This window comes from Alloyangia pacifica (assembly GCF_003111685.1).
GTDB lineage: Bacteria > Pseudomonadota > Alphaproteobacteria > Rhodobacterales > Rhodobacteraceae > Salipiger > Salipiger pacificus_A.
The window spans coordinates 1,139,925-1,196,367 of sequence record NZ_CP022190.1 but is presented as its reverse complement, the minus strand read 5'-3'; the positions used below and the strand labels follow the sequence as shown (position 1 = coordinate 1,196,367).

The following is a 56,443-nucleotide window of genomic DNA, read 5'->3' as shown; positions in this document are numbered from 1 at the left end:
GCCGGTGCCGCTCACTGGCCCCGCCGTCGCGTCGCGTGTCGCGCTGATGAAGCGCCCGGGCGGCATCGACACCGACCCGCGCATCCTTGCCGATCTCGATCGCGCCGCCGAGATCCTGCGCAAGGCGGGCTGGCAAGTCGAGGAGCCGACGCAGGTGCCCGACATCCGCGAAGCGGTCGAGCTGCAAATCGACCTGTGGCTCTCGGACGCGCATTCCGACAAGCTGGCGGCGGCAAAGCTCGAGGGCGATCCGGGGGCCATCGCGCTGCTGAGCTTCTACGAGGAGCGGGCGCGGGGGATCGATCTTGCGAAGTTCAGCGCCCTGTTCAGCCGCCGCGCGCGGCTGATCCGGGCCTGGCGGGCCTTCCTTGTCGATTACCCCTTGGTGCTGATGCCGGTCTCGGCCGAGCTGCCCTTCGCCCAAGACGAAGACCTCAATGGTCCTGAAACCATTGCGCGCCTCTGGGAGGCTCAGGTGCCTCAGATCGGAATCCCGCTGCTCGGTCTCCCGGCGCTGTCGGTCTGCTCCGGGCTTGAGGCAGGCGTGCCCTCGGGTGTGCAACTGGTTGCACCGCCCTGGCGCGAAGACCTGTGTCTGGAAGCCGGCGAAGTGCTGGAACGCGCCTTCGGACTGCATCCGCCAGCCTGAGCGGCGTCGGTTTCGGCGCTGGTGGCCCTGCGCTTAAAAGTTGGCCTTTGGCTGAGGGGGCGAGAGCACCTTCGATCCGCTAGGTCGTGTTGAAGAAAGGCAGGCACATTGCGGCGCTCGCGCAGTTCGAGCTGGTCTCTGCGATGGAGACCAGCTTGGTAAAAGAGCTGATTTCGGACGACGAGGGGGCGGCAGCAGCCCGTTTCAACATCTCTCGTGATACGGTCGACACAACCTTGGCCATCTCGGTGCCACCTGGCTACCGGCGAACGGCGCCGATCAAGCGGCCGAAGCTGGATGGCGACAAGACGGTGCATCGCAAGCGGCGGCACAGCGCCAAGCGCGTCTTGTCCCGTGCATCCACATGCATGTGTCGTGCGATCTTGCGAACATCCTCGTTGGGCGCGCAGCGCTGCTTGAGGGCGCATCTCCCGAAGCAATAGCCGACCAGCAGCATACGGATCATTAGCTCCGGGTCGATCGAAGGTCGGGCACTGGAACTGTAGACCGGGTCCAGCTACTGCCGAATATCGTCGAGCGCGACGATCCGGTCGATGGAGCGCAATAGGTGTTTCGCTGGGATGTGGGTCTCAAGCGAGAGATTGTAGAACAGGTCGCCCCGCGACGCCGATCTCTTGCCCATCATCGAACGGGCCCTCCTGGACATGCAGGAAGTGAGGCAGCCCACAGCCCGCCAAGCAAGCCGCCTTATTCCAATAAATCTCGACCTTCCTGCCGTTCATTGCCCCTGCGTCACGCCGAGGGAGGGGCGCAGAATTGAGCCCGTTTACCTGGCCTTTTAGAGCCTCCTCCGACAATAGCACCCGGGTAGGCAAGCGCAGCTCTGCTCCAAAAGGCGCGGATGCAAGTCGCACCTTCGCACGCATGAATTGTGTGTTAACCTTACGTCAATTTGATTCAATGATTGTAGAGGGACGTCGATGACCCGGCTATTTCACGTCAAGCGTGCGCTTCGAGGAGGCGCTGTCCTCCTGTTCATCACGTCGGCCTCAACGGCCAGCGCGCAAGACGCGCCGCGGGACGGCTCGGTCCTGCCGCTGCCGCCGGCCCCTTTCGAAGGGGTCATCACGGAAACCTTCGAGGGCTCGACCCAGGACTATCCCCAACCTGTAACGCCGCCCGAAGGCGCGCCCAACGTCGTTGTCGTTCTCATCGACGACCTCGGATTTGGCCAGCCCGGCACATTCGGGGGGCCGGTTCCGACCCCGGCGATGGATGCCCTCGCAGAAGACGGCCTGCGTTTCACGCGGTTCCACACCACCGCGATCTGTTCGCCGACGCGGGCGGCCCTGCTGACCGGGCGCAACCACCATCAAAGCGGCTTTGGCACGATCACCGAGCTCTCCACCGGCTATCCCGGCTACGACAGCATCTGGCCGCGCTCGACAGCGACCATCGCAGAGATCCTCAAGGATCATGGCTACTCGACCGCCGCGTTCGGCAAATGGCACAACACGCCGGATTGGGAAACCTCTCCGTTGGGGCCGTTCGATCACTGGCCGACCGGGCTCGGATTTGAATACTGGTACGGCTTCCAGGGCGGCGAGACGAGCCAATGGGACCCTCAGCTCTTCCGGAACACGATCCCGGTGGAGCCGGAGAACACCCCGGAGGAAGGTTACAACCTCAACGTCGATCTGGTGGACGATGCGGTCGCCTGGCTCGATCGCCAGCAATCCGTCGCGCCCGACAAGCCCTATTTCATCTATTTCGCTCCGGGCGCGGTGCATGCCCCGCTGCACGTCAGCGAAGAATGGATCGACAAGTTCTCGGGCCAGTTCGATCAGGGCTGGGACAAGGTCCGCGAAGATACGCTCGCCCGGCAGAAAGACATCGGCGTTGTCCCCGAAAACACCGACCTCACGCCGCGGCCGGAGGAAATCGAGGCCTGGGACTCTCTCGACGCCGATGCCCAGCGGCTCTTCAGCAGACACCAAGAGGTGTTTGCCGGGTTCCTGGCGCAGACAGACCATGAAATCGGCCGCCTGATCGACAAGGTCCACGCCTTGCCCGAGGCCGATAATACGCTGATCATCCTTGTGGCAGGCGACAATGGGCCAAGCGCCGAGGGCAGCGTCACCGGGACGCTGAACAACATGATGACCCAGAACGGCGTTCCCGACACGGTCGAGGCGCAGCTGCCCGTGATAGACGAGATCGGCGGCCCACTGCATGAAAATCACTACCCTGTGGGCTGGGCCTGGGCAGGCTCGTCGCCGTTCCAGTGGATGAAGCGCGTGCCGTCGCATTTTGGCGGAACCCGCAACGGCATGGTCATCAGCTGGCCCGCGCAGATCACCGACACCGGTGGCATCCGGACGCAGTTCCATCACGTCGTGGACATCGCCCCGACGATCCTCGAAGCGGTGGGCATTCCTGAGCCCGAAGTGGTCAACGGCACCGAGCAGACGCCCATGGCAGGCGTGAGCATGGAGTACAGCTTTGCCGATGCCGAAGCTGCTGGGACACGGCACACGCAGTATTTCGAGACCGGAGGGCATCGCGCGCTCTATCATGATGGCTGGGTCGCGGCGTCTTTTCACGGCGCGCCTTGGGTGCTGACCGGCTCGGTGGGTTTCGACGACAGCACCTGGGAGCTCTACAACATCGAAGAAGACTTCTCGCAGGCACATGACGTCGCCGCAGAGAATCCCGAGAAGCTCGCCGAGCTTCAGGCGATGTTCGACGAAGAAGCCCAAAAGTTCCAGGTCTACCCGCTCGACGACCGCTTCGCCGAGCGTGCCAGAAACCCCGAACGCCCGTCTGTGACCCGTGGTCGCGACGTCTTCACCTATGCGCCGGGCACGGTCCGCATACCCGAAGGCAGCGCGGCTCCGGCCTATCAGCGCTCTCATACGATCACCGCCGAGATCGAGGTGCCGGAGGGAGGCGCAAGTGGCGTGATGATCGCGAACGGTGGGTCGTCGGCGGGATACACGCTGTATCTCGAGGACGGGGTGCCGGTCTACGAGTTCAACTTTTTCGGCAAGGAGGTCTACCGGGTCGCAGGAGAGGCCGCGCTGGAGCCGGGTGAACACACCGTGACGATGGTCTACGAACAGCTTCCATTCGAGGCCGGGAAGGAGGTCACGGGCGGCACTGCGACGCTGCTTGTCGATGGTGCCGAGGTCGCAAGCGGAGATGTCGAGAAGACCGTTCCGGCCCGCTACTCTGCAACCGAGACGCTGGACATCGGAATGGACCTCGGATCGACGGTCACTCCGAACTATCGGGAGGAGGCGCCCTTTGCGTTCACCGGCACGATCAAGCAGGTGACCGTGGAATTGCAGTAGCGTCACATCCGGGCCGCGGCGGTCAGCGCAACCGCCTTGCCGCGGCCCCGGTTTTCATTTGACTGTGCCGAAAGGCCTAGTTCCCGCGCCACAAAAAATCATCGGAGGATAGCGCTCGCGGCGACGACAAGTTCGGGCTCGAAGTCGGTCTCCTGCGCGCCGCCCAAGTTACGAGGCGCGGACAAGCTCGGTGGGTCGTATCTCCGCAAGTCGCATCTCGGGCCAATGGATGCAGCCGTTGAGGTTCTTGCTGGCCGGACCGCAGTTCGCGGAGTGGCGAGCGGCCGGACTGTCCGCGGTCCGGTCCTTGAAGCTTCGATTGTCGCTGTGCCCAGCATGAATGTGCGAGGTCTTGGCTGCGGCGCCCCGTAAATTTCCAGTGCTTTGCGGCAGCGGCTTCGCTGCAAACGCGCGCCGCGAGAACTTGGCGCTTCAACTAAGGGCTCGGACGGGCCGATCGCTACGCTCTGCCCGGATAGCTGCTTGTGAACCGGCATGCAAAATTGGCTCTGGCTCACTCTTGATGCGCGCCGATCACGGAGGCACCTACTTCTTCTGACGTAATATCAGAAGGATGTGCAGGATGCGGCGTTAGGATTTTAGAGGTTTGGTCCGGGCTGGTCTTGTGGTTGATGACATCAGGACCGACGATGGCACGATACAGGTTTTGGCCCGCTCGAGCGGCACGTCTGCGGTTTGCCCCTGCTGGGGATCGCGATCTCGCCACGTCCATAGCCATTACCGCCGCCGTCTTGCGGATTTGCCTGCGCACGGCCTCAAGGTCGCCTGGTGATCGATGTGCGTCGTTTCTGGTGCCATCAGTCGATATTTAGCGAGCGCCTCACGCCGGAGGTGGCCAGACCTTGGGCAAGTCGCACGCTGCGAATGCAAAAGCTGGTCCGGCACCTCGCGGTGGCGCTTGGTGGCCGGCCGGCTCAATTTCTCGCAAGCCGCGTCTTGCTGCCGGTGAACAAAGATGCCTTCTTGCGCAGTCTCAGGGCGGGCGATGATCACGCCAAGGCTGCGCCGCGGATCTTCGGCATCGATGAGTGGGCTTGGCTCCGTGACCACCCCGGCGTTGCATGCGTCGCCCGAGATCGCAATGGCGGATATGGCAGCGCCGTTGCCCGTGCTTTTCCAGAGGCGGTTCAGGTCGCTGACCGCTGGCATTTTTTGGAGACAGCAGATGAAGAGATGGACGTTCAGCAAAGAGTTTAAGATCGAGGCGGTGAGGCTGGTGCAGGAACGCGGCGTCGCCGTGGTTCAGGCCAGCTGGGATATCGAGGTCGCAGAGAGCGTCCTGCGCCGATGGATCCGGGAAGCCAACGCGGCTCCTACTTCCGCCTTCCCTGGCAATGGGCAGCAACGCGCAGAGCTGGCGGAGGTCGCGGCCCTGAAGAAAGAGGTCGCCAAGCTCAAGGCGGAGCGCGACATCCTGAAAAACGTCCCGGGTCGCAACCCGCCGGTGCGCGCCTTCGGCACATTCACCCAGAACCTGCAGGCCTTGGCCGAATGGTTTGCGGACCGAGGTACAACCGGCGTGGCGATGGGGGCGACAGGCGTCTGCTGGATCTCGGCGTTCGAGATCCTCAAGGCCCGAGGCCTCAATGGGAGCCAGGTGAACCCCCGCTATGCCAAGAACGTGCCGGGCCGGAAGTCGCACGTAGGCGATGCGAGCTGGCTGCGCCAGCTTCAGTCCTACGGACTGCTACGAGGCGGCTCCGCCCTGATGCGGAGGTCGCGACGCTACGCGCCGACATGCGGCAGCGGGAGCGGCTGACAGAGTATGCTATGGCCCATATCCAACATATGCAGAAAGCGCTGATGAACCTGCAACTGCATCACGTCGTCTCCGACATCACCGCGCGACAGGCATGAAGATCATCCGTGCGATTGTCTCGGGAGAACGTGACCCCGATCGCCCGGCCGGCGACCGCGACGTACAATGCAAGTCCTCTCCGGAGGCGATCCGTGCCGCGCTCATCGGGAGTGATCGAGCGGAGCACGTCTTCGCCCTGGCGCAGCCCCTCGAGATTTCTACAAAGCCAAGTTCGAGGGGTGCGATTGCAGGCTGGAAGCCGCTGACGAAGGCCCGTATTGGAGGCCGGCAGCTCAACGCACCGGCCTCCGATGTCCGAGCGGCCCTCTACGGCGTGTTGGGACCCGCCCTGACGCCGATCCATGGCCTCGGCCCTTCGTTGGCCCTGAAGCTGGTGGCCGAGTGCGGCGCCGACCTGAGTACTCAGCGCGCGCGGCTCATGACGCTGCCCTTATACGGCCCGCGCTGCGCAATCGGCACCCCGATCTAGGCGGCGGTCGAGAACCGCTCCCGGTACTCGCGCGGGGTCAGAGAGAACTTGCGGTTGAACACCTTGCGCATCTGGTCATCCGAGGAGAAGCCGACCCTGTGTGCGATGGTCTTCACCGGCAGTCCGGTCTCCAGCAGCAGGGTTGTGGCGCGCTCACAGCGGGCGTTCATCACGTAATCCGAGGGGTTCTGCCCGACGTCGCGGGTGAACTGGCGCACGAAGTTGCGCTCGCTCATCCCGGCGCGACGCGCCAGATCGCCGGTCTGCAGCTTGCGCTCGAGGTTGGCGTGGATCCAAGTCCTGATGTCGGCGATGCCCGAGCGGACCTGCGTCTGGCCGGTCAGCACCGCGCTAAACTGCGACTGGCCGCCGGGGCGCTTGAGATAGATCACCATGTCGCGCGCCACCGACAGCGCGAGATCGCGGCCGAAATCCTGTTCGACGAAGGCCAGCGCGAGGTCGATGGCGGCGGTAACGCCGGCCGAGGTATAGAGGTTGTCCTCGCGCAGGAAGATCGCGTCGGCCTCGACCCGCACGTCGGGGTAGTCCTGCTGCAGCCTTGCGGCGACGCTCCAGTGCGTTGTGGCGCGGCGCCCGTCCAGAAGCCCGGCCTCTGCAAGAAAGAACGTGCCCGTGCAGAGCGAGGCGAAGCGCGTGGCGCGCGCGGCATTGCGGCGGCACCAGTCGACGATTTGCGGGTTGCCGCGCAGCGCCTCCTCGATCTCCAGCGCCCCGGCGATCATCACGGTGTCCTCCGGGATGCAGCCCTCGAGTGCGCGCTGCGCGGTCAGCGTCAGGAAACTCTCGGACTGCACCGGACCCGTGGTCGGAGCGACCAGTTCGACGTCGTAGCGCGCCGGGTGCGCGGCTGTCGCGAGATATCGGTTGGCGGCAGTGAAAACGTTCACCGGCCCGACCGCCTCCATGCATTTGAAGCCGGGGTAGATTACGATGTGCACCTTGCGCGACGCGATGATCGCGGTTTCCGGTGCGCTGGGGCAGCGGTCAGGCATGCGGGGCTCCGTTCGTGACACCGGTGGTTTGCGCGATCTGGGGGTGAGTTGTCCGGAAAAGTCCGAACATCCGGATTGCTCCGGGGCGGGAGATATAGGACTTCTGTCGCATGGGAAAGGTGAGGCGCCCCCGAGCGCATCGCCATTCTCGCTGTTTTTCATATCCCCGGATGCGGTCCCTCCGTACAGGGCGGCCGCGCACCGATCCCTTGGACACTCCAGAAGGAACATCGACATGCGAACCCGTGCAGCCGTGGCTCTCGAGGCCGGAAAACCACTCGAAATCATGGACGTGGAACTCGACGGGCCAAAGGCCGGCGAGGTGCTTGTCGAGATCAAGGCCACCGGGCTTTGCCACACCGACGAGTTCACCCGCTCCGGGGACGACCCCGAGGGGCTGTTTCCCTCGATCCTCGGCCACGAGGGCGCGGGCGTGGTGCTCGAGGTGGGCGAGGGGGTCACCACGCTGAAGCCGGGCGATCACGTGATTCCGCTCTACACGCCCGAGTGCCGCGAGTGCCCGTCGTGCCTGTCGGGCAAGACCAACCTCTGCACCGCGATCCGAAACACCCAAGGCCAGGGGCTGATGCCCGACGGCACCACCCGCTTCAAGATGCTCGATGGCACGCCGATCTATCACTACATGGGCTGCTCGACCTTCGCCAACCACACGGTGATGCCGGAGATCGCGCTTGCCAAAGTGCGCGACGACGCGCCCTTCGACAAGATCTGCTACATCGGCTGCGGCGTGACCACCGGCATCGGCGCGGTGATCAACACGGCGGGGGTCGAGATCGGCTCGACCGCGGCGGTCTTCGGCCTCGGCGGCATCGGGCTCAACGTGATCCAGGGCCTGCGCATGGCCGGGGCCGACATGATCATCGGCGTCGATCTCAACGACTCCAAGGCCGAGATGGCCAAGAAGTTCGGCATGACCCATTTCGTCAACCCGTCGAAGATCGAGGGCTCGGTCACCCAGGAGATCGTCAACCTCACCAAGCGCGGCGCGGACCAGATCGGCGGCGTGGACTACTCCTTCGACGCCACCGGCAACGTCAAGGTGATGCGCGATGCGCTGGAATGCTCGCACCGCGGCTGGGGCGTGTCGGTGATCATCGGCGTGGCGCCGGCGGGGGCCGAGATCAGCACCCGGCCGTTCCAGCTGGTGACGGGCCGGGTGTGGAAGGGCACCGCCTTTGGCGGCGCCAAGGGCCGCACCGACGTGCCGAAGTTCGTCGACTGGTACATGGACGGCAAGATCGAGATCGACCCGATGATCACCCACAAGCTGACCCTCGACGAGATCAACCACGGCTTTGATCTCATGCACGAGGGCAAGTCGATCCGCGCGGTGGTGGAGTTCTGATCTATCCGGACAACCGGCACGAAATTTCTCTCGGCGGGCGCTTGGCTTGCCGGGAGTTCGACATTTCTGTCCAGCGTGGATATCGACTGTCACGCTTGGCTTTCGCCTGGGCAATCCGTTCATTCATGCACCACTTTCATGAGTGCCTTCCATTCCGAGTGGATTATCCGATCGGGGGCAGCTTGGCGCCGGGTGATGAAGTGGACAGCATCGGCGAGCAAGCAAAGTCTCGTCTGCCACAGCTGTCCGGGCACCCAGATCCGGAGTGACCCAGAGGATCCTGGAGAAAACCTTGACCCTGCCCAAGGGTGTCGCCCTGCCGAAACTCGCCCTTGGGCGCGGCATCAAGTACAATGCCGACCTCGGGGTGAACCCGTTCAAGTATGGCTTCGTCGGCGGCATCGACAGTCACAACGGCACCCCAAGCAACGTCGAGGAGGACAACTTCGCCGTCGGCAACCATGGCTATGCCGACCAGACCGCCGAGATCCGATCGACCTCCGTGCTTGAGGGCGAGATGCAGATCTCCGACGTGAACCCCGGCGCCCTCATTGCGATCTGGGCGGAGTCGAACACCCGCGGCGCCATCTGGGAGTCCATGCGCGCCAAGGAGACCTTCGCCACCTCCGGCCCGCGCACGAAGGTGCGCGTCTTCGCGGCGCAGGGTTTTGCCGAGAGCTACGACAGTTATGACGCCATGGTCACTGACGGCTACGCCAAGGGCGTGCCCATGGGCGGCGATTACACCGGCACCGAGGCACCGCAGTTCCTCGTCTGGGCGATGAAGGACCCGATCGGGCCGAACCTCGACCGCATCCAGATCATCAAGGGCTGGTACGAGAACGGCGAGATGAAGGACACCATCTACGACGTCGCGGCCTCCGGCGACCGCCTACAGGCCGATGGCAGCGTCACGCCCGTCGATGCGCCGATCAACATGGAGACCGGTGAGTTCAATACCGAGAAGGGTGACTTAGAGCGGATGACGGTCTGGACCGATCCCGACTGGCCCCCCGACATAGGGGCTTTCTACTACGCCCACCGAGGAACAGCTGCGCGCCTTCCAAGCCGCGCCCCCCGATCTCTTCATCCTGCCGCAGGCTATCGTGTTCCGGCAGGCGCTCCCCCTGCCTGCCGAGGCCGGGGACGAGGCGTCGGAAGTGGCGCTCGCGTCGTTGCAGGGGGGCGGAGAGGTCCCGCCGGGCCAGCGCGGCAAGCTGGCGATGCCGACGGACTTGGCGCTGACTTCGGCGCAGGCACGGGGAAACTCATTCGGTGGCGGCTTTGCGGACACACTCTCGGAGCGGCCGGTCGCGACGTGGTTCGGGCCCGTGCGCTCGGGGCTGGGGATGCACCTCGTTTTGGTGACGGAAAACCAGCCCGAGGACCTCGCGCCCTTCGGCTACGTCTCACTGCCGCCGCTCCCGGTCGAGACGCTGATCGCGCTCAGCATCCTGCTGGTCGCCGTCGAGGCCATCCACCGCAAGGACGGCATCTACATCGAGAGTGCGCTCGATCCGCAATACTCACTTTAGGACATCGACCTTGGTGCCTTGGGTCTTGCCGCCGCCTGGGCGAAAGGGAACATCCGGGAGGCAATCTGGGATGCCTTCGATTGGCGTGAGGTCCTTGCGACGACGGGCACGCGCTTGTGCGTCCGCGCCTTCGCCGGATGGGACTTCGGGAAAGCCGAGGTGCGGCGCCCGACCTTCGCTTGGGTGAGCCATGCCGCGGCGCGGTTCCCTCTAGCAGCCTTTGATCGCCCCTTGCAGCCTCCTTCAGGGGATCGGACGCGGCAGTGCGGACGTTCCGAACACGCCTCGCAGCAGCAAGAACTCTGCTCCGAGGTGCGACCATTTCGAGGGCCGATGTCTCATGAAACGCAGAGCCAAAGGTATCGTGGGTAGAATCAGAATGCCGTCATGCGCCCGATCACCCAGAAGGCCGCGATGCTTCCGATGCCATAGCTGGCTGCCCGGCTCAGGAGCGCTCCGTGCTTGGCCAGCGCCGGGGCCATGCGGCGCGCGAAATAGCCGATCGTCAGCACGACGCCTATGAACATCAGCTGACCGATTTCGACCCCGATATTAAACGACAGCAGTGCCAGCGGTATGTCTGCCTGTGGCAGGCCGATCTCGCGCAGCGCGCCGGCAAAGCCCAGCCCGTGGATAAGCCCGAAGCCGAAGGAGACCAGCGCCGGAAAGCGCTCGGAGACGGGATCGCGACGTTCGGGCGGCAGAGCCAGCTCGTAGGCGAGAAAGACGATCGACAGCGCCACCACGACCTCGACCGGGGCCGAGGGCAGGCGCAACAGGCCCAGCGTGGCGGCGGCCAGCGTGAGGCTATGCGCCAGGGTGAAGGCGGTGATCGCCCAGAGCAGGCGCCGCGGCTGGCGCACGAGCAGCAGCAGGGCAAAGACAAAAAGAAGGTGATCCGCGCCTTCGAGGATATGGGTGACGCCCAGCGAGACATAGCTGGCAAAGACCGCGCCTGGACCCAGCTCGGCGGGAACGGTGAACTCCGGCGATCCTGCCGTGAGACGCTGCGTCTGCGCTTGCCCTGGCTTCAGTTCGTAGCGCACCAGCACGTCGGTGCGCGTGCGCTCCAGCCCGTCGATGCCGATGCTGCCGCCTGCCAGCCCCTCGGGGCAGGTGGCAAGAAACGAGGTGACCCAGGCCCTCCCGTCGAAGGCCGGGTCGGGCGCCGGGGTCTGTTGGCAGTTTTCGGGCAGTCGCGGCCTGATCGGCATCGGGCGTCCGTTCACGTCGGGCATCCGCCAGCTCACCCGCCATTGCGTGCCATCCATGGCCGACAGCTCGAGAAAGCCGGGATCGAGAGCATGGGCCCTCGCCCAGCCGGGGTGCAGCGCCGCGGTCAGCAGCAGGATCAGGGCCAGGAAATGCCTCACGGCTGCTCCGCCGCGTCATCACCGGGCAGGTCCGGCCTATACCGGCTCAGCAACTCTTCGGTGAAGGCAGTGCGCATCTTGCGCGCCTCGGCTGAGCGCCAGTCGGCGATTACCTTGTCGCGCAGCCTCTCGAGCGGCGGCAGTTGCGCCGCCTCGACCGCGTCCAGCCTGACCAGGTGCTGCCCGTAGCCGCTGGACAGCGGCCCCGACCAGGCGGACAGCGGCAACCCGGCCACCGCCCCGCCGAAGCCGCCGCCGAAGACACGTTCCACCGCCGGCGCGGCCATCGCCTCGAGCCGCGTCGGCAGCATCGTCGCCTGTCCAATTCCGCCGGGGTCCGCACCCTGCTCCAGCTCGGCGCGCAGCGCCGCCACTTCCTCAGCCGTGGCATCTCCGGGCAGCAACACCTGCGTGAAGCTGACCTGCGCGGGGCGCGCGTAGGCCGCGGCGTTCTGCGCGTAATACGCCTCCAGTGCCGCGTCGTCCGGGGTCATGGCGGCGGCAGGGGCCTCGGCGAGGAACTCCATCTTGGTGCGCAGGCGGTTGCGGATCATCGCGTCACCCTTGTCGAGACCGAGCGCCAGCGCCTCGCGCACCATCACCTCCTCTATCGCCCAGTCGCGTACAAGGCCGCGGGATTCCGCTTCGGTCGGGGCACGGCCCCATGCGGCCAGGAAACTGTCGGCCATGCGGTTCATCTCTGCCTCGGTGAGGCGCAGCACGTCGTCGCGGGGCGCGCGGGCCTCCGGCGGGGCTGTGACTGCATAAAACCCGAAGACCAGCCCGCCCAGCACGAAAAAATGCAGCAGCGGGGAGCGGAGAATGGTGCCGATCTTCATGGTCCTGCCTTCCTGACCCTTCCGCCGTCAGCCGCTGCGCAAGGTATCGGCGACCCGGTTCAGCCGGGCGCCCGCGTCCTGCGCCAGATCGGCAATCTCGGCCACTTCTCCAAGATCGCCCATGGCCATCATCTGCCCGGCGTCCACCAGCCGGACCAGCGCGCCACCGGGGGCCTCCTCGACGGTGACGTTGCACGGCAGCAGCAGGCCGACGTCGGGCCGCGCGGTCACCGCCTCGACCGCCTCGTCAAACGGGCGATCTAGGGGGACCTCGGTTCTGAAGCCAGACATGCTTACTCGCCGCTCGCGGAATACCAGATCGGCGAGCTGTAGGCGCGCTCGGTCACCGTCATCGGCACGTCGTCGGTGAAAGCTGCATCGTCGAAATAGGCGGCGTCATAGGCGGTCCAACGCGGCGTCGGGATCTCGATAACCCGGGCGTAGTGGAAGGCATCGAGCGCCGGGTCGAACTCGGGATCGGTCCAGACGGTGATCAGCTCGGACGCGCCGATGGTGTTGGCGAAACTGGCGTTCTCCACGTCCACCGTATCGCCGACCGGAGGCAGCTTGCCGTCCTCACCGGGCTCGCGGTCGCCAGACCAGACCACGTCGAAGATCTTCTCCTGCATCTTACCCTCGGCATCGACCCAGCCTTTCACGATCTGGATGCGGTCGAGGTTGCCCGAGTAGGGATCCTTCAGCGCCGCGACGAGGAAGCTTGGTGCCTCGGCGCCCTCGGGCGCGGGCATCAGGTCGCCGCCCATGGGCACGCCCTTGCCATAGCCGATGGTTCCGGGGTTCCGCCCCAGCGCGTCAGCCTCTTCAAACTCCCAGCCGCCGAAGAAGCGCAGCCCGATGCGGGTGCCGGTGGTGCCGTAGACCTCCTTGCGCTTCATCGCGTCCCAGATCGAGGCGCGGGTGTTCTCCTGCGCCCAGACCGCCATCAAGCCGGAAGCGCCGAGCTGCCAGTCCTTCACGGTGCGGCCCTCGAAGTCGAAGGCATTTCCGGTGGAGCGTTCGGGCGAGGGCTCACTTGCAGGGAACTTTCCGAAGAAATTGTTTTCTTCCGTAGAGGAAATGCCAGTATGGGCGTCGGTCGAGCCGACCATGCCGAACTTGAACGGGTTCGTGCCGAACTCATCCTCGAGCAGCAGACCGCGCTTGAGCGCTTCGCGGGCATACTCGTAGTCGATCATGCCGGGTTCCTTGGGCACCACGTTCAGGTTGCCCTTGTCCCAGATTTCGAAGTCCGCGAACTCGTCGGTGGGCGCGAGTGTCGGATGCTGCTCGGAGGTGCCCTTGCCCTGTGTGACCTCGTAGAGCGGTTCCCAGCGCGCCCGCGTCTCCACCCAGTCCTGGTCGATCGGCTGACCATCCGGGGTCTCGGTGGCGAACATCAGCCCGTTCGAGAGGTTGCCGTTGTGCGGGACGGCCAGAACCCTGCCTCCCGTGGTCTCCTCGTAGGCGTCCATCCACTCCCAGAGCTTGTTGGGAATGTCGCTGTCAAAGGTGGTCATGGGCCGCACCATGTCGGCTTTGTCCTTGCCGTCGCGGTAGACGATGTTGCGATGCAAGTTGTTGCCGCCGCCGAAATTCGATGTCCATTCGTAGCCGATGAGCGCAGTGAAGATGCCGGGCTGGTTGTGGCCCTCGACGATCTCGGTCATCTGCCGCCACATGTCGAACTGCGTGTCGTTGTCCGTCACGGCCTCTGGCAGCGTGCCTTCGCCCTGCTGGGTGATGATGTCCATGACCACCGCGCTGGCCGCGGCGCCGCCGGCATTCATGCCCTTGTTCCATTCCTTGAGCTGCGGATCGGTCATCAGCGTGGGATCGCCCTCGAGGATGCCGTTGAAGATGTTCAACGCATCGGAGTGATCGGCCACCATCATGTAGTCGTAAGGGCGTGACAACTTCACATCGACGCCGGTGCTGGAGGTCATCTGGGCGCCCTTGGCATATTGCAGCGCCTCGTTGGGACCGATCCGGGTGCCGCCTGCGACCGCGTCGCCCGACCAAGACGTGTGCAGGTGCATCTCGCCCAAGAGCGGGCGGGTCGGGAAGTTGCGCCCAGCATAGGGTGAATAGCCCGGCTGGTTGAAAAAACGTTCGATCTTCTCGGGCGTGATGGTGCCGGCGTCGGTGTTCACCTGCGCCAGAAGTGGCGTCGCGAGCAATGTGCTGGAAAGCAGGATGGAGACGAAATGGCGTGCCATGGATCAGCCTTTCTGCATCAAGGACTGTGTCAAAATCCGTCTTTCAATATCGCCGGCAGGGCTGAAGCCGAGTCGCCCGCTACGTCTGCGTGTATTATCGTTGCGATTGACCTAAGGTAATCAAGGGAAAACTCTCGCATGAGCCAAAACGCAACCGAGCGCGCTTTGTCTTGAGTTATCGCAGCTGTTTCAAGGAACTCTCAGGGCCGCTTGGGGTCTGCAGAGGGCATGTTTCCGGATATCCGAGAGCTGACTCCGGAAAGTGGGCCGGGCTGCATTCAGATGCATGGTCTGCCGTCTACTTACTGGCGGACGCGCTCGGGCGCTCGCACATGATGTCGCAAAAGCCCCGTGGCTGCCTGCCTGCGTGGTTGCAGAAGTGCGTGCCGTCGAAGGGATCGCTCGGCGGGCCCCGGTCGTGGGGCTCCAACTCGCCCTCGCGCAGCAGGCGGCAGGGCGTTGCAGGCGATCGGTCGGAGCAGGGGTGGACCAAATGCGCAGAAGAAAACGGCGCGCCCGAGGTCCGGGCGCGCCGTGCTGTCATGTCCCGATCGCATCGGGCGGCGGACGTCACACGTAGCGGTTGACGATGTTCTCCAGAACCTCCTGCCGGCCGGAGCGCGGCTGCGGGTCGATGCCCTCCGAGATCACACGCGCGGAAATGGTGTCGAGGTCGCTTTGGAGCATCGCTTGCGCCTCGGGCGTGTCCCAGCCAGCATAGCGCTCGCGCCGCGGCGCCTCGAGCGCGTCGTCCTCGAGCATACGCGCCGCCGCCTTGAAGCCGCGCGCGCAAATGTCCATCGCCCCGGCGTGGCTGGTGATCAGGTCCTCGGGGTCCAGCGACTGCCGGCGCAGGCGGGCGTCGAAGTTGGTGCCGCCGGTGGTGAAGCCGCCGTCGCGCAGGATCTCGTAATAGGCCAGCGCGGTCTCGGGCACGTTGTTGGGGAACTGGTCGGTGTCCCAGCCGGACTGGTAGTCGTTGCGGTTCATGTCGATCGACCCCAGAACGCCAAGTTCCCGCGCCAGCGCCAGCTCGTGCTCGAAGCTGTGCCCGGCGAGAATGGCGTGGCCTTGCTCGATGTTCAGCTTCACTTCTTTCTCAAGCCCGAAATCCTTGAGGAAGCCGTAGATCGTCGCCACGTCGTAATCGTACTGGTGCTTGGTGGGCTCCTGCGGCTTCGGCTCGATGAGGATGGTGCCGTCAAAGCCGATCTTCTTGGCGTGATCGACCACCATGCACAGGAAGCGCCCGGCGTGTTCACGCTCTCGGCCCATGTCGGTGTTGAGCAGGGTCTCGTAGCCCTCGCGCCCACCCCAGAGCACGTAGTTCGCGCCCTTCAGACGGTGCGTGGCGTCAAGGCAGGCCTTCACCGTGGCGGCCGACCAGGCAAAGACGTCGGGGTCGGGGTTGGTGGCGGCGCCGGCCATGAAGCGGCGGTTGCTGAACAGGTTCGCGGTCCCCCAGAGCAACCGGGTCTTCGAGGTCTCCATCTTGCGCTCGAAGATGTCGACGATTTCCTCGAAGTTGCGCAGGCTCTCGGAGAAGTTCGCGCCTTCGGGGCGGATGTCGGCGTCGTGGAAGCAGAAGAAGGGCACGTTCAGCAGGTCGAACATCTCGAAGGCGACATCGGCCTTGCGGCGCGCGGCGTCCATGTCCTCGCCGAACCACGGGCGCTCGAAAGTGCGGCCGCCGAAGGGGTCGCCGCCCTCGTAGGCGAAGCTGTGCCAGTAGGCCACCGCGAAGCGCAGGTGGTCCTCCATGCGCTTGCCCATGACGATCTCGTCGGGGTTGTAATGGCGGAAGCAGGGGCCTTCGCCCTCGGGATCAAAACGCAGCGGTTTGAGGTCGCCAAAGAAATCAGACATGTGCGGTCCTTTCAATGCCTCCGCCGGATTGGGGGGAGGCCGGGATGTGGTGGGGAAGGGGCATCCGCGCGGCAGGGCCGGCGGTGCCCGCAAAGATCAGCGCGCCGCCCAGAGCAGGCCGCGGCGCAGGATTTCCTTCATCTGGGGCACCTCGAATTCCGAGGCGACATGGCCGAGCGCCGAGTAGAAGACCCGCGCCTGCCCGTAGCGGTGCTTCCAGACCACGGGCATGACGGTGCCCTTGGTCCAGGGGGCATGTGCGCCGCTGAAGGTCGTGGTCGCCAGAACCTCGATGCCGGGATCGACGTGGAGGTAATATTGCTCGGAGCGGTAATCGAAATCGCCAATGCCTTCGACCAGCGGATCCTCGGGCCGGGTGATCTCGATCCGGTAGTCGAGGATATTGCCCGGATGGGCCACCCATTGCCCGCCCACCATGAACTGGTAGGCCGGGTCCGCGCGGAAGGTGTCGCCCATGCCGCCATGGAAACCGCCAAGCCCGGTGCCGGCCTCGACCGCCGCCACGAGGTTCGCCAGCTCGTCCTTGGCGACGGGCGCCTGGGTCATCACCGGCACGATGAGATCGTACTGCCCGAGACCCTCTTCGCCGAGCACCGCGGTGCCCTTTTCGCGCCTTGTGTCGAAGCCCTCGGTCCGGAGCATGTCCTCGACGATTGCGGAGCAGGCCTCGGGCTCGTGACCCTCCCAGCCGCCCCAGAAAATGAGTGCCTTCTTCGTCATGCCGCCTCCGCTGCGCTGATGTCTCCGATGGTGCCGCCGGGGCGCATGGCCGCCGGGCGCTCACAGGTGGTTTTGAGGTCGATGGCCTGCCCGCTCTCGGCCGAGGCCAGGAGGGTCTCGATCACGTCGAGCACGTGCAGCGCCAGCGCGCCGCTCGCGCGGTGCGGCGTGCCGGCCTGGATCGCCGTGGCCATCTCGGCAAGCCCAAGACCGCGGTAGTTGCCGTCGCCATGGGCGTGGGTGGTGGGCTGGTCCTGCCAGTCCTCTCCATAGAGGCGCACCGTGCCGTCGAAGCGGTTCGGGTCGGGAATGACCAGCGAGCCCTCGGTGCCGTAAAGCTCGAGCGGCGCGTGGCCATGGGCCTTTACGTCGAAGCTGGTAACGATCTGCACCAGCGCGCCGTCGGCGAATTCGAGCATACCTGTCACATGGGTGGGGGTCTCGACCGGGACCGACTGGCCCGCGCGCGGGCCGGTGGCGATGATCCGGCGGTCGCGGCCGCGCGCCGCCAGCGCGGAGACTCGGCGCACCGGTCCGAGCATCGCGACCATGGCGGTGATGTAATAGGGACCCATGTCGAAAAGCGGCCCGGCCCCAGGCCCGGCGTAGTAGAAATCGGGGTTGGGGTGCCAGCGCTCGTGTCCGGCGAGCATCAGCGTCGCGGTGCCCGCGGTGGGTGTTCCGATGCGCCCGGCATCGAGCAGAGCGCGGGCGCTCTGATGCGCGCCGCCGAGAAAGGTGTCGGGGGCGCAGCCGATCCTGAGGCCGCGTGCTTCCGCGGCCTCGACGAGCCGCCGCGCGTCAGCGGTGCTGCCGGCGAGGGGCTTTTCCGAGTAGACGTGCTTGCCCGCCTCGAGCGCGGCCAGCCCGACCTCGACATGCGCCGCCGGGATCGTGAGGTTGAGCACGATGTCGATGTCATCCCGCGCCATCAGCTCGGCAGGGGTCATCGCCGGCACGCCATGGGCCTCGGCCTTGGCGCGGGCTGCGTCGGAGTTCAGATCCGCCACGGCCCGCAGTTCGATCTGCGGAAAAAGCGCGGCATTGCTCAGGTAGATTTCACTGATGACGCCGCAGCCGACGACGCCCACTCCCAACGCAGTCATGATGTTTGCTCCATCCGGTTCCCGTCCTTGTCGAAGAGATGCAGGTTGCCTGGCTCGGGGCTCAGGAAGAGCCGCTCGCCGGCGTTCAGGCGCATGTTGCCGGGCAGGCGCACGGTGATCTCGCCAAGGGCGCCCGCATCAGCGTAGACCACGGTGTCGGCGCCCAAGGTCTCCACCACCTTGGCGGTGGCAGGCCAATCGCCGGACTCGTGGTCGGCGCGCAGGTGCTCGGGGCGGATGCCAACGGTCTTCACGTCGCTCCGCCCGACGGCCTCGCCGGGCAGGAGGTTCATCTTCGGCGAGCCGATGAACGCAGCGACGAACTCGGTCATGGGGCGGTCGTAGAGCTCCATCGGCGCGCCGACCTGCTCGATCCGGCCGCGGTTCATCACCACGATCTGATCGGCGAGTGTCATCGCCTCGACCTGGTCGTGGGTGACGTAGATCATCGTCGCGTCGAGCGACTGGTGCAGCTGCGCCAGCTCCACCCGCATCTGCCCGCGCAGCGCGGCGTCGAGGTTCGACAGCGGCTCGTCGAAGAGGAAGACCTTCGGCTGGCGCACGATCGAACGGCCGATGGCGACGCGCTGGCGTTGACCGCCCGAGAGCTGCCCGGGCTTGCGGTCGAGATAGTCCTCCAGCGCGAGGATCCGCGCTGCCTCGGCCACCCGCGCCTCGCGTTCGGCGGCGGGGGTCTTGGCCAGCCGCAGACCGAAGTCGATGTTCTGCGCCACGGTCATGTGCGGGTAGAGCGCGTAGCTCTGGAACACCATCGAGATGCCCCGGTCCGAGGGTTCGGCGAAGGTGACATCCTCGCCGCCGATCATCACCTCGCCGTCGCTGGGCATCTCGAGGCCCGAGATGATGCGCAGCAGCGTGGACTTGCCGCAGCCCGACGGGCCGACGAGCACGGTGAAGGATCCGTCGGGCACCGTCAGGGACATGTCGGGGATGACGGTCACGGCGCCGAATTTCTTGGTGATGTTGTTGAGGCGGACTTCAGCCATGGGTGCGGCTCCTTGCGTTCGTCATGTCCGGGGCTCGTTGTGCTCGTAGGTGAAATGCAGGAAATCGGCGGGGCGGCCGCGCCCCGATGTGTCATGCGCGCACATGCCCACGAAGGCGCCGGTGAAGTTGTTGCCCGGCCCGTTGCCGGCCTCGTCCGATATTGCCGACTGGTCGAGCGTGATCCCAAGGTCCCGCCAGTCGCCGTTCTCGCCGAGCGCGTAGCGGAAGCGCAGGCTGCCGCCGTTGACGTCCATGCCAAGCCGCACCGTGCCGGAGGCGGGCAGGGGGATCGGCGTGACCGGGTAGCTCACCCGCGCGTCGGGCCAATCGGCGGCGCAGCTGTAGACCGTCAGCAGCCGGTTGCCCGTCGCGTCGGCGGTGACCGCGAGGTAGTGGAACTTGAACCGCCCGTACCAGGAGATCAGCCCGGCGAACTGCTGGTAGTCGCCGGGGGTGACGTCGATCTCGGTCTCGGCGGTGAAGGCGAGATCGGTCTGCCGCCGCGCCACCAGCGCGTGGTCGAACTGCGAGCCCGGGGCCTCGCGCCCGAAGAGGCGCAGCGCGCCGGGGCGCTCGGTCAGCGAAAAGAGCCGCTCGGGCTCGGGGCTGCGCAGCCATTGCAGGGGCCGCGGCAGCGCGCCGGGGGCAAAGGTCAGCCGGGCGGGCTCGGGCTCGAACCGGTGCTCGGGCAGATCCGGCGCCGCCACCGAGGCGGCGGGCACGCAGCCGCCGTGCGCGAGGCGGGGGAACTCGTCCTTGTGCCAGACCAGTTTCTGGATCGCGGTCTCCCGGCCCAGCGGCGAGCGGCGCACGTCGTCGGCATGGATGCCCTTCGCGCGGCCGGTCTCGATGCCGCGCGTCTCGTCCAGCGGGCGCGAGCAGAGGTGCACAAGGTAGTGCTCACCGTCCTGCGTCTCGACGATGTCGGCGTGACCGGCGCGCTGCAGGTAGGCGTCCGGTGCGTCCTTCGAGGTGAGCAGGTGCTTGGCCGGGTCGGTCTCGTAGGGGCCGAGCAGGTCGCGCGAGCGCGCCATCGTGGCCGCGTGATCGTAGCCGGTGCCGCCCTCGGCGGTCAGCAGGTAGTACCAGCCGTCGCGGCGGTAGAGATGCGGCCCCTCGGTCAGCTTGTGGTCGGTGCCGCGGTAGATGTTGTGGACCGGGCCGACGAGGCGCTGCTCCTCCGCCGAGTACTCCTGGCAGACGATGCCGCCAAAGCGGTCACCGCCAGTCTGGTTGTGGTCCCAGATCATGTTGAGCAGCCATTTGCGCCCGTCCTCGTCGTGGAAGAGCGAGGGATCGAAGCCCGACGAATTGAGGTAGATCGGATCGGACCAGGGACCCTCGACCGAGGGCGCGGTGACGAGGTAGTTGTGGCTGTCCTTCCATGCCCCGTCGCGGCGCTTCACGTCGGTGTAGATCAGCCAGAAGAGGCCATCCGCATAGGTGAGGCAGGGCGCCCAGATCCCGCCGGAGTCTGGATCGCCGCGCATGTCGAGCTGTGCCGCGCGCTCCAGCGGGCGCTTCACCAGCTGCCAGTTGCGCAGGTCCCGCGAGTGGTGGATTTGCACGCCCGGGTACCATTCGAAGGTCGAGGTGGCGATGTAGTAATCGTCGCCCACCCGCACGATCGAGGGGTCGGGGTTGAACCCGGGAAGGATCGGATTCCGGATTTCGGTCATTGAAGTCATCCTTTGACGGCGCCGCCGGTCAGCCCCGCGACGATGTATTTCTGCGCAGCGAGGAAGAAGACGATGGCGGGCACCAGCGTGAGCGTCACGAAGGCCAGCGTGCGGTTCCATTCGGTGACGTATTCACCGCGGAACTGCATCATGCCGAGCGGCCAGGTGAAGACCTCGCGCGAGTTCAGCACCACCAGCGGCAAGAGGAAGTTGTTCCAGCTTTGCACGAAGACGAAGACCCCCACCGTGGCCAGGATCGGCGCAGAGAGCGGCAGGGTGAAGCGCCAGAAGAACCGCACGTAGCCGCAGCCGTCGATATAGGCGGCCTCGAAGAGCTCCTTCGGCAGTTGCTCGAAGAAGGTGCGGAAGAGCAGGATCGCGAGCGACAGCGAAAAGGCGGTCTGCGGCAGGATCACCGCCCACCAGGTGTCGAGCAGCCCGACGTCGCGCACCTTGATGAAGAGCGGCAGGATCGCCGTCGCGAAGGGAAACATCAGCCCCAGAAGCAGATAGGAGAACAGCATCCGCGAGCCGAAGAACTTGATCTGCGCGAAGACATAGGCGGCGGCGGCTCCGACGATCAGCGTGAGCACCACCGCAACCGACGAGATCAGCAGCGAGTTGCCCAAGTAGCGCCAGAACGCCGGGTCCGCGACGATCGAGCCGTAGAATTCCCAGTTCCAGCTTGCCGGCAGGGCAAAGGCATTGGTGCGGATCTCGGCATTGGTCTTGAAGCCACCCAGGACCGTCGCCACCATCGGGGCGAGCACGAAGCTCGCCACGAGACACAGGAAGGCGACGCGGAGGATGTTGCGAAGCAGGTGGCCGCGGGTCATGCCTTGTCGCCTTTCATGAAGAAGCGCTGGTAGAAGACCGCAACGGTGATCGCCGCGACAAAGAGGATCACCCCGACGGCGCTGCCGAAGCCGATGTTCAGGCGCGTGAGGCCGAAGGTGTAGAGGTAGGTGACGATCGTGTGGGTCTGGTTCGAGGGGCCGCCGTTGGTCAGCGGGATGATTACGTCGAAGACCTGTAGCGCACCGATGATGGCGAAGAAGGCGCTGACGATGATCGCCGGCTTGATGTGCGGGATCTGCACGTAGCGCACGATCTGCAGCCGCTTGGCGCCCTCGATCCGGCCCGCCTCGATCAGGTCCTCGGGGACCGATTGCAGGGCGGCGATGTAGATCATCATGTGAAAGCCGAAGTACTTCCAGACGATCACCGTCATCACTGCGACAAAGGCCCAGTCCCGGTCGGCGAGGATGAAGAAGCTTTCCATGCCCAGCGACTGCGCGATCGAGGCGGTGACACCGTAGTTGCCGTCGAAGACAAAGCTCCAGATCAGGCCCGCCGCCACCTCGGCAAGGATGTAGGGCAGGAAGAAGATCAGCCGGAACACCGCGTTGGTCGGCGTCTTGCGAAAGATCAGCAGCGCCAGGACCAGAGCCAGCGGCATCTGGATCAGCAGCGAGACCGCGACGATCTTGACGGTGTTGCCGACCGCCTTGTGGAAGATCGAATGCCCGGCGATCCGCTGGTAATTCTCCAGCCCGACGAAGTCGGTCGGGGCGCCGTAGCCGTTCCAGTTGAAGAACGAGTAATAGCCGGACTCGCCGAGCGGCAGGATCACGAAGAGGGTGAAGAGGATCAGCGCAGGAGGCAGCAGGATCAGGACGGCGCTGACGCGACCGTTTCCGAGGCTGCGGCGCAGGCGTTCGGACGCCGGCAATCTCCGGCTGGCGGCGGCAGTGGCCATGCCAGTCTCCGGTATGTCAGGAAGAAGTGGGGACGGATGCCGCGCGCCGAGAGGGACGGCGCGCGGCGCTCTGGGAGTGGGGCGTCAGCGGAAGCTCCAGGCCTCCTGGACCTGCGCTGCTGCCTCCTCCGGAGTGATCGCGCCCTGGGCGAGGTCGGCCGAGATGTCGTTGACCGTCGCACCGACCGAGGCTCCGAGGAACTGGTCGAGGAAGATCTGGTGGTACGAGCTGTCTTCGACGTCCTTCGAGACCTTGGCGTAGAACTGGTTCTCCAGCGCGTCGCCGGTGCCCTTGACGATGGGGATGAAGATCTGCTGGCGCGCGGCCTCGCGCTGGTTCTCGGCACTGAGCAGGTAGGCCAGGAATTCGACCGCCTCGGGCTCCGCGGAATTCGACACGGCCCAACCATTGATGCCGCCGAGCGTCGCACCTTCGCCGCCCTCGGCGACAGGGTCAGAGACCGCCGGGAAGTTGACGATCGCCAGTTGGTCGTCCGGCAGGCCCTCGCCGCTGGTCGAACGCTCGCGCATCGGCAGGTAGTCCCAGTCGCCCATCAGGTAGAAGGCGCCCGCGCCATCGGCGAACATGCCGCTCGAGGTCTCGTAGGTGGTGCCCATGAAGCCGGGCTGGAAGGGCTCGAGCGCGGTCAGTTCCTGGAAGTCCTTGCCTGCAGCCACGAAGGCCTCGTTCTCGAAGCCGCCATCCTCGCCTGCCATGGCCTGCGAGATGATGTCCTTGCCGCCCTCGCGCAGAGCCAGGTAGCTCCAGTAGAAGTGCAGCGGCCACTTGTCCTGCCCGCCGACGATGATCGGCGTGATCCCCGCATCCTTCACCGTCTGTACTGCGGCAAGGAAATCGTCCCAGGTCTTGATCGCTTCGAGATCGACACCGGCCTTCTCGGTCAGCGCCTTGTTGGTCCAGAACACCACCTCGGTGGCATAAAGGGGCAGGCCGTAGAGCGTGCCGTCCACCGAATAGGCAGTCAGCCCGGCCTCGGGGATGGTTTCGGCAAATCCCTCGGGGAGCATGTCGCTGATCGGCTGCAGGAAGCCTGCCTCGGCCTGTTCGACCAGGGTCTGACCGCCCCAGCTGTAGAAGATGTCGGGCCGCGCGTCCGACTGTAGCAGCGTCGGCAGCTTAGACTTGTAGGCCTCGTTGGCGATGTACTCGAAGGTGACGTTCACACCCTCGTGCTCGGCCTCGAACGCCTTGGCGATTTGCTCGTAGTAGGCCTCTTGCTCATCGTTCACGGCGACGCGCAGCACGTTGATCTCGGTCTGGGCCATTGCGCCCCCGGCCGATGCTAGTCCGCCCATCAGCGCGGCTATGGCAACGGTATGTCTCATGAAATCCTCCCTTGGCTGATTCACCGCGGGTCCTCCACCCGCTTTCGGCGAATCTGATTTCTTGACTAACGTACGTCAGTAACTGCCATGACGCAATGTATCAGTTGCCGCGATTTTTTCAGGGCAGGTTGTCGCGCATGTAGATCTCGACGCGGATCGGCTCAATGGCGGGTGACGGCAGTTGGCCGTCCAGAAGGCTTCGCAGAAGCTGGATCGCCCCCTGCACCTCGCGCCGGCTGTCCTGATGCAGGACGGCATCGAAGCTGCCGTGCAGCAGCGCCTCGCGCGAATAGGGCGTCAGCTCGTGCACCACGACCGAGACATCCCTCTCGGGGGGCAGGCCGGCGAGCGCCTCGGCCACGCCGCGGTTGCCTGCGCCCATGCTGTAGACGCCGATGATCCCCGGGTCCGCAGCGAGCTGCGCTGCCAGTTGGTCCCGCACGAGGTCCTTGTCGTCGCGCCCTTCGAGCGGAGCGATGAGCGTCTGCTCGGGAAACTCGGTGCGCAGCACCTGCTCGAAGCCGAGGCGCCGCTCGGCGTGGTCACGCACCAGCATCGAACCGCTGACCATCGCGATCCGGCCCGTGCGGCCGCGGCAGAAACGCCCCAGGAGGCTGCCCGCGGTGCGACCGGCCTGGACGTTGTCAATGCCGATGAACCCCTGCTTTTCAGAGCCTGGAAGGTCCGAAACCAGCGTGACGACGGCGATGCCACGGGCTCGCAGTTCGCGCACGGCAATGCGCACGATGGTGGCGTCTGTCGCCACCATGGCGACCCCGTCGACGGTCTCGGGATCAAGGCTCCGCAGCATCTCAGCCAGCGCGCCCGCGTCGAAGGCCGGAATCTTGCGCGTCTCGATGACCGTGAAGTCGCGCAGGACCGCCGCGGCCTCTTCCGCGACGTGTGCCTCGAGCGCGTGCATGAAGCTGTTCTGCCCGTCAGGCAGGATGAAGCAGAGCCGATAGCGTCGCTTGCGCGAGAGATTGGCGGCGGCGAGGTTGCGTTCGAACCCAAGGCTGCCGATCGCGTCGAGCACCCGGTCGCGGGTTTTCTCGCGCACGCCGTCGCGGTCGTTCAGAACTCTGTCGACGGTCGAGAGGCTGACGCCCGCAACCCGGGCAACGTCGTGAATTGTCGGGCGGGTCATCGGGTCTGTGCGTCTCCGGTATGGCGACCTGTGGAAGGTACGTACGTCAATTTTTGAAAGATTAGCAGAGGAGGCTCGTGAACTGAAGGAAATTCATGGCCTCACCATGAGTTTGCCCTCGCATCGCGGGGTTCTCCCGGAGGCTGCCGAGACGGGCTTGGGTGACGGGTTTTGATAGACGTCTATCAAAATTCGATTGACGCAACGCTGTTTCGCTGCGAGCGTGCGCGCAGGGAGGACTACGATGAACAGACGGCCACCGACTTTGTCGGATGTCGCGCGTCGCGCTGGTGTCAGCTATGCGACCGCCGATCGTGTCGTGAACGGCCGAGCGGGCGTCTCCGAAAAGGCGGCACGCAACGTGCATGCGGCGATCGAGGCGTTGGGCTATGTGCGCAATGTGGCGGCCGCCAACCTGTCTCAGCAGCGCCTCTACAGGTTTGCAATCGTATTGCCGTCCGGCTCCAATGCCTTTTTTCGCCGTGTGCAGACGCTGTTCGCAGAGGCGGCGTCGCGGCTGATGTCCGACCGCATCAGCCTCTTGGTCGAAAGCGTCGAGGCTTTCGATGCGGAGGCGCTGACGAAGCGAATGGAGGCGCTGGCCGAAGCACGGGTCGATGGGGTGGCCGTGGTCGCGAGCGATGACGCGCAGACAGTGGCCGCCATTGCCGCGCTGAGGGCCCACGACATCCCGGTGGTCACGCTGGTCTCGGACGTGCCGGGATCGCAACGAAACGCTTATGTGGGGATCGACAACGTGGTGGCGGGGCGCACGGTCGGTCGGCTGATCCGCATGGCCCACGGCGGGCGCAGGGGCCGGGTGCTGCCGGTGGTCGGGGCGCTGTCGGCGCGCGACCACGCCGAGCGGCTTGCGGGGATGCGCGAGGTGATTGGCGGCGAATTCGAGATCGCGCCCGTGGTCGAGGGCCGCGACCGCTTCGAACTGGTCGAGACGCTGGTCGGCCAGGCGCTGGCCGAGGATCCCGCGATCACCGCGATCTACAGCGCCGGCGCTGGGAATGCGGGGCTTGTCCGGGTGCTCGAGGCGCTACCCCCGGATGCTGCGCGGCCCCATGTCTTCCTGCACGAGCTGGTGCCGCATTCGCGGCGTGCGCTCGAGGAGGGGCTCATCGACGTGATCATCGACCAGCGCCCCGAGGAAGAGGTGGCGAGGGTGATCGAGCATCTGACGCTGCTGGCCGACCGTCGCGAGCTGCTGCGGACCGACCCGATCGTGCCGACAATCTTCGTGCGCGAGAACCTGCCGCAGGCGCAGGCGGATGCGCTCGAGTCTACGGGCTGACATGGCTGGCCACCGCCGGGGCGCGCGCCCCGTGTCGCGGCAGACCGGCAAGTTGAACGACCATTGAAGGCCGCCTTGTTCAGGCGGTGAAAGGGAGGAGACGATGAAGACCATCAAGGGGCCGGGGCTGTTTCTGGCACAGTTCGCAGGTGACACCGCGCCGTTCGATTCCTGGGACGGCATCACCAAGTGGGCCGCCAACTGCGGCTACAAGGGCGTGCAGGTGCCGGTCTGGGATGCGCGGCTTGTCGATCTCGACAAGCTGGCGACTTCGCAGACCTATTGCGACGAATGGGCGGGGCAGGCGCGCGACAACGGCGTCGAGGTGACCGACCTGTCGACCCACATTCTCGGGCAGCTCGTTGCCGTCCACCCGGCCTATGACGCCTGGGTCGACGGCTTTGCCGCGCCCGAGGTGCAGGGCAAGCCGAAAGAGCGCACCGAATGGGCCGTGGAGCAGGTCAAGAAGGCACTTACCGCCTCGAAGAACCTTGGCATCGGCCAGCATGTGACCTTCTCCGGCGGGCTCTGCTGGCCCTTCGTCTATCCCTTCCCGCAGCGCCCGCAGGGCATGGTGGACACGGGCTTTGACGAGCTGGCCCGGCGCTGGCGCCCGATCCTCGACCATGCCGAGGACTGCGGCGTCGACGTCTGCTACGAGATCCACCCGATGGAAGACCTGCACGACGGCATCACCTTCGAGATGTTCCTCGACAAGCTGAACGGCCATGCGCGCTGCAACATGCTCTACGATCCCTCGCACTACGTGCTGCAATGCCTCGATTATCTCGACAACATCGACATCTATGCCGAGCGCATCAAGATGTTCCACGTCAAGGACGCCGAGTTCAATCCGACCGGGCGCCAGGGCGTCTACGGCGGCTACCAGCCCTGGGTTGACCGCGCCGGCCGGTTCCGCAGCCTGGGCGACGGGCAGGTCGATTTCAGCGCGATCTTCGCGAAGATGGCGGCGATCGATTTCGACGGCTGGGCCGTGGTCGAATGGGAATGCGCGCTGAAGCATCCCGAGGATGGCGCGCGCGAGGGCGCGCAATTCGTCAAGGATCACATCATCCGCGTCACGCCGCACGCCTTCGACGACTTCGCGGGCGGAGATATCGACGAGGCGACCAACAAGAAACTGCTGGGGATCGGCTGACATGACACGTATCAGACTGGGCATGGTGGGCGGCGGCAACGACGCCTTCATCGGCGGGGTCCACCGCATTGCGAGCCGCATCGACGGCCACTTCGACCTTGTGGCCGGGGCGCTCTCCTCGACCCCCGAGAAGGCCCGCGCCAGCGCCGAGGCGCTGGGGCTCGACCCGGCGCGCTCCTACGGCAGCTTCGAGGAGATGGCCGAGGCCGAGGCGGCGCGCGAGGACGGCATCGAGGCGGTCAGCATCGTCACCCCGAATCACGTGCATTTCCCCGCTGCGAAGGCCTTTCTGTCTCGCGGCATCCACGTGATCTGCGACAAGCCATTGACCGCGACCTTTGAGGATGCCGAGGCGATGGAAAAGGCGGTGGCCGAGAGCAAGGCGCTGTTTATCCTCACCCACAATTACACCGGCTATCCGATGATCCGGCAGGCCCGGCAGATGGTCGCCGGCGGTGCGCTTGGCAAGATCCGCATCGTGCAGGTGGAATACCCGCAGGACTGGCTGACCGACGCGGTGGAGACCGAGGGCGTGAAGCAGGCCGAGTGGCGCACCGATCCCGAGCGGTCCGGGGCAGGCGGCTCGATCGGTGACATCGGCACCCATGCCTATAACCTCGCGGGCTTCGTCTCCGGCCTGACCGGGGCCGAGCTGGCCGCCGATCTGCAAAGCTTCGGAGCGGGGCGCAAGCTCGACGACAACGCCCATATTCTGCTGCGCTACGAGGGCGGCGCGCGCGGCATGCTCTGGTGCAGCCAGGTCGCGCCGGGCAACGAGAACGGCTTGCGCCTGCGCGTCTATGGCGAAACGGGCGGGCTGGAGTGGGCGCAGGAGGATCCCAACTACCTGTGGTTCACGCCGCATGGCGAGCCGACCCGCCGCCTGACCCGCAATGGCCCGGGGGCCATCGACGCCTCGACCTCCGTCAGCCGCATCCCGTCGGGGCATCCGGAGGGCTATCTCGAGGGCTTCGCGACGATCTATACCGAGGCAGCCGAGGCGATCCGTGCGGTGCAGGGCGGCGCGTCGCGTGAGGCGGTGATGGGCGTTCTTCCGGGGATCGCGGCCGGGCTCGAGGGCATGGCCTTCATCCGCGCGTGCGTCGCCTCGGCGGGGGACAACGCGGCATGGACCAAGCTGTGAGGACCAAGCCATGAGCGCACCCTCCGTCCTCGCGCTCCGTCAGGTGACGAAGAGCTTCGGCCCCGTGGAGGTTCTCCACGGGGTCACGCTCGACCTGCGGGCGGGCGAGGTGCTGGCGCTGATCGGCGAGAACGGCGCGGGCAAGTCGACGACGATGAAAATCCTCGCCGGCATCGAGGCGCCGAGCGCGGGACAGATCCTGCTGGACGGGCAGGAGGTGACCTTCGGCTCGCTGCACGATGGCGAAGAGGCGGGGATCGTGATGATCCACCAGGAGTTCAACCTCGCCGAGCAGCTGACGGTCGAGCAGAACATCTTTCTGGGGCGCGAGCTGCGGAAGGGCTGGCTGCTCGACAAGGCCCGGATGCGCCGGCTCACGCGCGAGTATCTCGCGCGCATCGACTGCCACATCGACCCGGACACGCTGGTGTCGAAACTGTCGAACTCGGACAAGCAGATGGTCGAGATCGCCAAGGCCCTCAGCCGCGACGCGCGGGTGCTGGTGATGGACGAGCCGACCGCCGTGCTGACCGGCTCGGAGACGCGCATCCTGTTTGAGCAGGTGCGGGCGCTGAAGGCGGCGGGCACGGCAATCCTGTTCACCTCGCACAAGCTTGGCGAGGTGGCCGAGATCGCCGACACGGTGACCGTGCTGCGCGACGGCACGCTGGTGCACGACGGCCCGGCTGGCGAGATCACCGAGGACCAGATGGCCACGGCGATGGTGGGCCGGGATGTCTCGGACCTCTATCCCGACAAGCCGGACGCGGCGCCGGACCGCGAGGTGCTGCTGCGTGTCGAGGGGCTGAGCGTTCCGGGCCGCGCCAGTGACATCTCTTTCGACCTGCACAGGGGCGAGATCCTCGGGATCGCAGGGCTGATCGGCTCGGGCCGCACCGAGGCGATGGAGGGGCTCTGCGGGCTGCGGCCAGCGACAAGCACGCGCATCGAGATCGGCGGCACGCCGGTCAGCATCACGCGGCCCGGCGACGCGCTGGAGCAGGGGCTGTGCTACCTGACAGAGGACCGCAAGCTGCGCGGGCTGCTGCTGGGCAAGGGCATGCGCGAGAACCTGACCCTGCAGGCGCTGCACAAATACGGCCGGATGCTGATCGACTTTGCCGCCGAGGAGCGCGCGCTCGACCGCGCCATCGAAGAGTTCGACATCCGCGCCGGGGCGCGCGACATGCGCGTCGGCAACCTGTCGGGCGGCAACCAGCAAAAGCTCTTGCTGGCCAAGGTGATGCAGTCCGATCCGATGATCCTGATCGTCGATGAGCCGACGCGCGGCATCGACATCGGCACCAAGCAGCAGATTTACGCCTTCCTCCGCAAACTCGCGGAAGAAGGCCATGGGATCGTGGTGATCTCGTCCGAGATGCAGGAGGTGATCGGCCTGTCGGACAGGGTGATGGTGATGCGCATGGGCCGGATCGCCAAGGAGCTGACCGGCGACCAGATCACCGAAGACACAATCGTCCGCCACGCCATGGGCGTTGGAACGGGCAGCACGGAAAGGGTGGCATGATGACGACCGAAACTGCGGCGACCAAGCCTCGCAGGGCGCTCCCCTCGATGAGCGTTCTGGGGCCGGTGATCGCGCTTCTGGTGCTGATCGTGGTGGGGACCGCGCTGAACTCCAACTTCCTCAGCGCCGCCAACATCACCAACGTGCTGGCCCGCTCCGCCTTCATCGGCATCATCGCGGTGGGCATGACCTTCGTGATCACCGCCGGCGGGCTTGACCTGTCGGTGGGCTCGATGGCGGCCTTCATCGCGGGGCTGATGATCCTGGTGATGAACGCGGCGCTGCCGGTCCTTGGGGTCGGCATCCCGATCATTCTGCTGGGCATGGCGGTGGCGCTGTTGGCGGGGATCGCCGCAGGGTTGATCAACGGTTTCCTGATCACCACGCTGGGGATCGAGGCCTTCATCGTCACGCTCGGCAGCATGGGCATCTACCGCAGCCTTGTCACCTGGCTGGCGGACGGCGGCACGCTGAGCCTCGATTTCGGGCTGCGCACCTTCTACCGGCCGGTCTACTTCGGCGGGCTCTTCGGGATCAGCTGGCCGATCATCGTCTTCGCGCTCACGGTCATCGTCGGCGAGGTTCTGATGAGCCGCGCCCGCTTCGGCCGGCACTGCGCGGCGATCGGATCGAACGAGAGCGTGGCGCATTATTCGAACGTCAACGTTAACCGCACCCGGCTGATGACCTATGCCATGCTGGGAATGCTCGTCGGCGTGGCGACGATCATGTATGTGCCGCGGCTCGGCTCGGCCTCGGCCTCGACCGGCGTGTTGTGGGAGCTCGAGGCGATCGCGGCGGTGATCATCGGCGGCACCATCCTCAAGGGCGGTTTCGGCCGGGTCTGGGGCACGGTGATCGGCGTGCTGATCCTGAGCATGATCGACAACATCCTGAATCTGACCGACCTGGTCTCGCCCTATCTCAACGGCGCGATCCAGGGGGTCATCATCATTCTCGCGGTGATCTTGCAGCGGGAAGCCAAGGCAAAGGGATAACCCTGCGCCAACCTTAGGGAGGAACCGAAATGTCTTACATGAAGACGCTGCTGGCCGGATGCACGGCCTTGGCGCTCGGCGCAGGAGGAGCGCTGGCGCAGGATGGCGAGACCAAGGTGATCGGCGTGTCGATCCCCGCGGCGACCCATGGCTGGGCGGGCGGCATGAACTTCCACGCGCAGCAGACCGTCGAGCGGCTCGAGGAGGTCTATCCGCAGCTCGATTTCGTGCTCGCCACGGCCTCTGATCCGGGCAAGCAGGTCAACGACATCGAGGACATGGTGGCGACGCGCGGCATCGACGCGCTGGTCGTGCTGCCCTTCGAATCCGACCCGCTGACGCCGCCGGTGCAGGCCGTCGCCGAGAGCGGCGCCTGGGTCACCGTGGTGGACCGCGGCCTATCGGTGGAGGGGATCGAGGACCTCTACGTCGCTGGTGACAACCCCGGCTTCGGGCGCGTCTCGGGCGAATACATGGTCTCGCAGATGCCCGAAGGCGGGAAGATCGTCGTCCTGCGCGGCATTCCCACCACCATCGACAACGAGCGGGTCGAAGGGTTCCAGCAGGCGATCGAGGGCTCGGGCATCGAGGTCATCGACATGGAGCACGGCAACTGGAACCGCGATGACAGCTTCAACGTCATGCAGGACTTCCTGTCCAAGCATGAGCAGATCGATGCGGTCTGGGCCTCGGATGACGACATGGCGGTAGGTGTGCTGGCGGCGATCGATGCGGCCGGGCGCGATGACGTCAAGTTCGTGCTCGGCGGCGCCGGCATGAAGGAGATGATCAAGCGCGTGATGGATGGCGACGCGATGATCCCCGCCGACGTGACCTACCCGCCGTCGATGATCGCCACGGCGATCGAGCTGACCGCGGTCGGTTTGACCTCGAACGCGCCGGTCTCGGGCACCTTCACCATCGGATCGGTGCTGATCACCCCCGAGAACGCCGAGCAGTTCTACTACCCTGACAGCCCCTTCTAAGGGGTCTTGACCGGGCGGGCAGGGATGCCCGCCCGGATACGCCCGCAGCGCCACGGACGGCGTTTGCGACACGATCAGATCACATGACGCGAAACTGTGCGGACCAGCGAGGCCGGCAGGGTGATGTCGGTCTCAGCAGCGGGGCGTGCCTCGTGCTGTGACCGCTCACGGGAGAGAATAGAATGGCATACTTGGGTGTCGATCTTGGCACATCGGGGCTGCGCGCCCTTCTGGTGGACGAAGGCGGTGCGCCGCTCGGCGCCGCCGAGAATACGTATGAGGCGCAGCATCCGCATTCGGGCTGGTCGGAGCAGGATCCCGCAGAGTGGATTGCCGCGCTCGACGCCGCGGTCGAGGAGCTGCGCGCGGCCCATCCCGAGTTCGCCGGGCTTCGCGGTATCGGCGTCGCCGGCCACATGCATGGGGCCACGCTGCTCGACGCGGCGGGAAAGGTGATCCGCCCCTGCATCCTGTGGAACGATACCCGCTCGCATATCGAGGCGGCGGAGCTGGATGCCATGGAGGGCGTCCGCGACCTTTCGGGCAATATCGTCTTTCCCGGCTTCACCGCGCCGAAGCTCGCCTGGGTGCGCAAGCACGAGCCAGAGAATTTCTCCAAGGTTGCCAAGGTGCTGCTGCCGGCCGCCTACATGAATTACCACCTGACCGGCAGCTATTTCGCCGACATGTCCGACAGCGCCGGCACCTCATGGCTCGACACCGGCGCACGCGACTGGTCCGAAGAGCTGCTGGAGGCGGGGGGAATGCGGCGCGAGCAGATGCCCCAGTTGCTCGAGGGGTGCGAGCCCGGCAGGCGGCTGAAGCCGGAGCTGGCCGCACGCTGGGGTGTGTCGGGCGAGGTGGTGATCGCCGCAGGGGCAGGCGACAACGCCGCCGCGGCTTGCGGCATCGGTGCGATGAACGAGGGCCAGGGGTTCGTCTCGCTCGGCACCTCGGGGGTGCTTTTGGCAGCGCGCGACGGTTACCGCCCGGCGCCCGAAACCGCGCTGCACACCTTCTGCCACGCGGTGCCCGGACGCTGGTACCAGATGGGGGTGATGCTGTCGGCAACCGATAGTCTCAACTGGCTCGCGCGGATCACCGGCACCACGCCGAAAGAGCTCACGGCGCCTTTGGGCGAGACGCTGCGCGCACCCGGTCGCGTCCGCTTCCTGCCCTACCTGTCTGGCGAGCGAACACCGCACAACGACGCCGAGATCCGCGGCAGTTTCACCGGGCTCGGGGCGGAAACCACCCGCGACGACCTCACGCGGGCAGTGCTCGAGGGCGTCACCTTCGGGCTGCGCGACAGCCAGGCCGCGCTGGAAGTGACCGGCCTGCGTCTCGACCGGCTCATCGCCATCGGCGGCGGCACTGGGTCGCGCTACTGGCTCAAGCTGATCGCCACGGCGCTCGACGTGACGCTGGATCTGCCGAGCGGCGGCGAGTTCGGTGCGGCACTTGGGGCGGCGCGGCTCGGAATGGTCGCCTCGGGTGCTCACCGGGTCGAGGATGTGATGTCCACGCCGGCGATCCGCGAAGAGATCGCGCCCGAGCCGGCGCTGCGCTCCGCCTTCGACGATGCCTACCAGCGGTTCCGAGGTGCCTACGCCGCGATCCGGTCGGTTCAATAGCCTGCATCCAGTGGTGCAAGCCCTCTGATCGCATCGAGCTTGGGAACAAGGTCCGGATGGGTGGAACCCGCCTTGCCGACCCGAGCGAGCAGAGGGCGTCAGGGATCGAGGTGACCGGGCGCCTTCGTTTCGAACCCTTGCCAGAAGAACGCGACCGGAAATGGTCTGGCGCAGAGCGCCTCCGGCATCAAGCGATGGCGCGACCGCGCCAGTCGCGCCGGTCGAGGCTGCGCTCTGGACGCGGCAATGCCTAGACTGCACGACGGGTGATGGGTGATGGGTGCTGAGAAGCGTAGCAAGCCAAACCACACAGCTTTCAGGATGCAGGATCAAGTCAGTAGCTTTCTCGGCGGTCGTAACAGTCGTGGAGTCGGTGTTGCTGGGCGCGATCCGGGGCGTGAGCTAGAGGCATCCACCACCCGCGGGCCGTTCACCCCCCTGCACGCAGCCTGGGGGACCAGCGGCGCCGGGCCAGCTTCCAACGCCGTCGGCCTCGAACAAGAGCACGCGGCACTTCGGGTCGGCGCTCAGCCAGTTGGCAAAGGCGCAGCCCGGGGTTCCCGCCCCGACGATGATCGATGCCTCCTCGGGCGCGACCACCCCCTATCCCATGGCGCTTGAGACCACGTCGAAAAATTCTCTGAAGCACGACGTCCGACAGGTGCAGGGCGCGGTCGTGCGCGGTCACCCAGGCAATCTCGGCGGCGGTCAGGGTGCAATCGCTCGTCAGCGGCAGGTCATCGCCGCGGTCGGCGCAGAACGCCAGAACATCCTGCGCGCGGGGTCCATAGGTTTCGGCCATGCGCGCGGCGCGGTCTTCCGAAACGCCGAAGCGTTGCCTTAGCGCTGGCCGAAGTGCGGCGCTTCCGGGAAAATCGCGCCCACCGCCGATCGGCAGGGTCCCAGTGCACGCCGCACGCATGCGTCCGAATTCGGCGAGCACGACGTCGGTCGTCTGCTCGGCAAAGGCCTGGAAGGTCGTCCCCTTGCCCCCGACCATGCAGATCTGCGGCACCGTGCCGTCGATCCGGTGGGGTAATGCCTGCGCGAGATGCGGCCGGTGAAGGCGTGGTTGCTTTGGGGCAGGGGCCTTATCCCGCTGTAGCTGAAAACGGTATCCTCCTCCGCGAACGGTAACCCGGGAAAGAGCCTCCCGACCGCTTCGAGCATATAGCGGCGCTCCGGCTCGGTGCTGGCGGTCCGCGTCGGTATCTCGACGCGGATGTCGGTGGAGCCGGCAAGCACCTTGCCAAGGTAGGGAAAGATGATGCAGACCCGCCCGTCGAAGTTTTCGAAGTAGATCATGTGACCACCGAGCGCTGCGCGCAGCGCGGGGTTGTCGAGGATGACGTGTGATCGCTGTGTTCCCGACACCATGGGGGCGCCGCTCCGCGCGTCGTCGTCCCACCGCACCTCGTCGAGCCAGGCGCCAGCGGCGTTAACAAGCAAGCGCGCCGCGATGGGCAAACCCTCTCCGGTCTCAAGATCGGTCAACCTGAAACGATCCCCGTCGCGGGCGAGCTCTTCATAGGTCAGGGCAGGCGACTCCGGCGCCATCCGTGCGGTGTCGTCCACGAGTTCGAGACCGAGGCGTTCGTGATAGGAAATCCACGCATCTGGTAGGAGGCCGACCAGTTCTGGCCTGTTGCCCTGCCGTTGCGGGCCTGGTGCGGGGGCAGGGCGCCACGCCCGCGGGTCACAGGATCGTAGAGCATCAGGCCGATCTTCATTGGCAGCGCGCCGCGCTCCGCGCGTGACTCCTTCACCAGCCCGAATTCGCCGTTCTCGAGATAGCGCAGGCCGCCGTGGATCATCCTCGAGGGGGCTGCGCTGACCTCCGAGCAGACGTCGCTTCGTCGCCAGCACAACCTTGTCGCGGCGCCCCACGAGGGCCTTGCCGACGATCTCCTCGGCCAGCCCCTGCCCGTAGGCGGGCGCCGTGTCATGCGGATGCAGGGCCACGAGGCGCTGGTTGCGCTCGTAGTCCGCCACCTGCCCGTTGATGCCGATCAGATGCGCCATGAACTCGGCGGCGATCCCCATGCCCACGAGCATCTTGCGATCGGCTTCGGGCACCGGATTGAGGTCGTAGCAGCTCGATCCGCGCGGCTCGACCGAGCCGATGCCGGTGAACGCGACATTGGCAGTGCGGGCAAGGTCGAAGACCCGCTTGATCGGCGCCATGCCAGTCAGCATGTCACGCTGCGCCCGGTTCTCGGCAAAGAGCGGCGTGTGGATCAGGATCGGCTTGCCGCCGAGCCGTTCTGCCATGCGCGCCACGAGATGGTTCACATCCGTGTAGACCTTGTCCTGCACCCCGCCGGTGAGCGGCACGACGGTGACGTCGAGGGTCTCGACGACCGCGCTCAGCGCCTTGCCCCCGGCGTCGCGCTTATTGTTCATGCGGTGATCGATGGAGACCGCGGTGAGCAGGATCGACCCGCGGATGACGCCCTGCCCTGCGCCGACATTCTTTGCATGATCCCAAAGAGGGCCTGTACCTCGTGGTCTGTCAGTGCGGCGGTCGGCTCGTCGAGGATCAGGACCTTGCAGTCGAGCGTCAGCGTCTTGGCGATCTCGACCAGCTGCTGATGCGATATCGGCAGGTCCCGAGCGATCGCACCCGGGTCGATGTCGCTCAGCTGGGCCCAGCACGGCGCGGGCTTTCTGCTTGAGCGAGGCGGCATCCATAAGGAAGCGGCGGCTCTGGTTGGTGACGGCCATGAACATGTTCTCGGCCACCGAGATATCCGGGCAGAGGGCGATTTCCTGATGCGCCAGCCCGATCCCGAGCTGCTGTGCGGCGCTTGGTGATGCAATACGGACCGGCTCACCTTCCCAGAGGATCTCGCCGCCGTCGGGCTGGAGGATACCGTCGATGAGGGGGATCTGCACCGGGTTGTAACCCGAGGTCCGGTGGTCGTTGAACGGATCGAAGACTTCGGAATGCGCCGCCATGAAGGTCGCCATGAACCCCATGAACCCCTGTATGCCCTGATTCGGGCTCAGCGCCATGTGGATCTTGCCGGCCTTGATGTGCTCGAGCGTCGCCGGGGTGATATCCGCATGCATGACCAGCACGTCCGACTTGGCTTCGAGGATCGCCGCGACCGCGCCCCCGGCGGAGCCCGTCTCGCCGATCTGCTTGACGATTTCCTCGGCAGCAAATTTCGCCTCGGCCAGGTTGTCGGAGGTGATAGAGGCGCTGCGGTTGGATTTCGGAGAATCCGCCGCAAAGGTCACCACCTGCGTGCCATCTGAGATGGCGCGGTTGATCGGTTCGATGAACGGGTCCGGCTGCATCGGATGCAGCAGAAGACCCGCCGGCTGTTTCACCATGTCGTGCTCGAAAGAGGCGATTTGCTTGGTGGTGTCGTAATCGGGTGTGTCCGAAAACACCGTTTCGCAAGCAAAGGCTTGGCTGCCCTTGCTGTACGCAGCCGAAATAAAGCACCGAGTCGGGAGGCCCTAGGGTACGAGGATGCTGACCCCGCTCTCGGAGAGACGTGCCGCAAGCGCGCCCTCCGGGGCGCGGTCACTGACCAGCGTATCCATTTCGTCAAGCGGCGTGACAAGGTTCAACCGGGTGCGCCCGAACTTGCCTGCGTCGATGAGAAACCGGCACGACGTGGAGTGCCGCATCATCGCCTGCTTGACCGGAGCAAAACCGTCCACCGCCTCGGTCACACCCGCTTCGCTGAGGCCAGCCGCTCCGAGAAAACACGAGTCCACGTGGTAGCGCGCAAGATAGTCGCATGTGTCGACGCCGACCACCGCCGCCTCCTGCGGCAGGTAGCTTCCCGGCGCGAGAAGCACGCGCGCATTGGCGCTCTGGCCGAGGATCATACCGATCTGTAGGCTGTTGGTGATCGCCGTGACCCGGGTTTCCGCGAAGGCGAGGAAGCGGGCGAAGACCATCGTCGTCGAGCCCGCGTCGATCATGATCGCATCGCCGTCGCGCACCAGCGACGCGGCAAAGCGGCCGAGCCGCTCGCGCTCGGCGACCCGTTCCCGTCGGCGCGCGTCAAGATCGCGGTGCCCGCCGGGATGCGGCGCCGAAGCGCCGCCATGGGCGCGCTCCAACAGCCCGTCGCGCTCGAGTGCGCCGATGTCACGGCGTACTGTCTCTGTGGTCACGCCGAACAGGGCGGCAAGCTCCGCGACCCGCACGTGCGGCCTGAGTTTCAGTTGCAGCAGGATTTGCGCGTGCCGCTCCTGTTTTTTCAAACGCCGCTCGCCACTTGTCTGGTCCACCGTGCCCGGGCTCCCCTTCGTATGTCGCAGCCTTGAGTTTCGCAGAAAAGTACGACCAGTTTGTTGCATATCCAACATAAAGGTGATGTGATCCCGCTGGACTGGCCGGAGGACACAGGGGCCAGACGCAGAACATGCCCTTTGGGAGGAGGACATCACATGCTTAGGCACACCACGAGTCTGCTCGTATCGCTGGCCCTGTCGGCCGGGGCGGCATTTGCTCAGGAAGAAACCGCGGCGCTCGACAGCCAGTACACCGACGCCGACGGTGACTTGGTCGCAGACGCGCCAACAGACGCGGGCGATCTGAAGGATCCCGGCACCCTTGTTTTTGCCTACACGCCGGTCGAGGACCCGGCCATCTACGAGGATATCTGGCAGCCCTTCATCGCGCATCTTGAGGAGGTCACCGGCAAGGACGTGCAGTTCTTCGCGGTGCAGTCCAACTCCGCCGAGGTCGAGGCGATGCGTTCGGGTCGCCTGCATATCGCCGGTTTCTCGACCGGTCCCACGCCCTTTGCAGTGAACCTCGCCGGGGCGGTGCCCTTCGCGATCATGGGGGGGGACGACGGGCAGTTCGGCTACAAGCTGCAGATCTACACCCAGGCCGACAGCGACATCCAGCAGGTGCCGGACCTCGCCGGCAAGCGCATCGCGCATACCTCGCCGACCTCGAACTCCGGCAACCTCGCGCCGCGCGCATTGTTCCCCGATCTGGGCGTGGTGCCCGACGAGGATTACGAGGTGGTCTATTCTGGCAGCCACGACCAGTCGATGCTGGGCGTGGTCGCGGGCGACTACGACGCCGCGCCCGTCGCCTCGGAAGTGGTCGACCGGATGGCCGAGCGCGGGCTCTACGATCCCGCCGAGGTGCGCATCGTCTGGGAAAGCGATCCCTTCCCGACCACCTCTTACGCCTATGCCCACGACCTGACGCCGGAACTGAAGGAGAAGATCGAGGAGGCCTTCTTCAGCTTCGATTTCGCGGGGACCGCGCTTGGCGAGGAGTTCAGCGGGGTCAGCAAGTTCATCCCGATCACCTACAAGGATCAGTGGAAGGTCATCCGCCAGATCCAGAAGGCGAACGGGGTCGAGTACACACCCGCCGGCCTTGCCGCAGAGTGACCTGACAAGACCGGAGCCGGGGCCTTGGTCCCGGCTCCGGCATGGAGTCTCCACATGTTGAAGATCACCGATCTGGTCAAAAGCTACGGCAGCGGTGCGCCGGTGCTGAAAAACCTCGACCTGACCATCGAGGGCGAAAGCGTGGTGTCGATCATCGGCTCCTCGGGCGCCGGCAAGTCCACGCTGCTGCGCTGCATCAACCGGCTGGTCGAGCCGACCTCGGGCAGCATCGTGCTGAACGGGACCGAGCTCACTGCCCTCCGGGGCCGCCAGCTGCGCGCCGCGCGGCGCAAGATCGGCATGGTCTTTCAAGGGTTCAACCTCGTCGACCGGCTGACCGTGATGGAGAACGTGCAGTCCGGGCGGCTGGGATATATCTCGACCTGGGCGGCGATCATGCGCCGCTACCCCAAGGAGGACATCCGCCGCGCCTATGAGCTGATGGAGCGCGTCGGCATCGCGCAATACGCCAACACCCGCGCCGACCAGCTTTCGGGCGGCGAGCGTCAGCGCGTCGGCGTGGTCCGAGCGCTCATGCAGGACCCCGAGATCTTGCTGGCCGACGAGCCGACCGCCTCGCTCGATCCCAAGACCTCCGAGCAGATCATGGGGCTGCTGCGCGACCTCGCGGGCGAGCTGAAGCTGCCGGTACTGATCAACATCCACAACGTGACCGAAGCCAAGGAATACACCGACCGCATCGTCGGCATGCGCTTCGGACGGATCATCTTCGACGATCTTCCGGGCGCGCTCGACCAGGAGGCGATGGAACGGATCTACTCCGGCAGCCCCCATGCAGACCGGGGCGGCGACCTGCGGGAGGCATCATGAGCCAGCACCCCGACACCTGGCGCAAGCCGCCCTTCATCGCCAACCCGCTGCTTCGTGGGGCGGTCTATCTCGGCGCACTGGCCTATTTCTTCTGGGTCGCGGCCACCATGCCGATCGATTGGGCGCGGGTTGCGCAAGGGATCGAGCGGGCCGGGCGCATCTTCGGCGGCGCCTTTCCCCCGAGCTTCGAGCGCAGCGGCCTGCTGATCGACGGTTTCCTTGAGAGCTTGAAGATCGCCATCCTCGCCACCGTCGGCGGGGTCGCGCTATCCATCCCCATCGCCTTCATGGCGGCGCGCAATGTCGCGCCGCTGCCGGTCTTCTATCTCGGTCGGGCGATCATCATCATCGCCCGCAGCTTCCATCCGGTCATCGTCGCGATCATCTTCGTCAAGGCCGTCGGCTTCGGCCCCTTTGCCGGCGTGCTGACGCTGGTGGTCTATTCCATCGGTTTCGTCGCCAAGATGCTGGCAGAACGGATCGAGGAGATCGACTTCGGCCAGGTGGAGGCGATGCGGGCGGCCGGGGCGCCGTACCTGTCGACGCTGGTTTACGCCATCTTCCCGCAGATCATGCCCCGGCAGATCGGCCTGACCATCTACCAGCTCGATTCCAACCTGCGGGCCTCGGCTGTGGTCGGCATCGTCGGCGCGGGCGGCATCGGCGCGACGCTGGCCAATGCCTTCGGACGATATGACTACGATTTCGCGCTCGCCATCACCATCGTCATCGTCGGCGTGATCCTCGTCTCCGAGGCGATCAGCGGCCAGATCAGGAAGCGCATCGCATGACCAGCATCTCCCAGCAATTCGGGCGCGAGGACTGGTCGCGCCATACGCCGAAGGAAAAAGCCCGACGCTTCGGCATCTTCGCCCTCTGCGCGCTGGCGGTCTTCTGGGCGCTCGGCTCGATCGAGATCATCTGGGCCTGGGTCTGGGACTCGCCCAGCCAGATGGCCGATCTCTTCGGACGCATGTATCCGCTCGACACCAGCAACCTCGGCGCGATCCTGCGCGTGCTGTTGGAAACCGTGAACATTGCCACCTTCGCCACCGCGCTGGCGGTGATCGTCTCGCTGCCCGTTGCCTATATCGCGGCGCAGAACACCACGCCCAACCGCGCCACGCTCTGGCTCGGGAGGCTGATCCTCGTCAGCTCGCGGTCGGTCAATACGATCATCTGGGCGCTGCTCTTTGTGGCGATCTTCGGCCCCGGCATCGTTGCCGGTGTGGTGGCGATCATGTTCCGCTCCATCGGTTTCATCGGCAAGCTGCTGGGCGAGGCCATCGAGGAGATCGACACGCGCCCCGTCGAGGCACTGGAGGCCACCGGCGCATCGCGCTTCAAGGTCATCGTCTATGCCATCGTGCCGCAGGTCATGCCGACCTTCTGGGCCGTGGCGATCCTGCGCTGGGACATCAACCTGCGCGAGTCGACCGTGCTCGGCCTTGTCGGAGCGGGCGGCATCGGCATCATCCTGCAGGGGGCGATCGACACGTTCAACTGGCCCGAGGCGGCGACCGTCCTGCTGGCGATCCTCGCGCTTGTCGTTCTGGGCGAGGTCGTCTCGGCCTTCCTGCGTCGCCGCATCCTGTGACCGGCACGCGCTGCACCGAGGCCCGCGCGGCCTTCGACGACTATCTCGGCGTGCGGTCGCGCCTGCCGGATGCGCGCTTTGGCCATGACTGGCAGGTGGCGCAGAGCCTGCTCGAGATCGCCGACCCCTTTGATCTCGTGCTGCTCGACGCCTACGGGGTGCTCAACGTGGGCGAGTCCGCTATTCCGGGCGCAGCAGCTGCGATCGCCGCACTGCGCGCTGCCGGCAAGGCGGTGGCGGTGGTCTCCAATTCCGCAGCCTACCCCAAGCGGGTGATGATGCAGCGCTACGCCCGGCTGGGCTTTGACTTATCTCCCGGGGAGGTGGTGACCAGCCGCGAGGCGTTGCTGGCGCATCTGACGCGTGCGCCGCGGCTGCGCTGGGGGGCGATGCTCAGCCCCGAGTACGGCGTCGAGGATTTCGAGGACGTCGACATCTCCTTCCTAGGCGACGATCCTGCGGACTACGAGGCGGCCGAGGGCTTTCTGCTCGTGGGCTCGGAGGGCTGGACGAAGGCGCGCCAGGCCCGGCTCGAGGCAGCTCTGAGCAAGCGCGCGCGTCCGGTCTTCGTCGGCAACCCCGACATTGTCGCCCCGCGCGAAACCGGCCTCTCGCGAGAGCCCGGCGACTATGCGCATCGCCTTGCCGACGCGACCGGCGTGGCGCCGGTCTTTCTCGGCAAACCCTTCGACGGGATCTTCTCGCTGGCCTTGGCGCGTCTCTTCCCGGGGCTTGCGCCCGAGCGGGTGTTGATGGTCGGCGACACGCTGCATACGGACATCCTTGGCGGCTGCCAGATGGGGTTTTCCACCGCGCTCGTGACTGACCATGGCGCACTCGTCGGCCTCGACCCGGCTCGGGCAATCCGTCGGTCGGGGATCGTTCCGGATTTCGTCATAGGCAGCATTTGACGGGGCCAGCCGGGGCCGAGAGGACTCAGGCGCTCTGGGATCGAGGGGCGGATACCTTCCGGATGAAGGGCGCATCGAGCCGCATCGATGCCGCGACGCCGTCCGGCGCGGTGATCGCCTCGAGTTCGTCCGCGATCTCTGTCACAGACATGCAGAGCGCCTGCGCCCGTCCCGAGCGGGTCGTGCGGGGGCACCCGTCCGACCCGCCGCAGCTCGTGCCGCTGGTCGAGCTGGCCGGGGGGAGGCGACAGCGGTATGGGTTCTGGATGAGGCGGAGCGCTTCCACACCCGGCTCGGCTAGGTGCCGGTCCGGCTGTAGAAGGAGATCTACAGCCACGTCGTCAACCGCCTTCAGGCGCGCATCATCGCGCCGGTCTAGGCCTGCGATGCCGATCGGCCGATAGCGGGGATAGTGGTGGAAAGGGACAGCCGGCTGCGCGTGAGTCTCGCGGTGAAATACGCTGCCCCGACCGGATAGACCGAGGCACCTTCCGAGGCGAAATGCATAAGGCGCGGCGCATTTCTACGCCGCGCCGTCCTATCTGCCGCGCCGGGGTCAGCTCAGGCGGTGACGCGGCGCGCCCGGTTCGCGGTGGCGGTGAATTTGGTGGCCTGATCGAAGCCGGTGTCGAGGTGCCGCGCGGTGCGGATGTCCGACATGCGCTCGAAGGCGGCGTGAAATTCCTCGGGGCTGCGCGCCTCGGGTGGCAGGTAGACACCCTCGGTCTCGACCACGTGGACCACCGAATAGACGCCGGCGCCAGCGCCGATGATGGTCTTCTTCGGCGCAAGGTCTGAGGCCATGAAGACCACCGCGGGCGCGACCGCTTCCGGGGTGAGCTGCGCCGCATCCTCGGGGGCGAGCAGCCCGTCGGTCATCCCGGTCATGGCGAGCGGCGAGAGGGCGTTGACGTGGATCCCGTAGCGCTCGCCCTCCTGCTGCAGCGTCGTCATCAGACCGATCATGCCGGCCTTTGCGGCGGCGTAGTTGGCCTGTCCGAAGTTGCCGTAGAGCCCCGAGCACGACGTCGTCAGGATGATCCGGCCAAAGCCCTGCTCGCGCATGATCTCCCAGACCGCGCGGCAGCAGTTCGCCGAACCGGTGAGGTGGACGGCGAGCACGGTTGCGAAATCGGACATCTCCATCTTGGCAAACGAGCGGTCGCGCAGGATGCCGGCGTTGTTGACGAGGATGTCGACGCGTCCCCAGCGCGCCATCACCCGTGCCACCATCGCGGTCACCTCGGCGAAGTCCGCCACGTCCGCGGGCTCGGCCACGGCCTCGCCACCAAGGGCCTCGATCTCGGCGACCACGGCCCGCGCCGCGGCACCCGGCTGGCCGTCCAGTCCGGTGATGTCGTTGATCACGACGCGCGCCCCGGCGCGGGCAAGGGCGAGCGCGTGGCAGCGTCCCAGCCCGGCCCCGGCCCCTGTTACGATCGCGACCCGTCCGTCGAATTCGTTGGTCATATGTCCTGCGTCCCCGCGCTGACTTGTCTCAGAAGTTCACCTGGTCGCCGCCCTTTAGCGACAGCATGGCACGCGCCTCGTCGGGTGTCGCCACGTCCAGCCCCAGCCCATCGAGCACCTTGCGGATCCGGCGGACCTGCGCGGCGTTCGACTGTGCCAGATGACCCGGCCCGTCCCAGAGCGAGTCCTCGAGTCCGACCCGCACGTTGCCGCCCATCGCGGCGGCCATCGTGGTGATCGGAAGCTGGTGGCGCCCCGCGCCCAGCACCGACCAGACGTAGTCGTCGCCGAACAGCCGGTCCGCGGTGCGCTTCATGTGCGAGACGTCGTCGGGATGCGTGCCGATACCGCCCAGAATGCCGAAGACCGTCTGGATGAAAAGCGGACCCTGCACAAGGTTCCTGTCGCGGAAGTGCGCGAGCGTGTAGAGATGGCTGGTGTCGTAGCACTCGAACTCGAAACGCGTGCCGTTCCCCGAGCAGGTCTCGAGGATGTACTCAATGTCCTTGAAGGTGTTGCGGAATACCACGTCGCGGGTTTTCTCGAGATAGGCCGGCTCCCAGTCGTGCTTGAATGTGTCGTAGCGGTCGAGCATCGGGAAAAGCGCGAAGTTCATCGAGCCCATGTTGAGCGAGGCGACCTCGGGCGCGAGTAGCGCGGCGGGCTGCAGGCGCTCCTCGACGGTCATCGTGGGGCTGCCGCCAGTGGTGAGGTTGAGCACCGCGCCGGTCGCCTGCTTGATGCGCGGCAGGAAGCGCAGGAAGGCCTCGGGGTCTTGCGTCGGCCGCCCGTCCTCGGGGGTGCGGGCGTGCAGGTGGAGGATCGAGGCGCCCGCCTCGGCGGCCTCGATGGCCTGCTCGGCGATTTGATCGGGGGTCACCGGCAGGTGTGGCGACATGCTGGGGGTGTGGATGCCGCCGGTGACGGCGCAGGTGACGATAACCTTGCGGGGGGCCTTTGCCATGGTCCTTCTCCGTTTCTTTCTGGGTCAGATGGTTTCGACGTTGCCGCAGACGCTGATCGCCTGCCCCGAGACGTTCGCCCCGGCCGGCGAGCAGAGGAACAGCGCCATGCCGGCGATGTCCTCGGGCTCGACCATCCGGCGCAGCGAGACGCTGGCGAGGTACTGCTCTTCCATTTGCGCGTAAGGGATGCCCTCGGCCGCCGCGCGGTCGGAGATCACCCTTTCGATGCGCGCGCCGCGCACCACGCCTGGCAGGATCGCGTTGACCCGGATGCCCTCGGGACCCATTTCCTTGGCAAGGCTCTGTGTGAGGCCGACGATGCCCCATTTCGCCGCTGCATAGGGGGTGCGCAGCGCGTAGCCCAGCCGTCCCGCGACCGAGGCGATGTTGAGGATTGCGCCCGCCTCGCTCTCGCGCAGGAGCGGCACGGCACGGCGCAGCACCAGGAACTGCCCCAACAGATCGACGTCGAGCGTGCGGCGGATGTCATCGACAGAGATCTCGTCGATCTTTCCGGTAGGGCCGGCGATCCCGGCGTTGTTCACCAGCACGTCGAGCCCGCCGAGCGTTTCCTTGGCGGCGTCCATCAGCGCGGCGACCTCGGCCTCGTCGGACACGTCGGCGCGGCGGGTGACCACGGCGGGGCGTTCCTCGGCGATGCGTGCCAGCGCGGCCTCGTCGATGTCGCAGATCATAACTTGCGCCCCGGCGTCGAGAAAGCCGCGCGCGATCGCGGCGCCGATGCCCGACCCGCCCGCGGTGACAAGGACCCGGAGGCCGGGTTTCGGATACATCCGTTCGATCATGCTCACTGTCTGTCCAGTCGAAATTGTCTAGGGGAGGGGAGGTGGCCGTCAGGCCACCTCGAGCCAGTTGCGGCGCACGTCAGGCGCGGCGTCGAGCTCTGCGGGGGTGCCGAGGAAGACCAGCTCGCCATGGCCCATGACCAAGACCTGCTGCGCGACCTTGAGCGCGATGGTCAGCTTCTGCTCGACCAGCACCACGGCGACGCCGCGGCGGCCGATGTCGAGGATGACCTCCATCACCACGTCGACGATGCGCGGGGCGAGTCCCTCAGTCGGCTCGTCGATCAGCAGCACCCGGGGGTTGCCGAGCAGCGAGCGGCAGATGGTCAGCATCTGCTGCTCGCCGCCCGAGAGGTACCCGGCGCGGATGCCGCGGCGCTCGCGGAGGCGGGGGAAATAGTCGTACATCTCCTCGACCGTCCAGCGGTGCGCGCCGGGAGCGCCTTTCTGCACGCCAATGGCGAGGTTCTCCTCGACCGTAAGGTTGGGGAAGACCAGACGTTCCTCGGGCACGTAGCCGAGCCCCTGCCGACAGATGTCGAAGGGCCGCTGCCCGGACAGGGTTTGGCCGTCCAGCGTGACGCTGCCGGCGGTCGGGGGCACAAGCCCCATCATCGCCTTCAGCAGCGTCGAGCGCCCCGAACCGTTGCGCCCCAGCAGTGAGACGATGGCCGCCTCGGGCACCTCCATGTCGATCCCGTGCAGGATGTGGCTCTTGCCGTAATGGGCGTGCAGCCCCTTCACCTGAAGCAAGCTCATGCTGCCTCCTCACCCAGATAGGCTTCCTGCACCTCGCGGTTGGCACTGATGCGCGCCGGCGTGTCGGTCGCGAGGATGCTTCCGTAGACCAGAACCGAGACCCGGTCGCAGAGGCTGAAGACGACGCTCATGTCGTGTTCGACCATCAGCAGGGTCTTGCCTTCCGTCACCGTGCGGATCAGTTCCACGGCCTGCGCCGTCTCATCGCGCGACATGCCCGCGGTGGGCTCGTCGAGCAGGATGATGTCGGCGCCTGTGCTCAGCGTCATGCCGATCTCGAGCGCACGCTGCTCGGAATAGGTCAGGTCGCCCGCCAGGTCTCGCGCCCGGGTCTCGAGCCCAACGCGCGATAGGATCTCGGCGGTCTCCGCGTTCACCCGCCGCATGGTCGAAATCGGGCGGAAAAGGCCGAAGCGTACCCCGTGGCGCGCCAGCACGCCGATCCGGAGGTTTTCGAACACGCTCATCCGGTGGAAGATGTTGGTGATCTGGAACGAGCGGGCCAGTCCCGCCCGGTTGATGAGGTGCGGCGAGAGCCCTGCGATGCTGCGCCCGCCGAGCGCGATGCCTCCGGAAGACGGCGGGAACATACCCGAGATCAGGTTGAAGAGCGTCGATTTTCCAGCCCCGTTCGGGCCGATCACCGCGTGGCGCTCGCCCTTCTCGATGTCGAGGTTGAGCCCCTTGAGCACCTCGATCGGCCCGAAGGACTTGGTCACGCCGGTGAGCGTCAGCGCGCTCTGCGTCGTGGTCGCGGTCATGCTTCACCTCCCAGCGGCGCGGTTTCGGCCATGGTGTCCTCGGGGCGGTCCTTGCGGGCCCAGAGCGCGTCGATCTCGCGGCGGGCACGGAACAGCACCGCGCCGCCCCCCAGCAGCAGCGCCGCCGGGACAATCCAGGTCAGGACCGAGACCGGGCTCCACTCTGCGCCAAAGAGCTCGAAGACGGGCAAGCCGTCGCCGGCCGCGTGGCGCAGCCGCTCGTAGTCTTCGCCGAAGAGGATCGAGGCGCTTTCGACCAGGAAGACCACGCCCGCGGCGATCAGCAGACCCCCTGCCAGTGCCATGAGATAAGGCCCCGCCAGCCGCGCCCAGTCGAGCTGGCGGCGATTGCGGATGTGGTGATGCACAACGCCGCCGATGCCGCTCGGGGCGTAGAGCATGATCAGCACGAAGATCAGCCCCTGGTAGAGGAGCCAAGATCGGGTGAGATCGGAGACGAGGAAGGAGAAGAGCGCGAAGGCCGTCGCGCCGATCACCGGGCCGAAGAACACCGTGGCCCCGCCGACGAAGGTTTGCAGCACGACCTGCGAAGACACGATGCTGCCGAAGAGCGAGTAGTTCGCAGTTTCGTTGGAGATCGCCTGCAGTGCGCCTGCAACGCCTGTAAACATCGCCGAGACGGCGAAGATGATCACCTTCGAGGCATGGGCGTTGTAGCCGAGGAAACGGACGCGCTGCTCGTTGTCGCGCAGCGCCAGCGTCAGCCGTCCAAAGGGGGTACGGGTATAGGCCCAGAGCCCGAGACCGCAGATCACCACCCAGGCCAAGGTCATGTAGTAGACCTCGAGCATGGAGCCGAAGGTGAAGCCCAGCCAGGGCATGCGCATGGACGACACGCCCGATTCACCGCCGAAGAGTCCCTCGAGGCGCGGTGCCAACGAATGGAAGAGCTCGGCGATGGCCAGCGTCACCAGCGCGAAGTAGACGCCCGAGCGCATGGTGGCGAAGTAGCCCGCCACGAGGCCGACCAGAAGCCCGGCGGCAGCGCCCGCGAGCGGCAGCAGCGGCGTCGGGAAGGGCAGGCCGTCCTCGACCGCGAGCATCAAGTGCAGCGCGGCAAATGCGCCGATCCCGAAATAGGCGGCGTGGCCGAAGGACAGCAGCCCGGCCTGGCCGATGAGAAGGTTGAAGGCAAGCGCGAAGAGGCTCGCGATGAGCACGTTCACCAGCGCGTTCTGCCATCCGAGGCCCAGAAAGGGCGGTACGGCGATCAGCAGCGCGAGGAGCGCGGTGAGGACGAGGATAGTGCGAAGGTTCGGCATGTCAGTTACGCTCCCCCATGAGACCCGCAGGGCGTACCAGCAGGATGATCAGCATCAGGGCGAAAGGAATGGTGGCGCTGACCGAGGACAGCTCGAGCGTCAGCAGACCGCCGACCGAGCGCGCCCAGTCTCCGAGGCCGATCAGGCTCAGCAGGTTTGCCAGCGACCAGTCAAGCCCCACCGCGAAGGACGAGAAGAGGCCGATCATCAGCGAGGCAACCAGCGACCCCTTGAGCGAGCCGAGCCCGCCGACCACGACCACCACGAAGACGATCACCCCCAGTTCCAGCCCCATGTTCGGGTTGGTCGGGTAGAAGGCTCCGGCCACCGCCCCGGCAAGCCCGGCCAGTGCCGCGCCGGTGCCGAAGACGAACATGAAGACCAACGGGATATTGTGCCCCAGTGCCTCGGCCATGGCGGGCAGACGCTCGGCGGCGCGCACGACGATGCCGGTGCGGGTCCGGGTCAGCAGCAGCCACAGCGCCGAGAACATCACGACCGCGATCCCGCCGATGAACAGGCGGTAGAACGGGTAGTCGGTGCCGAAGATGTGGAAAGCCGAGAAGCGAAGCTCGCCGGGCATCTGGTAGTTCACCGGGAAGTCGCCGAAGAACAGCTTGATCAGCTCCTCGATGATCAGCGCGAGACCGAAGGTCAGCAGCAGTTCATGCGCGTGGCCGTGGGCGTGCACCCTTGGCAGCAGGAACCGCTCGACCGCCATGCCGACAAGGCCGACCACGATGGGGGCGACGATCAGCCCGGTCCAGAAACCGAAGATCGACGAGACGGCGTAGGCGACATAGGCGCCCAGCATGTAAAAGGAGGCATGCGCGAAGTTCAGCACGCCCATCATGCCGAAAATGAGCGTGAGACCGGCGGAGACCATGAACAGCAACAGGCCGTAGGTCACGCCGTTCAGCGTGGAGATGATCGCAAATTCCATTGCACTTCCGATTGGGGCCGAGGGACAGGGCCGGCCGGCGAGGCTCGCCGGCCGGTGCTCTCAGGGTGCGGGGCTCATTCGCCTGGGCGCACCATCTTGCAGCTGTCCTGCACCGGGTAGATCGCTGTCTCGCCCGGCACGACCCCGACGGTCTCGAAGCCCATGTCGGTGTCGTCGGCGGGGTACTTGGCGTTCTTCACGACCTTGGAGACGACCACGGGACGGATGGTCTGGTGGTCTTCCTTGCGCACCGAGATCGGGCCGACCGGCGTCTCGTAGGTGGTGTCCTCGAGCGCCAGCGCGATCTTGGTCACGTCGATGGCGTCGCCGCCGAAGTCGAGCGTGTCGAGCGCCTGGTGCAGCGCGCCGACGGCAAAGGCGGTGTGGCCTTCGACGAAGGTCGGGTAGTGGCCGGTCGACGCCTTGTAGGCTTCGGCGAATTCGCCATCGGTGGCAGCATTGTCGTAGTTGTTGGCGATGTAATGCCCGAGCGCCGTCTCGCCGGCGTTGGCGATGTTGCCCGGCTGGTCGAGGTAGGCGGTCGCGAAGGTCACGTCGAGACCCGCGTCGCCCGCCGCCTTCATCAGCAGCAGCAGGTCGTTCGACCAGTTGCCGGTGAAGACCGTGTCGGGCGCGGCGGACTTCAGGCGCGCGACGAAGGGCGCGAAGTCCTGGATCTTGTTCACGTCGTGCAGGACTTCGTCGACGATTTCGAAATCGCCGCCCGCCGCCGCGGTTTCGACCGCCGACTGCATGTCCTGGCCCCAGGAGTAGTTCTGGTTGATCGAATAGACCTTGGTGCCGAGATCGCCGGCTTCCTTCATCGCGCTGACCAGCGCGTTGACCCGCATCGGCGCAGTTGTGGTGAAGCGGAAGTGGTAGAACTGGCACTTGTCACCGGTCAGCTCCATCGCCTCGCCGCCGAGGTTGATGAACATCACCTCCTTGCCGGGGTTGCGCAGGTTGTGCTTGCGCACGTCCTCGGTGAGCTGGCCCGCGATTGCCGACGAGGCGCCCTGGAAGATGATGTCCACCCCATCCGCCACGGCCTGGCGGAACTTGGTCGCCGCGTCCGGTGCGCCGCCGGCGTTGTCGTACTCGATGACTTCAACCGGTTCGCCGTTGAAGCCGCCGGCGTCGTTGATCTGCGCGACCCCATAGGCGACGGCGTTGGCATAGAGTCGGCCTGTCGAGGTCTGGGCGCCCGAAAGGCTTTCGATGATTCCGATCTTCAGCGGCTCGGCGTGCAGCGCGGTTGCGCCAAGGGCCAGTGCGGACGTGGCCGCGATCAAGGCAAGACGTGTCAAGCTGGTTCTCCTCCCAGGTGTTTTTCCATGCCAGCGCGCCGCGCCCCTGATGTCGGGCCGTGCTGCGCTCTCCTCTGGCACGGGCGTATCCTAACCACAGAATTCTTGGGCGGTAAAGATATAAGATATGTGATCTCATATCCGTAAAGTAGAGGTGCTTGCGGGGACGCGGTTGCCTTATGTTGTGACTTGGACATAGAATGACGCGAAATTGGCTGCTAAAGGCCCAACACCGCGGCGCCACGACGGACCGCGCGCTGTCCCTGCGACGGACGCGGGATCATCCTTCGAACAAGCCAAGCGAGGCCCGGAGCACGTGAACAGTCTCGATCCCACGAAGCCGCGATCGCGCACGCTGGCGCCCGTGGATGTCACCACGATCCAGGAAAGGGTCTACCAGAGCATTCGGCTCGGGCTGCTCAAGGGCGAGTTCCTTCCGGGCGAGCAGGTGACCATCCGCGGGCTTGCAGAGGTGCTCGGCACCAGTCCCATGCCCGTGCGCGAGGCCGTGGCGCGGCTGATCGCCGAGCGGGCCATCGAGCAGTCTGGGCCGCGGACGCTGCGCGTCGCGCCCTATCTCGCCACAGAGCACGAGAATTACATCCGCATCCGCATGCAACTCGAGGGCTATGCCGCCGAACGCGCTGCGCGTGCCCGGCGGACTCCGACGCTGATCGGCGAGCTGCGGCGCCACAACGACGCCATGAGCGAAGCGGTCGAGGCCGGAGATTTCGAGGCGGCGCTGGCGGGAAATCAGGCGTTCCACTTCGAGCTCTACGGCGGCGCGGGCTACCCGCAGCTGCTCGACATCATCTCGACGCTCTGGCTGCGCACCGGGCCAATCGTTGCCTCGGCGCGGAGGGACAAGGCGTTGTTCGCGCGGTTGTTCCGGATCGGCGTGCGCATTCACGACGATGCGATAGACGCCGTGGCGCAGCGTGACGGCGAGGCGGCGAGGTGGGCGGTAAATCTGGACATCCGCTCTTCGCATCTGGCGATCCGGCGCTTCTACAAGCAGAGCCCCGACGCGGCCTCTAAATAGGCCGCTCGCACGCTCGGGAACGGGCGAGCCCGAAGCTCCGTCGCGGGACGCGACGCGCAGTGGGCCGGTTCGGGGGCCATCGGCGTATTTCGGCAAAGGTGGCGGGCCATGAAGGATTCGAACCCTCGACCGACCGCTTAGAAGGCGGTTGCTCTATCCAACTGAGCTAATGACCCGTCGGAGCGTGAGTAACCCAGCTCGAAACCATCCGCAACACCGCCCTTGCGGGGCGCCCTCGAGGCTTTGCCGAAAATCCCGAAGTTTGCTCCGCGGTCCAACGGCGGATCGCGGACCACCTCATTGATTTAGGGAGGGTATTCCTGCACTCGAGCTGGCGATGCCACGGCGTCCCAGCAGCGGAGACCTTGGCCCCTCTGGCCGGATGGGCCAAAGGCACGGCCAGAGCGCATCTTCGCGCGCCTGCCCGGAGAGTTGCGCTGGATCCGCTGACGCGCGTGCGGCGCGTGCAGCGGGTGCGTGACGCCACGTGCAGGGCATCCTTTCGTCTGCAGGGGGCCTCCCGCCTTGAGAAACCGCGCGCATTGCGCTAGGAGCAGCCGGTCCGCCTCGATCGCAATAGGTGAGCCGATGTTTGCTCAAGTCTGGAACAGCTATATTGCCCCGCTTCTGGGCCGCCCCAACCGCGTTCAGATCGCGGCGCTCTGCCATCGTGTAGAAGATGGTCGGCCGGAGGTGCTCATGATCACCTCGCGCACGACGAAACGCTGGATCCTGCCCAAGGGCTGGCCGGTGCGCGGCACCGACGGCGCGGGCACTGCGCTGCAGGAAGCCTGGGAAGAGGCGGGGGTGAAACACTCTGGCCCACGTCCTTTCCGCATCGGGCAATACCGCTACAGCAAGATCGTAAACGGCCTGCTTCCAGTCACCACCGACGTCGACGTCTACGCGGTGGCGGTCGAGAAGCTGCTGGACGCCTTCCCCGAAATGGCCGACCGCGAGCGCCGCTGGATGTCGCCCGACGCCGCGGCCCAGGCGGTCGAGGAAGAGCAACTCAAATCCATCCTCGCGGACTTCCCGGCGCTGGTCTCGGCGGCACGGCAAGGCTGAGCCCCGCAGGGTCCCGCCGGCCCCCTGGATTCAAGGACATTCAACGTGACCGAACACACCACGCCTCAGTGGAAGACGCTCGACAAGGACCTGAACCGTCTCGCGCGTCTTGAAGAGGCCACCATGCATGCCTCGCGACCGCTGGTCGGCGTGGGGATCAGCCTGGTCTTCGTCTCGCTCGCGGCGGTGGCCGCCGCGATCCTCACAGGCGGCGCGACGCAGAGTCTCGCGGTGGTCGTGGCCGCCGCCTTCGGCGCCTACATGGCGCTGAACATCGGCGCCAACGACGTGGCCAACAACATGGGTCCCGCGGTGGGGGCCAAGGCACTCTCGCTCCTCGGGGCCATCGCCATCGCGGCGATCTTCGAGACCGCCGGCGCGCTGATCGCGGGCGGCGACGTGGTCTCGACCATCTCGAAGGGGATCATCGACCCGGCGGGGCTTGCCGACACGGCCATCTTCGTGCGGGCGATGATGGCGGCGCTGCTTGCGGCGTCGATCTGGGTGAACATCGCGACATGGATCGGCGCTCCGGTCTCGACGACCCACTCGGTGGTCGGCGGGGTGATGGGCGCCGGAATAATGGCCGCGGGGCTTGGCTCGGTGAACTGGTCGACGATGAGCGCCATCGCCGCGAGCTGGGTGATCTCGCCGCTGCTCGGCGGGATCATCGCGGCGGGCATGCTGGCTTTCATCAAATGGCGGGTGATCTACGTCGAGGACAAGATCGCGGCGGCCCGCACCTGGGTACCGGTGCTGATCGGGATCATGGCGGCGGCCTTCTCGACCTATCTTGCGCTCAAGGGGCTCAAGAAGATCGTTTCCATCGACTTCCCGACGGCCTTGGCGATTGGCGCGGCGACGGGGGTGGGCGTCGGCCTGATTTCGGTGCCCTTCATCCGCCACCAGTCGAAGGGGCTCGAGAACCGCGCCCGCTCGCTCAAGACGCTGTTCCGACTGCCGTTGGTGGTCTCGGCGGCGCTGCTGTCCTTTGCTCATGGCGCGAATGACGTGGCCAATGCGGTCGGCCCGCTGGCGGCCATCGTCTACGTGCAGCAGTCCGCCAGCGTTGCGGGGCAGGTGGCGATCCCGCTCTGGGTCATGGTGATCGGGGCGCTCGGCATTTCCTTCGGCCTCGTGCTCTTCGGCCCGAAGCTGATCGGCATGGTGGGCAACCAGATCACCAAGCTGAACCCGATGCGCGCCTATTGCGTCGCGCTTTCGGCGGCGGTGACGGTGATCGCGGCCTCTTGGCTCGGCCTGCCGGTCAGCTCGACCCATATCGCCGTTGGTGGTGTCTTCGGGGTCGGTTTCTTCCGCGAGTGGTACGTCGAGCGCCGCGCCCGCCGGTACCACCGCCACCTCGCGCCCGAGAGCCTGCCGCGCCAGGAGCGCGCCCGACGCAAGCTGGTGCGCCGGTCGCATTTCATGACGATCGTCGCGGCCTGGGTGATCACGGTTCCGGCGGCGGCGCTGCTCTCGGCGGGCTGCTTCCTGTTGCTGCGCACCATCGGGTTCTGAGACGGTCCGACCCGGGCAGGGTTCGTCGCGAAATGTACGCTAGATCTGAGGAAGGCCCCGCGCACTGCGGGGCCTTTTGTTATTTCAGGGCGTGCCGCGCAGCATCTGCTCGACGAGCCGCTGCACGTCGAGCGCCTCCTGCGGGGTGGCCAGACGGTGCGGTTTGCCGGCGACGCAGAGCAGCATGTCGTCGAGCTGGGCGCGCAGCGCAACGGCGCGCGGCTCGCCGGCGGCCGAGGGAACGGCGACAAAGGCGCCGCCGCTCGAGACCGCCTCGTCCGAGAAGTTGGTGACCCGGTGGCTGGCCTTGCTGCCCTTCACGGTGAATTCCTGCCGGTCTTCCTGGGCGCCGCCGGTGCTGGCGAGGATCGAGACCGGTACGCCGGCCACAGTCTCGAGGCGGGCGAGCAGGGCTGTCTCGCAGAGCGCCGGATCGGAGGGGTAGGAGGGGCGCGCCCAGACCACCGAGAGCGGGCCGAGGATGCGCTGGCTGAAGAACAGGAAATGCGAAAGGACTTCACGCGTCATGCCGCCCTCGGCCCGAAAACGCAGCCAGTCGGCGGCCTGCTGCCAGGCGCGCGGCCAGGCGGCATAGGTGACCACCATGTCGACGCCCTCGAGATCGCCCATCGCTCCCGAGCGCGCCGTTGCGGTGATGTTGCTCAGGGCCGCGCCGGCGGCCTGAGTGAAGTTGACCGCTGCGGGCACACCGCTGGCACGCAGACTGGCCACCAACTCCTCGCTCGCCGCCAGATCGACGCCGAGCGGCTTTTCGAGGAAGACCGCCTTGCCCGCGGCAGCCGCCTCGAGCGCGTAGGCCATGCGCGGCTCTGGCGGGCAGGCGAGGTAGACCAGATCGGCGGCGGCGATGGCCTCGGCCGCGCTGGCCGCAACGGGGATCTCCGGCGCGAGCGCCTGCGCCGCGGCGCAGCCTTTGGCCGAGGGGTCCCACATCGCCACGACGGAGTAGCCCGCATGGAGTTGCATATGCTCCAGCATCCGCCGCCCCATGATCCCCAGCCCGATGATTGCCGTTTTCACTGCCATGATCCCACCTGCTCCTGCTGTCTAGGTCTGTGCCCCGGTGCCCGCCCGGCGCGGCCTCTGCGCCCGGCGCGAGGCACCAGCCCGGGTTCCTCGCACGCCTCTGAAGCAGAGGCCAGAGTGGCGCACGGCAATCGCGCAGGTGTTGCGGCGCCGCGTCGCGCGCGGGTTTGCAGCGGGCGGAAGATCGGCTAGGGCCCTTGCGCGCCCCGGACGCCGGGCCGGGAGACCGCCAGAGAGAGGAAGACCCCATGGACTACCGCAGCTACCTGTCGCCCGAGATCATCGCCTTCGTCGATGAGACCCTCGCCTTCTACCCGGAGGAACTGGACCCCCGCGACTGGCCGAGGCAGCGCGCGGTCTACGACCGGATGGCGGCGCATTTCCACCGGGGGCGACCAGAGGGGCTTGCCGTTGCGGACCGTGACATCAGGGGCGTGCCGGTGCGGCTCTATGGGGAAGTGTCGCCGGTGACGGTGATCTACGCGCATGGCGGCGGCTTCGTGCTGGGCGGGCTCGAGAGCCACGATGATGTCTGTGCCGAGCTGGCGCAGCGGTCTGGCTGCCGGGTGGTCTCGGTCGACTACCGGCTGGCGCCGGAGCACCCGGGGCTGGCCGCCCATGAGGATCTGGTCAGCGTCGTCGAGGCCTGCTGCGCGGCGGGGCCGGTGATCCTCTGCGGTGACAGCGCCGGGGCCTCGCTTTGCGCCGCAGTCAGTGGCACGCGCGCGGACCTC

52 protein-coding genes, 1 tRNA gene and 2 pseudogenes (2 of these 55 only partly in view) are annotated in these 56,443 nt (G+C 66.2%); 26 read left to right on the top strand and 29 right to left on the bottom strand.

Annotated features, from left to right (window positions below):
- Both CEW88_RS18530 and CEW88_RS24990 read left to right on the top strand, forming a co-directional pair.
- Positions 1-649, top strand: the end of a protein-coding gene (locus CEW88_RS18530; protein WP_254694484.1) for an amidase family protein. 740 nt of this gene lie to the left of the window's left edge; 649 of the gene's 1,389 nt are visible here — the last part of the coding sequence; the start codon falls outside the window, past its left edge; its stop codon occupies positions 647-649.
- 143 nt (positions 650-792) lie between these two features.
- Positions 793-1,014 (top strand): annotated as a pseudogene (locus CEW88_RS24990) (hypothetical protein); the annotation flags it as partial.
- Positions 1,015-1,166: 152 nt separating this feature from the next.
- Here the strand turns inward: CEW88_RS24990 and CEW88_RS25320 are convergent.
- On the bottom strand, positions 1,167-1,295 hold the full coding sequence (locus tag CEW88_RS25320) for a hypothetical protein (RefSeq protein WP_438839475.1): 129 nt from the start codon (positions 1,293-1,295) through the stop codon (positions 1,167-1,169).
- Between the two features lie 295 nt (positions 1,296-1,590).
- Between CEW88_RS25320 and CEW88_RS18520 the strand changes: the two genes are divergently transcribed.
- From CEW88_RS18520 to CEW88_RS24970, 4 genes and pseudogenes are all read left to right on the top strand, one after another.
- Positions 1,591-3,963 (top strand): arylsulfatase, encoded by a 2,373-nt coding sequence (locus CEW88_RS18520; RefSeq protein WP_108969587.1) that lies wholly within the window; start codon positions 1,591-1,593, stop codon positions 3,961-3,963.
- 789 nt (positions 3,964-4,752) lie between these two features.
- Complete coding sequence (locus tag CEW88_RS24980) at positions 4,753-5,181, top strand: transposase (RefSeq protein WP_159099664.1); 429 nt, start codon at positions 4,753-4,755, stop codon at positions 5,179-5,181.
- A pseudogene (locus CEW88_RS24975) lies at positions 5,150-5,404 on the top strand (transposase); the annotation flags it as partial. The gene CEW88_RS24980 and the pseudogene CEW88_RS24975, both read left to right, overlap by 32 nt.
- Before the next feature lie 433 nt (positions 5,405-5,837).
- On the top strand, positions 5,838-6,272 hold the full coding sequence (locus CEW88_RS24970; protein ID WP_108969583.1) for a hypothetical protein: 435 nt from the start codon (positions 5,838-5,840) through the stop codon (positions 6,270-6,272).
- Here CEW88_RS24970 and CEW88_RS18505 read toward each other — a convergent pair.
- Complete coding sequence (locus CEW88_RS18505) at positions 6,269-7,285, bottom strand: GlxA family transcriptional regulator (protein ID WP_108969581.1); 1,017 nt, start codon at positions 7,283-7,285, stop codon at positions 6,269-6,271. The genes CEW88_RS24970 and CEW88_RS18505 overlap by 4 nt on opposite strands.
- 235 nt (positions 7,286-7,520) lie before the next feature.
- Between CEW88_RS18505 and CEW88_RS18500 the strand changes: the two genes are divergently transcribed.
- The 3 genes from CEW88_RS18500 (at position 7,521) to CEW88_RS18485 (ending at position 10,558) form a co-directional block, all read left to right on the top strand.
- On the top strand, positions 7,521-8,651 hold the full coding sequence (locus CEW88_RS18500; protein WP_108969579.1) for an S-(hydroxymethyl)glutathione dehydrogenase/class III alcohol dehydrogenase: 1,131 nt from the start codon (positions 7,521-7,523) through the stop codon (positions 8,649-8,651).
- A 292-nt stretch (positions 8,652-8,943) separates the two neighbouring features.
- A complete protein-coding gene (locus CEW88_RS24560; protein WP_159099662.1) occupies positions 8,944-10,275 on the top strand; it encodes a DUF3604 domain-containing protein in 1,332 nt (443 codons plus the stop codon).
- The gene (locus CEW88_RS18485) at positions 10,205-10,558 is read left to right on the top strand and encodes a DUF3604 domain-containing protein (RefSeq protein ID WP_159099661.1); all 354 of its coding nucleotides are present in this window, start codon (positions 10,205-10,207) and stop codon (positions 10,556-10,558) included. Before CEW88_RS24560 ends, CEW88_RS18485 begins: the two co-directional genes overlap by 71 nt.
- Before the next feature lie 2 nt (positions 10,559-10,560).
- Here the strand turns inward: CEW88_RS18485 and CEW88_RS18480 are convergent, their stop codons facing one another.
- From CEW88_RS18480 to CEW88_RS18420, 13 genes are all read right to left on the bottom strand, one after another.
- On the bottom strand, positions 10,561-11,559 hold the full coding sequence (locus CEW88_RS18480) for a HupE/UreJ family protein (protein WP_254694483.1): 999 nt from the start codon (positions 11,557-11,559) through the stop codon (positions 10,561-10,563).
- Positions 11,556-12,398 carry a peptidyl-prolyl cis-trans isomerase gene (locus tag CEW88_RS18475; protein ID WP_108969573.1) on the bottom strand — a complete coding sequence of 281 codons (843 nt, stop codon included), beginning with the start codon at positions 12,396-12,398 and terminating at the stop codon, positions 11,556-11,558. Before CEW88_RS18475 ends, CEW88_RS18480 begins: the two co-directional genes overlap by 4 nt.
- Before the next feature lie 27 nt (positions 12,399-12,425).
- The gene (locus CEW88_RS18470) at positions 12,426-12,689 is read right to left on the bottom strand and encodes a DUF302 domain-containing protein (RefSeq protein ID WP_108969571.1); all 264 of its coding nucleotides are present in this window, start codon (positions 12,687-12,689) and stop codon (positions 12,426-12,428) included.
- A gap of 2 nt (positions 12,690-12,691) precedes the next feature.
- Complete coding sequence (locus CEW88_RS18465) at positions 12,692-14,614, bottom strand: DUF3604 domain-containing protein (protein WP_108969569.1); 1,923 nt, start codon at positions 14,612-14,614, stop codon at positions 12,692-12,694.
- Positions 14,615-15,184: 570 nt separating this feature from the next.
- A complete protein-coding gene (gene xylA, locus CEW88_RS18460; protein ID WP_108969567.1) occupies positions 15,185-16,480 on the bottom strand; it encodes a xylose isomerase in 1,296 nt (431 codons plus the stop codon).
- A gap of 96 nt (positions 16,481-16,576) precedes the next feature.
- Positions 16,577-17,221, bottom strand: a complete 645-nt coding sequence (locus tag CEW88_RS18455) for a ThuA domain-containing protein (protein WP_108969565.1) — start codon at positions 17,219-17,221, stop codon at positions 16,577-16,579.
- Positions 17,218-18,327: a Gfo/Idh/MocA family protein gene (locus CEW88_RS18450; protein ID WP_108969563.1), complete on the bottom strand. Its 1,110-nt coding sequence runs from the start codon at positions 18,325-18,327 to the stop codon at positions 17,218-17,220. Before CEW88_RS18450 ends, CEW88_RS18455 begins: the two co-directional genes overlap by 4 nt.
- The gene (locus tag CEW88_RS18445; RefSeq protein WP_108969561.1) at positions 18,324-19,334 is read right to left on the bottom strand and encodes an ABC transporter ATP-binding protein; all 1,011 of its coding nucleotides are present in this window, start codon (positions 19,332-19,334) and stop codon (positions 18,324-18,326) included. Before CEW88_RS18445 ends, CEW88_RS18450 begins: the two co-directional genes overlap by 4 nt.
- Positions 19,335-19,355: 21 nt before the next feature.
- On the bottom strand, positions 19,356-21,014 hold the full coding sequence (locus CEW88_RS18440; RefSeq protein WP_108969559.1) for a glycoside hydrolase family 43 protein: 1,659 nt from the start codon (positions 21,012-21,014) through the stop codon (positions 19,356-19,358).
- Between the two features lie 5 nt (positions 21,015-21,019).
- Positions 21,020-21,850, bottom strand: coding sequence for a carbohydrate ABC transporter permease (locus CEW88_RS18435; RefSeq protein ID WP_108969558.1), 831 nt, complete (start codon positions 21,848-21,850; stop codon positions 21,020-21,022).
- A complete protein-coding gene (locus tag CEW88_RS18430; RefSeq protein ID WP_108969556.1) occupies positions 21,847-22,773 on the bottom strand; it encodes a carbohydrate ABC transporter permease in 927 nt (308 codons plus the stop codon). The genes CEW88_RS18435 and CEW88_RS18430 overlap by 4 nt, the downstream gene beginning before the upstream one ends.
- 84 nt (positions 22,774-22,857) lie before the next feature.
- Positions 22,858-24,120, bottom strand: a complete 1,263-nt coding sequence (locus CEW88_RS18425) for an ABC transporter substrate-binding protein (protein WP_108969554.1) — start codon at positions 24,118-24,120, stop codon at positions 22,858-22,860.
- A gap of 118 nt (positions 24,121-24,238) precedes the next feature.
- Positions 24,239-25,267, bottom strand: coding sequence for a LacI family DNA-binding transcriptional regulator (locus tag CEW88_RS18420; protein WP_108969553.1), 1,029 nt, complete (start codon positions 25,265-25,267; stop codon positions 24,239-24,241).
- Positions 25,268-25,511: 244 nt separating this feature from the next.
- Here CEW88_RS18420 and CEW88_RS18415 point away from each other — a divergent pair, with 244 nt between their 5' ends.
- The 7 genes from CEW88_RS18415 to xylB all read left to right on the top strand — a co-directional run bounded on the left by CEW88_RS18415 (position 25,512) and on the right by xylB (position 34,019).
- Positions 25,512-26,570 (top strand): LacI family DNA-binding transcriptional regulator, encoded by a 1,059-nt coding sequence (locus tag CEW88_RS18415; protein ID WP_217626459.1) that lies wholly within the window; start codon positions 25,512-25,514, stop codon positions 26,568-26,570.
- A 103-nt stretch (positions 26,571-26,673) separates the two neighbouring features.
- Positions 26,674-27,729 (top strand): sugar phosphate isomerase/epimerase family protein, encoded by a 1,056-nt coding sequence (locus CEW88_RS18410; RefSeq protein ID WP_108969549.1) that lies wholly within the window; start codon positions 26,674-26,676, stop codon positions 27,727-27,729.
- Between the two features lies 1 nt (position 27,730).
- Entirely contained in the window at positions 27,731-28,873 is a 1,143-nt protein-coding gene (locus CEW88_RS18405; protein WP_217626458.1) for a Gfo/Idh/MocA family protein, read from the top strand.
- A 10-nt stretch (positions 28,874-28,883) separates the two neighbouring features.
- Positions 28,884-30,401: a sugar ABC transporter ATP-binding protein gene (locus tag CEW88_RS18400; RefSeq protein WP_108969547.1), complete on the top strand. Its 1,518-nt coding sequence runs from the start codon at positions 28,884-28,886 to the stop codon at positions 30,399-30,401.
- Positions 30,401-31,399 (top strand): ABC transporter permease, encoded by a 999-nt coding sequence (locus CEW88_RS18395; protein ID WP_370457363.1) that lies wholly within the window; start codon positions 30,401-30,403, stop codon positions 31,397-31,399. The genes CEW88_RS18400 and CEW88_RS18395 overlap by 1 nt, the downstream gene beginning before the upstream one ends.
- Before the next feature lie 38 nt (positions 31,400-31,437).
- Positions 31,438-32,385 carry an ABC transporter substrate-binding protein gene (locus CEW88_RS18390; protein ID WP_108969937.1) on the top strand — a complete coding sequence of 316 codons (948 nt, stop codon included), beginning with the start codon at positions 31,438-31,440 and terminating at the stop codon, positions 32,383-32,385.
- 182 nt (positions 32,386-32,567) lie between these two features.
- A complete protein-coding gene (gene xylB / locus CEW88_RS18385) occupies positions 32,568-34,019 on the top strand; it encodes a xylulokinase (RefSeq protein WP_108969545.1) in 1,452 nt (483 codons plus the stop codon).
- 430 nt (positions 34,020-34,449) lie between these two features.
- Here xylB and CEW88_RS25245 read toward each other — a convergent pair whose 3' ends face one another.
- From CEW88_RS25245 to CEW88_RS18355, 3 genes are read right to left on the bottom strand one after another with little or no spacing between them, the layout of a single operon-like run.
- On the bottom strand, positions 34,450-34,941 hold the full coding sequence (locus tag CEW88_RS25245) for a glycerol-3-phosphate dehydrogenase C-terminal domain-containing protein (RefSeq protein ID WP_368074612.1): 492 nt from the start codon (positions 34,939-34,941) through the stop codon (positions 34,450-34,452).
- Positions 34,860-37,466 carry an FAD-dependent oxidoreductase gene (locus CEW88_RS25130; protein WP_438839484.1) on the bottom strand — a complete coding sequence of 869 codons (2,607 nt, stop codon included), beginning with the start codon at positions 37,464-37,466 and terminating at the stop codon, positions 34,860-34,862. Before CEW88_RS25130 ends, CEW88_RS25245 begins: the two co-directional genes overlap by 82 nt.
- A gap of 21 nt (positions 37,467-37,487) precedes the next feature.
- Positions 37,488-38,273 (bottom strand): DeoR/GlpR family DNA-binding transcription regulator, encoded by a 786-nt coding sequence (locus tag CEW88_RS18355; RefSeq protein WP_108969542.1) that lies wholly within the window; start codon positions 38,271-38,273, stop codon positions 37,488-37,490.
- 159 nt (positions 38,274-38,432) lie between these two features.
- Between CEW88_RS18355 and phnD the strand changes: the two genes are divergently transcribed.
- Genes phnD through CEW88_RS18330 form a run of 5 tightly spaced genes read left to right on the top strand, consistent with a single transcriptional unit; the run spans position 38,433 to position 42,737 of the window.
- Positions 38,433-39,398 carry a phosphate/phosphite/phosphonate ABC transporter substrate-binding protein gene (gene phnD / locus CEW88_RS18350; RefSeq protein ID WP_108969540.1) on the top strand — a complete coding sequence of 322 codons (966 nt, stop codon included), beginning with the start codon at positions 38,433-38,435 and terminating at the stop codon, positions 39,396-39,398.
- Positions 39,399-39,452: 54 nt separating this feature from the next.
- The gene (gene phnC / locus CEW88_RS18345) at positions 39,453-40,229 is read left to right on the top strand and encodes a phosphonate ABC transporter ATP-binding protein (RefSeq protein ID WP_108969538.1); all 777 of its coding nucleotides are present in this window, start codon (positions 39,453-39,455) and stop codon (positions 40,227-40,229) included.
- On the top strand, positions 40,226-41,020 hold the full coding sequence (phnE, locus tag CEW88_RS18340) for a phosphonate ABC transporter, permease protein PhnE (RefSeq protein WP_108969537.1): 795 nt from the start codon (positions 40,226-40,228) through the stop codon (positions 41,018-41,020). The genes phnC and phnE (CEW88_RS18340) overlap by 4 nt, the downstream gene beginning before the upstream one ends.
- Complete coding sequence (phnE, locus tag CEW88_RS18335; RefSeq protein ID WP_108969535.1) at positions 41,017-41,826, top strand: phosphonate ABC transporter, permease protein PhnE; 810 nt, start codon at positions 41,017-41,019, stop codon at positions 41,824-41,826. The genes phnE (CEW88_RS18340) and phnE (CEW88_RS18335) overlap by 4 nt, the downstream gene beginning before the upstream one ends.
- On the top strand, positions 41,823-42,737 hold the full coding sequence (locus CEW88_RS18330) for an HAD-IIA family hydrolase (RefSeq protein ID WP_108969534.1): 915 nt from the start codon (positions 41,823-41,825) through the stop codon (positions 42,735-42,737). The genes phnE (CEW88_RS18335) and CEW88_RS18330 overlap by 4 nt, the downstream gene beginning before the upstream one ends.
- 25 nt (positions 42,738-42,762) lie before the next feature.
- On the opposite strand, the gene CEW88_RS25125 is transcribed toward CEW88_RS18330, so the two are convergent.
- Positions 42,763-42,888, bottom strand: coding sequence for a hypothetical protein (locus CEW88_RS25125; protein WP_302664671.1), 126 nt, complete (start codon positions 42,886-42,888; stop codon positions 42,763-42,765).
- On the opposite strand from CEW88_RS25125, the gene CEW88_RS25240 reads away from it, so the two are divergent.
- Positions 42,848-43,141: a 3-hydroxyacyl-CoA dehydrogenase NAD-binding domain-containing protein gene (locus CEW88_RS25240; protein WP_368074611.1), complete on the top strand. Its 294-nt coding sequence runs from the start codon at positions 42,848-42,850 to the stop codon at positions 43,139-43,141. The genes CEW88_RS25125 and CEW88_RS25240 overlap by 41 nt on opposite strands.
- Before the next feature lie 157 nt (positions 43,142-43,298).
- On the opposite strand, the gene CEW88_RS18320 is transcribed toward CEW88_RS25240, so the two are convergent.
- From CEW88_RS18320 to CEW88_RS18285, 8 genes are all read right to left on the bottom strand, one after another.
- Positions 43,299-44,207: an SDR family NAD(P)-dependent oxidoreductase gene (locus tag CEW88_RS18320; protein ID WP_108969531.1), complete on the bottom strand. Its 909-nt coding sequence runs from the start codon at positions 44,205-44,207 to the stop codon at positions 43,299-43,301.
- Positions 44,208-44,235: 28 nt separating this feature from the next.
- Positions 44,236-45,171, bottom strand: a complete 936-nt coding sequence (locus CEW88_RS18315; protein WP_108969529.1) for a 3-keto-5-aminohexanoate cleavage protein — start codon at positions 45,169-45,171, stop codon at positions 44,236-44,238.
- Positions 45,172-45,195: 24 nt separating this feature from the next.
- Complete coding sequence (locus tag CEW88_RS18310; protein WP_254694482.1) at positions 45,196-45,978, bottom strand: SDR family oxidoreductase; 783 nt, start codon at positions 45,976-45,978, stop codon at positions 45,196-45,198.
- A 48-nt stretch (positions 45,979-46,026) separates the two neighbouring features.
- Positions 46,027-46,737 carry an ABC transporter ATP-binding protein gene (locus CEW88_RS18305; protein WP_108969526.1) on the bottom strand — a complete coding sequence of 237 codons (711 nt, stop codon included), beginning with the start codon at positions 46,735-46,737 and terminating at the stop codon, positions 46,027-46,029.
- Positions 46,734-47,498 carry an ABC transporter ATP-binding protein gene (locus CEW88_RS18300; RefSeq protein ID WP_108969524.1) on the bottom strand — a complete coding sequence of 255 codons (765 nt, stop codon included), beginning with the start codon at positions 47,496-47,498 and terminating at the stop codon, positions 46,734-46,736. The genes CEW88_RS18305 and CEW88_RS18300 overlap by 4 nt, the downstream gene beginning before the upstream one ends.
- Positions 47,495-48,781, bottom strand: coding sequence for a branched-chain amino acid ABC transporter permease (locus CEW88_RS18295; protein WP_108969522.1), 1,287 nt, complete (start codon positions 48,779-48,781; stop codon positions 47,495-47,497). The genes CEW88_RS18300 and CEW88_RS18295 overlap by 4 nt, the downstream gene beginning before the upstream one ends.
- A gap of 1 nt (position 48,782) precedes the next feature.
- Positions 48,783-49,724 (bottom strand): branched-chain amino acid ABC transporter permease, encoded by a 942-nt coding sequence (locus CEW88_RS18290; protein ID WP_108969520.1) that lies wholly within the window; start codon positions 49,722-49,724, stop codon positions 48,783-48,785.
- A 74-nt stretch (positions 49,725-49,798) separates the two neighbouring features.
- Positions 49,799-51,031 carry a branched-chain amino acid ABC transporter substrate-binding protein gene (locus CEW88_RS18285; protein WP_108969519.1) on the bottom strand — a complete coding sequence of 411 codons (1,233 nt, stop codon included), beginning with the start codon at positions 51,029-51,031 and terminating at the stop codon, positions 49,799-49,801.
- Positions 51,032-51,347: 316 nt separating this feature from the next.
- Here CEW88_RS18285 and CEW88_RS18280 point away from each other — a divergent pair, with 316 nt between their 5' ends.
- Positions 51,348-52,073 carry a GntR family transcriptional regulator gene (locus CEW88_RS18280; RefSeq protein ID WP_159099659.1) on the top strand — a complete coding sequence of 242 codons (726 nt, stop codon included), beginning with the start codon at positions 51,348-51,350 and terminating at the stop codon, positions 52,071-52,073.
- Between the two features lie 99 nt (positions 52,074-52,172).
- Here the strand turns inward: CEW88_RS18280 and CEW88_RS18275 are convergent.
- Positions 52,173-52,249 (bottom strand) — tRNA-Arg (locus tag CEW88_RS18275).
- 412 nt (positions 52,250-52,661) lie between these two features.
- On the opposite strand from CEW88_RS18275, the gene CEW88_RS18270 reads away from it, so the two are divergent.
- Both CEW88_RS18270 and CEW88_RS18265 read left to right on the top strand, forming a co-directional pair.
- On the top strand, positions 52,662-53,141 hold the full coding sequence (locus CEW88_RS18270; RefSeq protein WP_108969516.1) for an NUDIX hydrolase: 480 nt from the start codon (positions 52,662-52,664) through the stop codon (positions 53,139-53,141).
- Positions 53,142-53,186: 45 nt separating this feature from the next.
- Positions 53,187-54,662 carry an inorganic phosphate transporter gene (locus tag CEW88_RS18265; protein WP_108969514.1) on the top strand — a complete coding sequence of 492 codons (1,476 nt, stop codon included), beginning with the start codon at positions 53,187-53,189 and terminating at the stop codon, positions 54,660-54,662.
- A gap of 84 nt (positions 54,663-54,746) precedes the next feature.
- Here CEW88_RS18265 and CEW88_RS18260 read toward each other — a convergent pair whose 3' ends face one another.
- The gene (locus tag CEW88_RS18260; RefSeq protein WP_108969513.1) at positions 54,747-55,709 is read right to left on the bottom strand and encodes a Gfo/Idh/MocA family protein; all 963 of its coding nucleotides are present in this window, start codon (positions 55,707-55,709) and stop codon (positions 54,747-54,749) included.
- Positions 55,710-55,957: 248 nt separating this feature from the next.
- Between CEW88_RS18260 and CEW88_RS18255 the strand changes: the two genes are divergently transcribed.
- Positions 55,958-56,443 carry the 5' portion of an alpha/beta hydrolase gene (locus tag CEW88_RS18255; protein WP_108969511.1) on the top strand. 393 nt of this gene lie beyond the right edge of the window, so 486 of the gene's 879 nt are visible here — the first part of the coding sequence; the start codon lies at positions 55,958-55,960; its stop codon lies off the right edge, out of view.

Bases quoted from the DNA above. Each gene is read 5' to 3' on its own strand.
- CEW88_RS18270 (WP_108969516.1), top strand. From the start codon at position 52,662: ATGTTTGCTCAAGTCTGGAACAGCTATATTGCCCCGCTTCTGGGCCGC.
- phnC (WP_108969538.1), top strand. From the start codon at position 39,453: ATGTTGAAGATCACCGATCTGGTCAAAAGCTACGGCAGCGGTGCGCCG.
- CEW88_RS18320 (WP_108969531.1), bottom strand. From the start codon at position 44,207: ATGACCAACGAATTCGACGGACGGGTCGCGATCGTAACAGGGGCCGGG.
- phnE (WP_108969535.1), top strand. From the start codon at position 41,017: ATGACCAGCATCTCCCAGCAATTCGGGCGCGAGGACTGGTCGCGCCAT.
- CEW88_RS18400 (WP_108969547.1), top strand. From the start codon at position 28,884: ATGAGCGCACCCTCCGTCCTCGCGCTCCGTCAGGTGACGAAGAGCTTC.
- CEW88_RS25320 (WP_438839475.1), bottom strand. From the start codon at position 1,295: ATGATGGGCAAGAGATCGGCGTCGCGGGGCGACCTGTTCTACAATCTC.
- CEW88_RS18420 (WP_108969553.1), bottom strand. From the start codon at position 25,267: ATGACCCGCCCGACAATTCACGACGTTGCCCGGGTTGCGGGCGTCAGC.
- CEW88_RS18430 (WP_108969556.1), bottom strand. From the start codon at position 22,773: ATGGCCACTGCCGCCGCCAGCCGGAGATTGCCGGCGTCCGAACGCCTG.
- CEW88_RS18405 (WP_217626458.1), top strand. From the start codon at position 27,731: ATGACACGTATCAGACTGGGCATGGTGGGCGGCGGCAACGACGCCTTC.
- CEW88_RS18295 (WP_108969522.1), bottom strand. From the start codon at position 48,781: ATGCCGAACCTTCGCACTATCCTCGTCCTCACCGCGCTCCTCGCGCTG.
- CEW88_RS18445 (WP_108969561.1), bottom strand. From the start codon at position 19,334: ATGGCTGAAGTCCGCCTCAACAACATCACCAAGAAATTCGGCGCCGTG.
- CEW88_RS18315 (WP_108969529.1), bottom strand. From the start codon at position 45,171: ATGGCAAAGGCCCCCCGCAAGGTTATCGTCACCTGCGCCGTCACCGGC.
- xylA (WP_108969567.1), bottom strand. From the start codon at position 16,480: ATGTCTGATTTCTTTGGCGACCTCAAACCGCTGCGTTTTGATCCCGAG.
- CEW88_RS18395 (WP_370457363.1), top strand. From the start codon at position 30,401: ATGACGACCGAAACTGCGGCGACCAAGCCTCGCAGGGCGCTCCCCTCG.
- phnD (WP_108969540.1), top strand. From the start codon at position 38,433: ATGCTTAGGCACACCACGAGTCTGCTCGTATCGCTGGCCCTGTCGGCC.
- CEW88_RS18435 (WP_108969558.1), bottom strand. From the start codon at position 21,850: ATGACCCGCGGCCACCTGCTTCGCAACATCCTCCGCGTCGCCTTCCTG.
- CEW88_RS18300 (WP_108969524.1), bottom strand. From the start codon at position 47,498: ATGACCGCGACCACGACGCAGAGCGCGCTGACGCTCACCGGCGTGACC.
- CEW88_RS18310 (WP_254694482.1), bottom strand. From the start codon at position 45,978: ATGATCGAACGGATGTATCCGAAACCCGGCCTCCGGGTCCTTGTCACC.
- CEW88_RS25125 (WP_302664671.1), bottom strand. From the start codon at position 42,888: ATGTCTGTGACAGAGATCGCGGACGAACTCGAGGCGATCACCGCGCCG.
- CEW88_RS18520 (WP_108969587.1), top strand. From the start codon at position 1,591: ATGACCCGGCTATTTCACGTCAAGCGTGCGCTTCGAGGAGGCGCTGTC.
- CEW88_RS18390 (WP_108969937.1), top strand. From the start codon at position 31,438: ATGAAGACGCTGCTGGCCGGATGCACGGCCTTGGCGCTCGGCGCAGGA.
- CEW88_RS18470 (WP_108969571.1), bottom strand. From the start codon at position 12,689: ATGTCTGGCTTCAGAACCGAGGTCCCCCTAGATCGCCCGTTTGACGAG.
- CEW88_RS18455 (WP_108969565.1), bottom strand. From the start codon at position 17,221: ATGACGAAGAAGGCACTCATTTTCTGGGGCGGCTGGGAGGGTCACGAG.
- CEW88_RS18290 (WP_108969520.1), bottom strand. From the start codon at position 49,724: ATGGAATTTGCGATCATCTCCACGCTGAACGGCGTGACCTACGGCCTG.
- CEW88_RS18500 (WP_108969579.1), top strand. From the start codon at position 7,521: ATGCGAACCCGTGCAGCCGTGGCTCTCGAGGCCGGAAAACCACTCGAA.
- CEW88_RS18260 (WP_108969513.1), bottom strand. From the start codon at position 55,709: ATGGCAGTGAAAACGGCAATCATCGGGCTGGGGATCATGGGGCGGCGG.
- CEW88_RS18415 (WP_217626459.1), top strand. From the start codon at position 25,512: ATGAACAGACGGCCACCGACTTTGTCGGATGTCGCGCGTCGCGCTGGT.
- CEW88_RS24970 (WP_108969583.1), top strand. From the start codon at position 5,838: ATGAAGATCATCCGTGCGATTGTCTCGGGAGAACGTGACCCCGATCGC.
- CEW88_RS25245 (WP_368074612.1), bottom strand. From the start codon at position 34,941: ATGCGTGCGGCGTGCACTGGGACCCTGCCGATCGGCGGTGGGCGCGAT.
- phnE (WP_108969537.1), top strand. From the start codon at position 40,226: ATGAGCCAGCACCCCGACACCTGGCGCAAGCCGCCCTTCATCGCCAAC.
- CEW88_RS18440 (WP_108969559.1), bottom strand. From the start codon at position 21,014: ATGACCGAAATCCGGAATCCGATCCTTCCCGGGTTCAACCCCGACCCC.
- xylB (WP_108969545.1), top strand. From the start codon at position 32,568: ATGGCATACTTGGGTGTCGATCTTGGCACATCGGGGCTGCGCGCCCTT.
- CEW88_RS18450 (WP_108969563.1), bottom strand. From the start codon at position 18,327: ATGACTGCGTTGGGAGTGGGCGTCGTCGGCTGCGGCGTCATCAGTGAA.
- CEW88_RS18505 (WP_108969581.1), bottom strand. From the start codon at position 7,285: ATGCCTGACCGCTGCCCCAGCGCACCGGAAACCGCGATCATCGCGTCG.
- CEW88_RS18465 (WP_108969569.1), bottom strand. From the start codon at position 14,614: ATGGCACGCCATTTCGTCTCCATCCTGCTTTCCAGCACATTGCTCGCG.
- CEW88_RS18425 (WP_108969554.1), bottom strand. From the start codon at position 24,120: ATGAGACATACCGTTGCCATAGCCGCGCTGATGGGCGGACTAGCATCG.
- CEW88_RS18475 (WP_108969573.1), bottom strand. From the start codon at position 12,398: ATGAAGATCGGCACCATTCTCCGCTCCCCGCTGCTGCATTTTTTCGTG.
- CEW88_RS18305 (WP_108969526.1), bottom strand. From the start codon at position 46,737: ATGAGCTTGCTTCAGGTGAAGGGGCTGCACGCCCATTACGGCAAGAGC.
- CEW88_RS18410 (WP_108969549.1), top strand. From the start codon at position 26,674: ATGAAGACCATCAAGGGGCCGGGGCTGTTTCTGGCACAGTTCGCAGGT.